We start from the raw sequence: 57,671 nt of genomic DNA, 5'->3' as shown, positions 1-57,671 counted from the left end.
CCGCTATAAAAAAAAAACATGCCGTTTTTTTTCCAAAAGTCTCGGCGTGTTTTATAGGGGGCGAATAAAAATGATACTGAACCTGTTTATCCTGTACTAGAAGTTTGCAATCCGTTGACATTATTTTGCAATAAACATAAAATGTAAGTAATTTATTGAAATTATAGGAGTCAACTAACTATGGTTAGAGTTGCTATTAACGGTTTTGGCCGTATTGGTCGTTTGGCTTTCCGTCAGATGTTTGAAGCTGATGGTTATGAAGTTGTTGCTATCAACGATTTGACAAGCCCGAAAATGCTTGCTCACCTCTTGAAGTATGATACAGCACAGGGTGGATTCTGCGGAAAAATCGGTGAAGGAAAACACACTGTTTCTGCTACAGAAGATTCTATCATCGTTGATGGAAAAGAAATCAAAATCTCTGCTGAAAAAGATGCAGCTAACTGTCCTTGGGCAGCTAACAAAGTAGACGTTGTTCTTGAATGTACAGGTTTCTACACATCAAAAGATAAGGCTGCTGCTCACATTACAGCAGGTGCTAAAAAAGTTGTAATTTCAGCTCCTGCAGGAAATGATCTTCCAACAATCGTTTACAATGTAAACCACAAAACTCTTACAAAGAACGACAACATCATTTCTGCTGCTTCTTGTACAACAAACTGTCTTGCTCCAATGGCTAAGGCTCTTAATGATTATACTCCAATTCAGAGCGGAATTATGTCTACAATCCACGCTTACACTGGTGACCAGATGATTCTTGACGGTCCGCAGCGCAAGGGTGACCTCCGCCGTTCACGCGCAGGTGCTCAGAACATCGTTCCAAACTCAACAGGTGCTGCAAAGGCTATCGGTCTTGTAATTCCTGAATTGAACGGAAAACTCATTGGTTCTGCTCAGCGTGTTCCTACACCTACAGGATCTACAACAATCCTTACTGCTGTTGTAAAAGGCAAAGACGTAACAAAAGAAGGAATCAATGCTGCAATGAAGGAAGCTGCTGCAACAGAAAGTTTCGGTTACAACGAAGACGAAATTGTTTCTTCTGACGTTATCGGTATGAAATTCGGTTCTTTGTTCGATGCAACACAGACTATGGTTTCAAAAATCGACGACGATACATATCAGGTACAGGTTGTTTCCTGGTATGACAACGAAAACTCTTACACATCACAGATGGTAAGGACAATCAAATACTTCTCAGAAAACTGCTAAGGCTTAGTTTGATGTGAAAAAAAGACCTTCTGCGGAAGGTCTTTTTTTATGCAGTGAGAGTTGTTTTCATTACATATAAAAACTCGGTAGATAAATCGACCTCGTGCTCCTTTTTTAGTTGACGTTTGCTGTGAAATTTACTTACATTGATATACATACAATATGCGTCTTAATAGAATAAAAATATTCTTTTCCTTTATAATTTTACTGTCAATTATAAGTCTTGGATGTGCATCTACAAAAAATATCCGTGAAAATACGTGGAAATATCTTGAAGAAAATCAGGAATCTGTCCATCTGTACCCGTATCCAAATGACACAACTTCTGTCTCTGCGCCGTTTTCGGAAAAATATCTTTTTCTGCGGCTGTACAATCCGCATGCAAAGTACAATGTGGGTACGGTCATTCTGCAGAAAGGTCTTGAATTTACCGAGCGCCACACTGTAAGCGGAAGCCACATTGCAATCGGTTTTGATTTGACGGACAGTTTTTACGGGCTTACTTTGTACGCAAAGCCGAATCTTAAGATTGAGCAGTGTACCGATACGTCAACGAATGAGTTTATGAAGTCCTGTGATCCGGAAAAATCACTTCAGACGACGTTTGCACTTCCTGTTTCAAAAGATGAATATGAGCTTGCCGTGGCCTGGATGAAGCATAAATATGAAACGCAGTCTGCAAATTATTCTATTTCCGACAATTTTAAGATGGCCGGCGTTGCGCTGAAGCGGATGTCTAATCCTGACGCTAAAAAATCAAAGCATCCGCATACGCAGGAAGAAGAATTTAAAGAATTTGAGGAAATGAATAAGTTTGTCTGCTCAACGTTCGTCTGTCACGTCCTTTTCAGTTCTGTAGACAGCATACGGAATTATATGAATGAAAATCTTATAGATCCGAATTACGCTATGCCGACTGATATTATCACGATGCCCGGAATGCAGAAACTTTTTACGTCCTCCTGGCAGGATTACAATACTGCCGCCGGTCAGTTTGTTATGCATAATCCTGAGTTTGCAGAATACTTGCAGTGAGCTGTAGAAACGCTCTGTTACTCTTCTTGTTTTAATTGACACGTAACGCATACTTTTTTACTATATGGTGATGAAATTTCTTGTTCAGTTTTTGATTATTGCGGCGGTATCGTTTGCAGGTGAAATTCTGAATGCGGTCGTTCCGCTTCCTGTTCCTGCAAGCATTTATGGAATTGTTATTCTGTTTGTGCTTTTGCAATGCCGGATTGTAAAAGTCAGTATGGTACGAGAGGCAAGTTCGTTTCTTATCGGCATTATGCCGGTGCTTTTTATTCCTGCGGCGGTGGGACTTGTTGAATCGTGGGGCGTTATCTCCGGTTCCTGGATTCAATATCTTGTGATTACGCTTGTTACGACTGTTCTTGTGATGGTCGTTTCCGGGGCGGTAACTCAGTTTGTAATCCGCCGGGCTAAAAAGAGGAACGGTGAAAATGACTAGCATACAGCAGTTCTTTCATAATCCGGTGTATTTTGGCGTTGTGCTCAGCCTTTCGACCTATGGAATAGGTATGCTTTTGAAACGGAAATTCAAGCTGGCGCTGTTTAATCCGCTTTTGATAAGCATTTTCCTTACGATTGCCTTTCTTGTTGTGTTTCGCATTGACTACAAAACGTATAATGAGGGTGCGCGGTATATCAGCTATCTTCTTACGCCTTCTACGGTGTGTCTTGCCGTTCCGCTGTACGAGCAGTTTGATTTGCTCAAAAAAAACTGCCGTGCTGTTATTATCGGCATTGTGTCCGGCGTGATTTCAAGCCTTACAGGGATTTTTCTGCTTGCGCTGCTTTTTAAGATGGATCATTCGGCTTATGTTACGCTTCTTCCTAAGTCCATAACGACTGCAATCGGAATAGGCGTTGTGCAGGAACTTGAAGGATACGTGCCTGTTACGGTAACTGTTATCGTGATTACCGGCGTATTCGGGAATATTGCTGCGGAAACTGTGCTGAGGCTTTTCAGGATTACGGAGCCTGTTGCAAAGGGAATTGCAATCGGTACGTCTTCTCACGCGCTGGGAACGGCAAAGGCTATGGAACTTGGCGATGTTGAGGGCGCTATGAGCAGCCTTTCGATTGTAGTTTCAGGACTGCTGACTGTTGTTGGTGCTGCTGTCTGGTCATGTTTTATATAATTTTACGGAACGCAGAAAATAAGCCGTATGCACAGGTATATTTGCATTTTTTTTTGTGTGTGGGGAGGGGCAGGGAAATTATCCGTTTTCTTTTTCTGCGCGCCGCTTGCAGATAAAATCGCAGAATGCGCAGATGTCGTCTGTTTTTCCGGGAAGCACGCCGTTCTTTTTTAGCGGACGAATTTGCGCGACTAATCCTTCTTCATAGCATATTCTTATCATTTCGTTCTTTTCTGCCAGTTCAAGTACTGTTTTTAGAGGCTGATGAATCGTTCCTGTAAAAAGTGCTTTGTTTTCGTTTGCAAAGCCGCAGCACGGCGCGATGTTTCCGTCCGGATGTACGTAAAGAACGTGTCCCGGTCCGGCGCAAAAGTCATCCTTGAACCACCGGCGGCTTTTCCAGGCGCGCTCATCATCTCCTGTAAAGGACTGCCATTCCCTGTATACAGGAATGCAGATTTCATCGCTTTCCAGAATAAAAACGCCTCGCCCGTTTTTTTTGTCCGTGTTCTTTTTTACGGTGCAGCCTAAATGCCGGGCAAGAGATTCAAGTTTTTCCAGAAACGCTTTGTCTTTTTCTGCATCGGGATGTATGACAGACTGTATTTCAAGTGACTGTGTGCCAAAAGCGGTTAATACGGTATTTACGAACGTCAGGATTTTTTCGCTGTTCTGTCCGTGGAACGCATCCCAGCTTAGTCCTGTTTTTCCGTCGAAACCGCTATCGTAGACGTCGGAAAGCGTTTTTTCAAGATGCGCAGGATTTTTCCACCATACGCCGTTCGTCATAATTCTTCCGAACAGAAAATCGTTTTCTACGGCGGCTTTTGAAACGCGGCAGATAAATTCCGGGTACAGGAACGGTTCTCCGCCGGAAAAACCGATTTTTTCAATTTGCGAACCGGCACAGCTTTTCAGAAAGGTGATTGCATCGTCCGCACTGAGCCGTTTTTCCGTACGCGGTACAAAGCAATGTGCGCAGTGAAGGTTACATTCGGTTGTCGCGGCGAATATGATTTCTTCCGGTGAAAATTTCCGTATCGTTTTCATATTTACAGTATAGCAGAAAACGGTGCTCTAGTAAGGTTCTGGTACATTGAATTTATACCAGAAAGTCAGTATATTTTATCTATAAATAATGAAGTTACCGCCTAGGCGGAATATATAGGAGTCATAAATGATTAAGACAGTAAAAGACGTAGATTTGAAGGGTAAACGCATTATTATGCGCGTTGATTTCAATGTTCCGATGAAGGATGGAGTTGTACAGGATGACACCCGCATTATGGCGGCGCTTCCTACAATCAAATATATCCTTGAACAGAACCCTAGAAGTCTTGTTCTTATGAGCCACCTCGGTGACCCGAAAAAGGACGTAAAAAAGGCACAGGAAAAGGCTGAAAAAGCCGGAAAGACCTGGACTGATGCTGATGCAGAAAAGTTCATCAACGGAAAGAACCGTATGAAGCCTGTTGTAGAATATTTTGCTTCAAAACTCGGAAAAGAAGTTACGTTCCTTCCTGATGCACTCGGACAGAAGGCTGCTATTGACGCACTTCCTGAAGGCGCAGTTGCAATGCTTGAAAACGTACGCTTCCATAAAGAAGAAACTTCAAAAGATTCTGCAGAACGCGACGTTATGGCAAAAGAACTTGCTTCTTACGGCGACATTTTTGTAAATGACGCATTCGGAACAGCTCACCGTGATCAGGCTTCTACTGCTTCAATTTCTAAATTTATGAACGTTCCGTCTGTTGGCGGATTCCTTATGGAAAAAGAAGTAAAATACATTCAGCCGATGGTTGAAAATCCTCCTAAACCGCAGGTTGCAATTATCGGCGGTGCAAAAGTTTCTTCAAAAATCGCAGTTCTTGAGTCGCTTTTGAAAAATGCTTCTGCTCTCGTAATCGGCGGCGGTATGGCTTATACATTCCTGAAAGCTCAGGGATGCAAGGTTGGAAAATCACTTGTAGAAGATGATTTTATCGACACTGCAAAAAAACTTCTTTCTGACGCAGAAGCAAAGGGTGTAAAAATCGTTCTTCCTGTTGACCACGTTGGCGCAGAAGAATTTAGCCCGGATGCAAAACCTGTTGCCGTTGACGGAAAAGATATTCCTGACAACCTTATGGCTATGGATGTTGGTCCTAAGACAATCGAACTTTACAAAGAAGTTCTTTCAACTGCAAAATCTATTGTATGGAACGGACCGGTCGGCGTATTTGAATTCGATGCATTTGCAAAAGGAACTGAAACTGTTGCACGCCTTGTAGCAGAAGCTACAGGACGCGGTGCGATGACTGTTGTAGGCGGAGGAGACTCTGTTGCTGCCGTAAACAAATTCCACCTTGCAGACAAAATGAGCCACGTTTCAACAGGCGGCGGAGCTTCTTTGGAATTCCTGGAAGGTAAAACATTGCCAGGAATTGCTATCTTGGCTACAAAATAAATCTCTTTGGCAGATTTTTTTGATTTCTGAGATTTTCTTTGGCTTCAATTTGGGGCGTTGCGGGGCAGTGTTGGAATGAATTTTGCCCCGCTAGAAAGGGTAGGACGCAACGAAGTGCGGCCGTAGGGGAAGGCTTTCCCCTCCTTTATAAAAATTTTTATTTCATATAGAAGGAAAATGATATGGCTAGAACTCATTATATCGCCGGAAACTGGAAAATGAATACAAGCAAGGCAGAAGCTGTTGCCCTTGCTAAAGATTTGGTTGAGCAGCTTAAAGGAAAGACGAACAAATATATGATTGGTGTTCCGTTTGTCTATCTTGATGCCGTTGCACAGGTTGTAAAAGGCTCAAACATCATTCTTGCTGCCCAGGACTGTGCTGCAACTGCAAACGGCGCACACACTGGCGAAGTTTCTACTGAAATGCTCAAGGACATCGGCGTTCAGTGCGTCATTCTTGGTCATTCAGAGCGACGCCACGAAATCGGCGAAAGCGACGAGCTTATCAACAAAAAGGTTCGCCGCGCTTTGAACGAAGGTCTTGAAGTTGACCTTTGTATCGGAGAACTTCTTGCAGAACGCGAAGCCGGCGAGGCTGAACAGGTATGCGCATTCCAGCTTTCTGCTGACCTTGCAGGCGTAACGGAAGAGCAGATGAAGCGCGTTACGATTGCATACGAGCCGGTTTGGGCTATCGGAACTGGAAAAACTGCAACTCCTGAAGATGCAGAGGCTATCCACAAGTTTATCCGCGGCTATATTGCAAAATTGTACAATCAGAAAGTTGCTGATGAAATCATCATTCAGTACGGCGGCTCAATGAAAGCTTCTAACGCACCTGAACTGCTTGCCCAGCCTGATATTGACGGCGGCTTGATTGGCGGTGCTTCACTTAAGGCAGAAACATTCGTACCTATTTGCGTACTGTAATGGTTCTGTGAATTTTCTTGAAAGACTCCGGTGCAGGTTCTTTTCTGCCGGGGTCTTTTTTTTTGTCTGCGGCACGGATTTTTTTGACTTTCCGGTACTGATGCAGTTTTCTGCTTGTGTTGTAAATGAGTTTTAAATTCATTATAATTGCAACTTATGAAAGCAATTGAACTTGAGAAAGCGTATAATCCAAAAGATTTTGAAGAACGCATTTATTCTGAATGGGAAACAAAAGGTTATTTTAAACCTGCAAGCGATGAAAAATCGCCTGTTCATTGTCACTGTGCTGAATGTTCCGGTACATATACGGTCGTCATTCCTCCTCCGAACGTAACGGGCGTGCTCCATATGGGACACGGTCTGAACAATACATTGCAGGACATCGTTGTCCGCTATCACCGTATGAAAGGCGATAATACCCTGTGGGTTACCGGTACAGACCACGCCGGCATTGCTACCCAGAATGTTGTTGAGCGCCAGCTTAAAAAAGAGGGCAAGAGCCGCAACGATTTGGGACGCGAGGCTTTTCTTGAGCGCACCTGGGCAGTAAAAGAAGATCATCATAATACAATCGTAAAACAGCAGCGCAAGCTTGGAAATTCGACTGACTGGGAGCGCGAGCGCTTTACGATGGACGAAGGTCTTTCAAAAGCAGTCCGCGAAGTTTTCGTTACGCTTTACGAGCGCGGACTTATCTATAAAGGTCAGTATCTTGTAAACTGGTGTCCGCGTTGCGGAACTGCGCTTGCAGATGACGAAGTTGATCATACTGATACAGCCGGAGCAATGTACCACATCTGGTATGAGTTTGCTGACGGACCTGCGCCTGACGGAAGCACGCGCATTGAAATTGCTACTACGCGTCCTGAGACGCTTCTTGGTGATACAGCTGTCGCCGTAAATCCTACTGACGAACGATACAAGGATATTGTAGGCAAGAAACTGAAACTTCCTCTTACAGACCGCATTATTCCTGTTATTGCAGACAGTTACGTAGACAAGGAATTCGGAACCGGTATGGTAAAAATTACTCCGGCTCACGACCCGAACGACTGGCAGGTTGGTCAGCGGAATAATCTTGAAGTCATAAATATTCTTAATCCTGACGGAACTCTGAATGAAAACTGTCCGGAAAAATATCGCGGTCTTACGTGTCCTAAGGCACGTGGACTGATTATAGAAGATTTGAAGGAACTCGGACTTTTTAAGGAAGAGGAAAAAATTACTCATTCCGTAGGTCACTGTTACCGCTGTAATACCGTTGTAGAGCCGTATTTGAGCTATCAGTGGTTTGTAAAAATGAAGCCGCTTGCAGAAAAGGCGCTCAAGGCGTGGAAAGACGGTGAAATTGTATTCTATCCTAAAAAATGGGAGAATACGTACACGCACTGGATGGAAAATATCCGCGACTGGTGTATAAGCCGTCAGCTGTGGTGGGGACACCGCATTCCTGTTTGGTACTGCAAGGATTGCGGCGAAATGATTGTTGCCCGCGAAGATCCGGAAAAATGTCCTAAGTGCGGTGCATCTGCCGAAAAACTTGAGCAGGATCCTGACGTTCTTGATACCTGGTTCTCTTCGTGGCTGTGGCCGTTCAGTACGCTCGGCTGGCCGGAAAAAACGTCTGATTTGCAGACATTCTTCCCTACGTCAGCGCTTGTTACCGCATACGACATTATCTTCTTTTGGGTAAGCCGTATGATTATGGCATCGCTTGAGTTTACGGGAAAAGTTCCGTTCCGCGATATTTACATTCACGGACTTGTGCGCGACAAGCAGGGCAGAAAAATGTCCAAGACTTTGGGCAATGGTATGGATCCGCTAGAAATTATTGATATGTACGGTGCGGATGCGCTCAAATTTACGCTTGGCTTTATGTGCGCTCAGGGACAAGATATTCTGATTGACAAGGAATCATTTAAGCTTGGAAGCCGCTTCTGCAATAAAGTATGGAATGCAAGCCGCTATCTGCTTGGAAATCTTGACGGACGCAGTCTTGTTCCTGTTACGGATTCAGATTTGACTGAACTTGATAAATGGATATACGGATGCCTGAACAGGGCGGTAAAAACTGTCCGCGAGTCGCTTGAAAGCTACCGCTATAACGATGCGGCAAGCGCCATTATGGAATATTTCTGGAATGAATTTTGCGACTGGTACGTTGAGGCTACAAAAATTAACTTTAAGAACGGAGATGACGCGGAAAAAGACCGCCAGGCAAGCGTTCTTCTGAACCTGCTTGAAGAAAACCTGCGCCTTCTTCATCCGTATCTTCCGTTTGTTACGGAGGAAATTTACTCTAAGCTTCCTGTGGCAGAAATTGTCGAAAACCGTAAAAAGGCAGGGAAGAATAAAATTCTTTCAAACTCTGAATACTGCGGAATGCTCATCAATGCGCCGTTCCCGGAAGTTTCTGCTTCACGCGAGGACAGTGATGTTGAAAAACGTTTTGACGTTCTGAAAGATTTAATCGGAAAAGTCCGTGCGCTTCGTACGGAATGCGGACTTGATCCTGCTTCAAAAATCAATATTGCTGTTCTTATTGAAAAAGGCAGTGCTGCCGAAGTCTGCCGTGAAAAAGTTGATATGATTCAGCTTCTTGCAGGCGTTGCGCAGACTGAATTTGTTGAGGCAAAACCGGCGGCAGCTATCGGTACTGTTGGTACTGGTTTTGAAGCGTTCATTCTTGTTGATGAAACAATAAACAGGGAGCAGCTGCTGGTTCGCTTCCAGAAAGCGCTTGAAACGGAGGAGGGCTGGGTGCGCCGCAGTGAATCAAAACTGAACGGTTCGTTTGCACAGCACGCTCCTGCTGAACTTGTTGCAGAAGAACGCGCAAAAATGGAAGAAAGCAGGCGAAAAATCGAAAAACTTCGTTCGTATATCGAAAGTTTATAACGCCAAAGAGCAAAAGCAATGGTATAATAAGAGCCAGTCTGAATTTTCAGCTGGCTTTTTTAAGACGGTGGGTATAAGAGGTGCGTATGAAATATGAAATGCAGGTAGAAAAACCATTAAAAATGGACAATCAGCATATGCTGCAGTTAAAAAATATCTATCTTGCACCGTATATGCAGATTGCAACGGACCTGATTGGTAAAGCTCGTCACGCAGGCGGAAATATGTTCCGTCATCAGATTGATACGATGGCAATCCTTATGGATTACGGTTATATTGATTCTGTTCTGCTGAAAGCTTCCTGCGTCCACGACTGCGTAGAGGACATTCCTGACTTTGACCACAACCGTATTATCAATGTTGACGAAGACGGACCTGACGTCTACAAGCTTGTGCTTGAGGTAACGCGTAAACCTGAGGAATCAAAGCCACAGTTTTTACAGCGGATTATAAACACCGGAAGTCAGAAAGCAAAAGTCTTAAAATGCGCGGACAGAATAAGCAATATGATAAGTCTTGGCTTTGTAACAGATCCGCGTTTTATAGAACGCTACTGTGATGAAACGGAATTTTATATTCTTCCGATTGCGATTGAAGTTGACTATAATATGTATCAGGAACTTATCAATCTTATTATTACTCGCAGAAAATATCTTGAAGATTCCGGCTACATTGAAGAACAGAAGCATTTGCAGAAGGTGGAGCAGCTGAAGCCTATTCAGTGATATTCTCCGTCTTATTTTAAAGAATTATACAAAAAGGTCTTGTATATGAATTATGGATTTTTACGGGCAGGGTGCTGTTCGCCGTCGCTTGCTGTTGGTGACTGTGCCTGCAATGCGGACAGAATTATAGATGCGGTACGCTCTTTATGCGCGGAAGGTGCATCTCTTGTTGTATTTCCTGAACTGTGCATTACGTCATATACTTGCGGTGATTTGTTCCTGCAGCGGACTTTACAGCTGTCTGCAGTGGAACAGCTTGAGCGCATCGCAAAAAAAACTGCATCTTGTACTGCCGTTATAACGGTGGGGCTTCCGCTTGCCGTTGATGGCGCGCTGTATAATACGGCGGCAGTTCTGTATAAGGGAAAAATTCTTGCGCTTGTTCCAAAAACTTTTATTCCTAATTATTCCGAATTCTACGAGCGCCGTTATTTTTCTCCGCCACCGCGTAATTTGCCGAAAACAGTGTTTCTTTCGGAAAAAAATCCGTCCGTTCCGTTTGGTACAGACATACTTATAGAAGATAAAAACAACAGCGGTTTTGTGCTTGGCATTGAAATATGCGAAGATGTCTGGGTTCCTGAGCCTCCGTCTGTTTCTGCCTGTCTTGGTGGTGCTACGGTGATTGCAAACTTAAGCGCGTCAAATGAAGTCATTGGAAAGGCTGAATACCGCCGCACGCTTATACAATCCCAGAGCGCGCGGACTGTCTGTGCCTATTTGTATGCAGATGCGTGCCGTGACGAATCTACCCAGGATTTAGTCTTTGCTTCACACAATATTATTTGCGAAAACGGCGCCATTCTTGCGCAATCAGAACTTTTCAGCCAGAATAATGCCGTTCTTGCCGACATTGATATTGAGCGCCTTAATCAGGAGCGACGCCGTACAACGACATTTGCGCAGTGCGCAGCCGGTTCGAATGAAGTAACGTTCCGACGCATTCAAATTGATTTTGCGCCTGTAACTTTACGCGGAAAGAACACCAGACTGCTTCGCTTTATTGATCCGCATCCGTTTGTACCGGAAGGAGAAACTGAGCGTGCTGTCCGTTGCCGTCAGGTGATTGAACTTCAGGCGCAGGGACTGGCAAAACGCCTTCGCCACATTCACGCGCAGTCTGCCGTCATCGGACTTTCCGGCGGTCTTGATTCTACGCTTGCTTTTCTTGTTACGTGCAAGGCATTTGATATGTGCGAAATTGACCGTAAGGGAATCTGCGCAGTAACAATGCCGTGCTTCGGAACGACAGACAGGACGTATTCAAATGCCGTTTCACTTGCAAACGAATGCGGCGCTGCGCTCCGTGAAATTCCGATTGCTGATTCTGTCCGCCTTCATTTTAAGGATATCGGGCAGGACGAGAACGTTCACGACGTTACTTACGAAAACTGTCAGGCGCGCGAACGTACTCAGGTTCTTATGGACATTGCAAATAAACTGAACGGCATTGTCATCGGTACTGGAGATTTGAGCGAACTTGCGCTCGGCTGGTGTACGTATAACGGAGATCAGATGTCGATGTACGGCGTGAACGTATCTGTTCCGAAAACGCTTGTCCGCTATCTTGTAGCCTGGTTCTGCGACGATTTGAAAAATCAGAATGAAAAACTTTCCGCTGTTCTGCGTGATATTCTTGACACTCCGGTAACCCCGGAGCTTCTTCCGCCGGAAAACGGAAAAATCAGCCAGAAGACAGAAAATCTTGTAGGTCCGTACGAGCTGCACGATTTTTATTTATATTATCTGCTCAGATTCGGGTTCAGTCCGGCAAAAATCCTTTATCTGGCAGATTGTTCAAGCCTTCCGTATGATCACGATTTTAAGCTCAAATGGCTTAGGACGTTCTACCGTCGCTTTTTCAGCCAGCAGTTCAAGCGTTCCTGTATGCCAGACGGCGTAAAAGTGGGAACTGTGAGCCTTTCTCCGCGCGGTGACTGGCGTATGCCTAGCGATGCAAGTGCTGCGGTGTGGCTTGAAGAAATCGACAGGCTTTCGTAATGCTAAGCTATCTTCACGAATTTCACGCCGGAAATCACGCCGATATTCTGAAACACCTTGCGCTCGTCTTTATTTTTGAACATCTGAACGAAAAAGGAAAGCCGTATACTTTTTTTGATACGCACGCCGGGGCAGGACTGTACCGTTTTGACGACGAGCGTGCGCTTAAAACAGGAGAATCGATGCGCGGAATACAAAGGCTTCTTGACTATGCTTCGCGCTTTTCGGACGATGTACCTTCTGAAATGCAGGGCTATCTTTCGCTTGTAAAAAAATATGCGGCAGACGGAATGTATCCCGGAAGTCCTGTGATTGAGTCTGATTTACTGGGGAACGGCAGCGTTCTTGTTGCAAGCGAACTTCATTCTGCGGAATTTGACGTTCTTCAGAAAATTATGCGGGGAAGGGCGGTGCAGCTTCATCACCGTAACGGCTGGGAAATGCTCCGTGCGCTTACTCCTCCTGCAATAAAACGCGGTGCCGTCCTGTGTGACCCAAGCTACGAAGAAAAGCAGGATTACACCGATGCTGCAAAAACGCTCTGCGACGTTCACAAAAAGTGGCCTGCGGCGACGCTTGCACTCTGGTATCCGCTTCTTTCATACAGAAACGATATTATTCAGGGGATGAAAGACACAATAAAGCAGTTTGTTCTTGGAATGAACGCGCATACCGAAATTCTTGACGTTCCGTTCTGTGTAGATACGGAAGATTCTCATATCGAAACTACGCTTGATAAATCTATAGGAAGCGCAAAGCCGCGCCTTTACGGAAGCGGAATGTTTGTGGTAAATCCGCCGTGGAAACTGGAAGAAAAGTTGCGGCGCGTTCTTCCTTTTGTGGCGAAGGCGCTCGGTTGTGAAGGATGTGCGCGTTTTTCAGACAGCCGCTAGTCCCAAATCCTTATTCCGAAGGCGACAGGAATTTCCATTAAAAAATTAACGTCTGAGTCGCGTATGTCAAACTGGAATGACGGCTGTGCCGCCGCCTGTACGAACAGTTCCAAAAATCCGTCGAACAGCGTAAAGTTTGTTCCAAGAACGGCGCGCGGCGCAATGTTTACAAGCGCATCGTCTTTTTCAATTCCTGCACTGGCAAACGCGCCTGCACCTAAAAAACAGCTCCAGTTCGCCGCAATCTGCGGATTGCAGAACCAGTAGTCTGCGCCTATTCCGATGTCAAAGGTATCATCATAAAAATCATAATTTGTTTCAAACGTAAAATACAGCGGAATGCTGTCCGTTTTGAGAGTGCAGGAAGCACCTGCGGCAAACGAGCTGTCGTTCCCGAAATGAATTTTTGGGTTCGCGTTCAGCTGTGCGCCTGTTCCCATTGCAAAAAAATGCGCACACGCAAAAATCAATGCAGTAATTGAAAGCAAAGTCTTTTTCATATTTTTCATATCCGTTATTTTATTCTAAAATGCAGATAAAATAAAGCGTAGGGTGGCAGCGTACAAGATTACTGCGCTAGATAGATTACGTGTTGTTGAAAATGAATGTCATATCTTCTATAATAATCAACACAACTACGTGTAATTCAGATTTGTAACTGAAAAGGAACTGACAGATGACATTGTTTGAGGATTTGAAATGGCGCGGGCTTATCAAGGATATTGCCGGTGAAGAAAGTGATTTACAGAAAGTGCTGGACGGCTCTCCGTTCAGTTTTTACTGGGGAACAGACCCTACGGCAGATTCGCTCCATTTAGGTCATTATTCATCTTTATGTATGGCAAAACGCCTTGCAAATGCCGGTCATCATCCTGTGCTTTTGTGTGGCGGTGCAACAGGAAGAATCGGAGATCCGCGCCCTACTGCGGAGCGTGAAATAATCTCTGAAGAAACCGTGAACCACAACATTCAGAGCATTCACAATCAGATTGACCGCCTTATCGACGGAAAGGCTGAACTTGTTGATAATTACGACTGGATGAAGGACTATACTTTCCTGAATTTCCTTCGTGACATCGGAAAGTATATCAACGTAAACTATATGCTTGATAAAGATATTATCCGCCGCCGTCTTGAAACAGGAATTACTTTTGCGGAATTTTCCTATATGCTGATGCAAGGTTATGACTTTCTGCATCTGTATCAGACAAAAAAATGCATTATGCAGGTAGCAGGAAGCGACCAGTGGGGAAATATCACTACCGGCGTAGACTTGATCCGCAAGGTTCTTGATAAGACTGCGTATGCGTTTACAATGCCGCTTATTCTTGATCCGACCGGCAAGAAATTCGGCAAGTCCGAGGGAAATGCGCTGTGGCTTGACAAAAACAAGACGTCTGCCTATGAAATCTATCAGTATCTTATAAATGCGGACGATTCAAAAGTCCTTGAGTATCTTAAGGTGTTTACGTTCCTTTCTAAGGAGCAAATTGAAGACGTATACGCTCAGCAGCAGGTGGCTCCAGAAACGCGCATTGCGCAGAAGACTCTTGCGTGGGAAGTCGTAAAAGACATTCACGGAAAGGACGAGGCTGACAATGCCGTTCTTGTAAGCCAGAAACTTTTTGCCGGAGATTTCAGCGGTCTTAGCGTACAGGACATAAAAGCCGGTATGAAAGGCGTTCCGTCGTTCCCGTTTGAAAAAAATGAGCCGTTAATCGACGTTCTTGTAAACAACAAGATTGCTTCTTCAAAGCGTGAGGCGCGTGATTTTCTTAAGGCAAATGCCATCAGCGTAAACGGTAAGCCTGTAAGCGATGAAACGGCTTTAATTACGAAAGATATGGCTCTTGGCGGAGAAATTCTGATTTTCCGTCGCGGTAAGAAAAAGTATTTTATCGGTGAAGTAAAATAAATAGTCGAAAAAGCAAATTGCATGGCTGTCCTTTCTTTTTTTTGGACAGCCTTTTTATTTTTTAGAAAAAAGATTTTTTATCCAGTTGAAAAACCGTTTGAATAGTCCGGCTATTTTCATCCAGACGGAAGGATTACGCAGTTTTTCAAGCCGTTTGTAGCCTTCAAGCAGTTCTTCGCTGGTGAATTCCTTGCGCTGGTTGTTTTCTTCGATTTCCATTTCAAGCTGTTCGACTGCGTTCATATTGTCCATAACGACGGCATTTATGTTTGTCCAGCCGAGCGCCTTTGCCGCCTGAAGCCGACGTTCTCCGGCAATAAGTTCGTAGTCGCGCGTAATGGTAATCGGATTTAAAAGTCCGTATGTCCTGAGACTGTTTTTAAGAGCGTCCAAATCGCCCAAATCTTTACGCACTCTTTTTTTTATTTTAATGTCATCAATATTTACAAGCATCTGTTTCCTTAAAACTGTCAGGCTAAGACTAAAAATTGCACGCCGCAGAAAAATTCTGTTCCCAGGAAACGTATTTTTGTCCGGGCTGGCGCACTCATTCTATTCCATAAGATAATTGTAGTCCGGCATCGTCTGTTCTTCCTGCACGGTGCTTTTCGGTTCTTCAATTTCCTTCTCTTCTGAATATACATATCCTGATTTCAAAAAGTCAAGATTTAGTTTCAGTGGAGTTGAATCAATTTTTTCCGTAAGATGCTGACCTGATTTATACAGTTCGGTTTTAAGCCGCGCAATTGAAAGCCCGGACGTTGATGAACCTGAATGAACGTTGCAGATTTCAGTCGGCTGCGTTCCCTGCAAGTACCATTGCGTTGTAAGATGACCGTCACACGCCGGAGTTGGTATTTTTCCTGTCGTTGCGCAGACTGTTGCCTGAATTACGCCTTCAAGTGGCTGCGGAAAGTCCTTTACAAGAAGGTTTCTGTGGATTTCGCGCATATAATCACCCCATGCATATCCGGCAAGCGTTGCACCCGTTATTTTAAGACCAAGCGACTGTCCTGGACGGTCAAATCCGAACCAGAACGTTGAGGTGTAGTACGGCGTAAAGCCTGATGTCCAGGCATCTGCCCAGTTCTGCGTAGTTCCTGTTTTTCCTGCTGCTGGCATCGTGTATTTTACGCCATTGTCGTTGCGGTATGTAAATTTCCAGCTCTGTGCGCCAAGCGTTCCTGACTGAACGGTCTGCTCAAGCAGTTTTGTCATTACAAATGCCGTCTGCGGAGAAATAATCTGCGCGGCTTCACCCTTAGCCTGCTGTGCCTGGCGGATGTCGCGTTCCGGGTTCAGAATTACGTTTCCGTTTCTGTCCTCGACTGTCCTGATTGCCATTGGAGTAACGGCTTTTCCGCCGGAGGCAATTACGGAGTATGCGCGCGCAAGTTCCACAGGACGTACGGAACATACTCCAAGACCAATAGGGTAGCCCGGCACAAATCCGCGCGTTGGAAGTTCCTCTTTTGTAATTCCTAGCAGGGAAACGGCGCGGTTTATTGCTGCCTCAAAGCCGATTCCGTCAAGAACTTTAAGAGACGGAACGTTCATTGAGTGAATGAGCGCGTAGTAAAGAGGAACGTTTCCAATCCATTCGCCGCGGAAATTCTGCGGAATGTACGGTTTTCCGTCTGCCGTGTGGAATACGACCGGCGTATCGGAAATAATGGAAGTCGGCGTGAATTTTCTGGAGTTGATTGCTTCAGTGTAGTACAGCGGCTTGAACGTAGAACCAGGCTGAAGTTTTGCCTGCGTTGCGCGGATAAACTGGTTTTCCTGGTCAAATTTGCTTCCGCCGACAAGAGCCGTTATATAGCCGGTTTCGTTCTCCAGCGAAATCATCGTTCCTTCTATTGTAGTTTTTTCGTTCTCTTTTTTAGTCTTTGCGTTCGCCCTGTTTATGACGGACACTTTAAGGTTATCAAGTCCGCACATAAGGGAGAATATATCAAGCACAGGATTTACTTCATTAAGGTAGGTTGCGTTTGCCACTGCTTCCGTGCGCTGTTCGCTTACTTTTATGCCAGGCAGGTTGAAAAGGAGCGCAATCAGTTCCGTCATAGGAATGTATGTGTTGAATGCCATATCGGAGCGGCTAGAGTGTTCCTTCTGATAGCGTAAATTTCCTTCTTTTATGTATTTGTCCATTACTTCCTGAGCCGCAAGCTGGTGCGACAGGTTGAGCGTCGTGTTTACCGTAAAGCCGCTTGTGTAAATGCTCTGTGAACCGTAGATTAAGTTTCCGAGTTCGCGGCGGACGTATTCGCTGAACCACGGCGCTTTGTCGTCGCGCATAAGGTATGCGGAAGAGCTTGTTCTTGTGTAGTCAAAATCTGCCCAGAAATTGTCAAACGATTCGTCGGATTCAGCCTGCGTAATGTAGCCTGCCTTTACCATTGCGCTAAGTACGTCTTTCTGGCGTTCCATTGCGCGGTTCGGGTGGTCAAACGGATTGTAGAATGCTGGATTTGAAAGCTGGATTACAAGAATTGCCGCTTCTGCCGGCGTAATTTCTTCCGCGCTGTGTCCGAAATAGTATTTTGAAGCCGCGTTTACGCCGTATGTTCCGCCACCGAAATATATTTTGTTCAGGTAAAGTTCAAGGATTTCGTTCTTTGAATAGCGGCGTTCCATCTGGATTGCCCACCAGAGTTCCTTGATTTTACGCATAATCGACATTTCCGTACGGTCACAGTAAAGGGTTCCTGCAATCTGCTGGGTAAGGGTAGAACCGCCGCCGAGCGAGCGTCCTGTAAGTTTTCCTACGACGGCACGCATAACGGCCTTAAAACTGAATCCCTTGTGCGAGTAGAAAATTCTGTCTTCCCTGGTAAGCAGCGCGTCTATCATATGAGGCGGGAGCTTGTTCAGGCTGATTATTTCGCGTTTTTCGTCAGAGGCGAATTCGGTGATGAGTTCGCCGTTTATGTCAAGCAGTTTTGTCGGCAGTGCTGTATCGAACGTAGTAATGAATTCTGAATTTTTTATGTTTTGGGTTTCTGAAAGTCCCCATCCAAGAAAAGACCCCATGAATGCAGCAGCAAAAAAAAGAATACTGAACAAAATGACCGTTGACTTTCTGATTTTTTCCATATAATGCTAGAATAAGAAAATAGCCGTGTTTTGTCAACGTTGGACGCGCCGTGCATCAACAAACGTACCGTGCAAAAAAAAAGGCACGGTAGGAACCGTGCCAATGCCCATCAGGCAACCGAAGGCATGGGTGGGAGGGGAAAATGCCCCCGGTATTTAAAGTATCGTCCTAAAGTCAGAAAATCTTTACTTATTTTTTAGAAATTCAGTAAAAATAATGAATGGCACGGAGGAGTGGCAGTTTTTGAAAGACGGCTTTTTTTTTCTTCTTTCTCTAATCAGTTTTTTCTCCAAAACCTTTCGGTTTGTCTTTTCCACATTCTAATGGTATAATCCTACGTATGAGTACACATATTAACGCGCCGGAAGGAGCTGTTGCAGACAGGGTGCTGCTTCCGGGAGATCCGCTTAGGGCAAAGTTCATTGCGGAGCATTTTCTGGAAAATCCTGCCTGCTATAACGAAGTCCGCGGAATGTTCGGTTTTACCGGTACGTATAAAGGCGTCCGGGTTTCCGTTCAGGGAACAGGAATGGGACAGCCGTCTCTTTCCATTTACGTGAACGAACTTTTCCGTTTTTACGGCGTGCAGAAAGCAATCCGCATCGGAACAATCGGCGCAATTCAGAAAGAACTGAAATGCCGCGATACGATTATTGCAAATGCCGCCTGCTCTGATTCTTCGCTGATAAACCAGCGGTTCGGCTCAATGCACTATGCTCCGAGCGCTGATTTTGAACTTTTGTATACTGCATATAACAAATCAAAGGAACTGGGAATTCCTGCTGTAGTAGGACCTGTTGTTTCGGGTGATTTGTTTTACGATGACAACGAAACCTGGCGGCTGTGGGCGGAATACGGCGTTCTTGGAGCGGAAATGGAAAGCGCAGAACTTTTTACGCTTGCGGCAAAATTCCGGCGAAAGGCGCTTTCCATCTTTACTGTCAGCAATCAGATTTTGACCGGCGAGGAAACTACGGCGGAAGAACGGCAGACTTCATTCAAGAATATGATGATTCTTGCCCTTGAAACGATTATTCAGTAGAATGAAAGACCGATTTTAAAACATTCGGCTTTCACCCTGAAGCTGGATGTGAAACCGGGGCGGAAACGCCATCCTTGTGTTTTATACCGGTCGGGTATCAATTCTTTTATGGAACAATTATTTTTTTGGAGGGTGTTGAATGAAACCAACACTATTAGTTCTTGCTGCCGGAATGGGAAGTCGTTACGGCGGAGTGAAGCAAATTGACAGCGTAGGAAAAAACGGTGAGTGCCTTCTTGATTTTGCCGCGTATGATGCGCAGAAAAGCGGCTTTGGAAAGGTCGTATATATTATCCGCAAAGATATTGAAAAGGATTTCCGTGAACGGCTGTTCGACCGTGTAGCGCGCAATTTTGATGCGGAATATGTGTTTCAGTCACACGAGAGCCTTCTTTCTGACGAGCAGATACGCCTTTCTTCCGCAAGAACAAAACCTTGGGGAACTGCACACGCCGTTCTTTGCGCGGAAAAAGCCGTAAAGACTCCGTTTGCCGTCATCAATTCCGATGATTACTACGGACGCGAGGCGTTTGAAATTCTTGGAAAATATCTCTCAGAGATGGACGCTTATTCTCCTGAACATTCAATGGTGGGCTATGTTCTTGAAAAGACGATGAGTCGCAGCGGTTCAGTAAGCCGCGGCGTCTGCACCGTAAAGGATAATAAGCTTGAATCTATCGTAGAAAACCTTAAGATTTACTACGAAGGCGACAAGATTATAAGCGAATGGCCTGACAAAAAAGTTGAACTTACCGGAAAAGAATGGGTCAGTATGAATCTGTTTGGATTCAGCCTTAAAGCGTTCGAGCGTTTCCATTCGTATTGGGACGATTTTATTTCCCAGAATGTTTCTGCGGAGAAGGCGGAGGCGCTGCTTCCTGTTGCCGCAAGCGATATTATCAGGAATAACGAAGGAATCATAAAATTCTTTACTTCGTCTGAAAAATGGTTCGGTATGACGTATCCGGAAGACAGGGCGATTGTAAAAGAAGAAATTGCAAAGAAGATTTCCGAAGGTTATTATCCGGAAAATCTCTGGAGTAAATAAGACCGCCGTTCAGGCGCATTTGAAAGAAGGGAATCCTGCATTCCCTTCTTTTTTTATTGTTGTAATTATTCAGTGTTTTCAATAGAATAAAATAGAATAAAACAAAAAAATCAGTGTTCCTAAGAGGTATTTTTCTATGCTTACTTTAAAATTTGGCGGCACTTCAATGGCGAATGCCAGCCGCATTCTTTCTTCGGCAGACATTATTATCAGTCGTGCAAAGGAAGACAGACTCAGCGTTGTTGTTTCCGCAGTTGCGGGAGTTTCCAACAGCCTTCAGGCTGCTATTGATGCGTACACAACAGGGAACACTTCGACGGATTATGTCTGTGACATAAAGAAAATTCATAAGGAAATCTGTCTTGACCTGGAATCAAAAGTAAAAGGTTTTGATTCAGACAAGGTTATGGCGGTTCTTGAACCTAATTTTGTTGAACTTGAAAAACTGCTTGCCGGCTGTCTTTCATTCGGTGAATGCCCTGATACTGTTTACTGCCGCATTATGGGAATGGGCGAACTGCTTTCTTCCCCGATTATGGAGAATGTACTCCGCGCTAAAGGTCAGAGCATTCTTCTGCTTGATTCGCGGAAGTTTATTTTTACCGCCGGAAGTCAGAAAGAGGGTGAAGCGGACTACGGACGATGCGCGGACGCGTGCCTTCCGTACCGTGACGGAGAAGCAAACGGACAGACTCGTATTCTTTTGTTCCCGGGCTTTGTGTGTTCCTGGACTGGTTCCGGCGGTCACAAGAACGCGGTTATGGGACTTTTGGGGCGGAACGGCTCTGATTTTTCGGCAGCCATTCTCGGCGCGTCGCTAGGCGTAAAGCGCGTTGAATTCTGGACTGACGTTGACGGCGTATTTACGGCAGATCCGCGCGTTGTAAAAGATGCTATTGTTGTTGACGATATGACTTATGAAGAGGCGATGGAACTTTCGTTCTTCGGTTCTAAGGTTCTTCACCCTAAGACGCTCGCGCCGCTTCAGGCAAAAGGTATTGAGGCTTGGAGTTTGAACAGTCACAATCCGCTTGCGCGCGGAACGAGAATCGGAAAAGGGCCATTTGAAAGCCGCCGCAAATCTTCTATCTGCGGTATTTCCTGCCTTAAAAAAGTCGCTATGATTTCTGTAGGCGGAACAGGAATGCGCGGACGGACAGGAACTGCAAGCCGTATTTTCAATGCAGTTTCAAGTGCAAACGCTTCTATTCTTCTCATTACGCAGTCTTCAAGCGAATATACTATTTCATTCTGCGTGCGCGATTCAGAGGCGGAAGCTGTAAGCGAAGCCGTATCAAAAGAATTTGAACTTGAAATACGCGAAAAAATCATTGACGAAATTGAAGTACGTCACGGATGTGCAATTGTTTCTGTCGTCGGTGACGGTATGATTTCCAACCGCGGCGTTGCATCTAAATTCCTTAATGCGCTTTCAAGTCAGGATATAAATATTCTTGCTATTGCACAGGGAAGTTCCGAACGTTGTATTTCCTGCGTTATCGGCGGCGACTGCGGAGATACTGCCGTTCGCGTTGTTCACCGCTTTTTCTTCAATACGGCGCAGTCCATCGAGGTATTTGCGTTCGGTGCAGGTACTATCGGCGGAACGATGATAGATCAGATTTACCAGCAGCACGACAAGCTGCTGCAGCAGAATATAGACGTTAAGGTTCTTGCAATAACGACAATCGACGGAATGAATTTGAGCGAGGACGGTCTTGATCTTTCTAATTGGCGCAACGATATGAAAAAGCCGATGTACAAGTTCGGACCTGAGAATGTTGATGACATCATAAAATTCGTAAAGGAAAAGAAACCTCTTAATCCTGTTTTTGTTGACTGTACTGCATCTTATGATTTGCCGGACAGGTATCTTGACATTCTGAACGCAGGAATGTCCATTGCAACGCCGAATAAGCGTGCAAATTCAAAGAATATTGAGTTCTATCACGAACTTCGCAGGACTGCTAACAAGATGCACCGCCGCTTTTTGTATGAAACGAATGTCGGCGCAGGCCTTCCGATTATTGATACGCTTCAGAATCTGTATAAGTCTGGCGATAAACTTGTTAGTTTTAATGGCATTATGTCAGGTTCGCTTTCCTACATTTTCGGTAAGCTTGACGAGGGTGTTCCGTTTAGCAAGGCAGTTCTTGAGGCAAAGTCGCTCCGCTATACCGAGCCTGATCCGCGCGATGACCTTAACGGTATGGACGTTGCAAGAAAAGCCCTTATTATCGCCCGTGAAAGCGGATTTGACATTGAGCTTGACGACATTACGATGTATAAAGTGTTCCCGGAATCATTCGATTCTTCCGGCTCTGTTGAAGAATTCCTTGAAAAACTGCCGCAGGTAGATGACTATTTTGCGCAGAAAATCGAGTCACTGAAAAAACAGGGCAAGGTTCTTCGAATGGGAGCTTCCATTAAAGACGGTAAGGTTTCCGTAGGAATGATGGAAGTCGGTCAGGATGATCCGCTGTACGGCGTGCGTGGCGGCGAGAATGCGTTTGTGTTCTACACTGAGCGCTATCAGCCTATCCCGCTTACGGTTCGTGGTTACGGTGCCGGTGCAGGCGTTACTGCTGCCGGTGTATTCGGCGATATTCTGAGAACTGTGTCGTTTAATCCGGAGCGCTAGGGCAGAAAAGCATTTTGTTTGCTGTTTCGGCAGTTCCGTTAAAAAGAGGATATGTTATGGAAAAATTTGTATTGTCTGTATTGGTAGAAAATCACGCCGGCGTTTTGAGTCGTGTTTCCGGACTGTTCAGCCGCCGCGGATATAATATTGATTCTCTGACTGTATGCGAAACGAACGTTCCGGGGCAGTCAAGAATGACGATTGTAGTAAACGGTGACGAGTATATTCTTGATCAGATTGAAAAGCAGCTTTCAAAACTGGTTGAAGTTATCTCCATAAAGCACTGCGAAAAGTCAAAAACGACCCAGCGCGAAATGGCGCTAATAAAAGTGTCTGCACCGGGCGAAAAGCGCGCCATAATAACAGCCACCTGCGAAATCTACCGCGCGCACATCGTCGACGTTGACGTAGATTCCGTTATAGTAGAAGCTACCGGTAGCGAAGACAAAATCGAAAGCTTAATAAAGCTTCTTGAACCGTTCGGCATTTTGGAATACGTCAAGACAGGCCTAACCGCTATGGATAGAGGTGCAAATATAATGTAGGTGGAAAAACTTGTTCTGTAAGGGGGGCGGAACAAGGAAAGTTAGAATTCCATAGCGTTGTTTGAACAATGGGTGCGCAGTTTTCGCAGAGCGAAAACTGCGGCGGAAACTGCGGGAAGTACGCGAATGAGAGGACTATAACGGTTTCCGCAGTTTTACCCACACATCATCCCATATTTCTGTGGTGAAGCCGCTGATTTCAAGCCTTGCAATTTTAAAAATCCGGCAGTTCAGCTGGAACGGTTCTGTTCCAAAGCAGATTTTCGCAAAGTCAGAGCCTTCTTTTTTTGTTCCGGCGGTAATCTGCTCCGTGATTACAGTTCCGCCGTCCGTTTGTATGCGGACAGGAAAAATCAGTTTTTCATCTTTTAGCGTGCAGTCTTCCACAAGAACGCCTGTAATCATTTTTTTTATTTCTTCCGACGTTCGGTTTTTAAATATACCGGAGTCAAGTACGCAGTATATCGGGTAAAACGGAAAAAAACAGACGGAGTTTCTGTTCAGTTCTGAAAGAATCTGTTTCTGCCGTCTTATGAGCATAAGTTCCTGATCCGGGTGAAAAAGAAGTGCGTTTATGTTCATTAAAAATCCTTTTGCGCATTATAATAGTATTTTTCCGTAAAAAAGAGTAGTATAGAATTATGAAGTTCAATGTAAAACCGTTCCGGCTGCCGGTGTTTTTTGACCGGCTGGAAAAAAGACAGAAAATTCTTCTTGCAGTTGTTGCGGCGCTTCTTGTCCTTGATGGCGCTGTTATCGTTGTAAGGCTGTGCCTTCCTGATTATTCGTATGCTGGTTTTGCAGTTGAAAATTCCAGTTATCCTGTTCAGCATATGGTGGCATTGAATTCTTCAGCCGGAAAAACAGTTCTTCCTGCAAGTGAATATGCGTTTTTCCGCTTTACGGACGCTCAGCGGAAGCAGATTGCTGAATTTTATGAACAAAACGGTACGTGCAGCATTTCAGTGTCTGCCGTTGTTCCTGCCGTATCTTCCAGACTCTATTCTTCTTTAATGGAAAAAGAACTTCCATTTTACTACGGTTTTTTATACGCTTCTGACTTTGATAAAAAAGGAAAGTTTACTGCGGAATTAAAAGAACGCAACCTTTCCGGAACTGATTTGCGGCAGTTTGTAAGGCAGAAAAAGGAAGGATCTGCTTCATTTGATATTGGTTTTGCGCTTGAAAAAAATCTTTCGGTTGAGGCACTTCCTGCCGGTTTTGTAATATACGCTTCCGTTCCGCTTAAGGTTACTGTGGTAAAAGCGGTTTCTGCCCGGGTTGGCTTTGATTATACGCAGGCAGTGCCGTATTATGGAGTTCCTGCAAACGGCGGCGTGTTCGGATCGGCTTCGGCGGTTGATTTTTCCGGATGCTCGATGGTTTTTCCTGTGCAAAACAGCCGGTATTCTGTTATGCCGGAGATTGAACTTGCGTTCTTTCCTGAAGAAAAAACTGCTCTTGCTGAAAATGAACTTTCTGACAAACTTAATCTTAATGCAGGCGGAGAAGTTCTTACTGTCTACAGGGCGCATGGTGTTGAATCGGTAACAATTCAGTCATCTTCACTTCGTTTTCCGTTCAGCCGCTTTGAAATTTCTGAAAATGCCGGCAGTGTTTCAAAACTGATTATGACTTCAAATCCTTCCCGTCTTGTTCCTGAAAAATCAGGAGAAGTTTTATATCCGCTTCGTACTGACCCGGGACTTTTACTCAGAAGCAAAACGGCTTCCTGGCGGACGCAGGATTACGAATTGTACGAATGGGACAGGTTTTCTGGAATTTTATTTTTTGACACGAAAAATTATGATGTTCAGGATGATTTTTTCCGCCGGCTTGCTTTTTATGTTGAAAAAATCGGTTACAAGGGAAAAATTCTTACGGACAGCGAACTTGGCGATATGCACGGCTACAACGCTCATGATTATTCGGCGGAAAGCCTTGCGTCTTTCTTTGCTGTGGCGGAGCGTTCCGGTGTACAGTTGAATGAAAAGGAACTGCTGCTTTGCAGAATTCTTCTTGCAAACGGACTGATTGAACGTTCGGAAGACGGTTACAGACCGCTCGGCGGTGCAATTATTTCAATTTCGCAGGACTCTTCCGCCTGGCTCAGAAAATCGCTGTGCGCTCACGAAATCTGGCACGGACTGTTTTTTACGGACGAAGATTTCCGTACTATGACGGCGGCAGTCTACTATACGATTGATGAAAAATCCCTTGATTTTATACGCGGCTACTGGGCATCACAGCCTGGTCTTGGCTATGACCAGAGCGATATATATCTTATGCACAATGAATTTATGGCATACATTATGCAGCAGCCGCTGAACTCCGTTGCTTCGTATTTTGTGCACGTGGCAAACCGCGGCTCTGTGATGAAAGCAATGCCTGATTTATGTGCGTATGTGCGTGATACAAAAGGAATTACGTTTGAAGATGCCGCCGGCATATTCGACAGCTATGCCGCTGACCGGTGGGGATTACGGTGCGGCCGCGTTTTCTTAGTCGTGCGATGAAAATGCAAACTGGCTCGGCTCTAAGTCCTTGTAGTTTACGTCCTTGTTGAACCGCCGTTCTGCACCTACTGTTGTCGGCGGTCCGTGTCCCGGCATAATGACTGTATTTTCCTGCTGTGAAAGTATTTTTTCGTTCAGGTTGAGCCTGAGGATATGGCTTGAATAGGATGAGTTTGTGCTTCCGATTCTGCCGGCAGAAATTGAATCACCGGTAAAAAAGACGTTCCCGATTTTATAGACCATCGAATCTGCCGTATGTCCCGGAAGCGTAATATATTGCACTGTCATTCCTGCAAGGCGGATTTTTCCGTTTCCAGTGATTACGTTCGTTTCTTTTCCTGCAATTTCCCAGTCTGCACCGTATATTTTCGGCGTATAGATTTTTGTAAGCGTTTTCAGCCCGTGAACGTGGCTTCCGTGGTTATGCGTAACAAGTACGGCAACAAGCTTGTAGGAATTTGATTCAAGCTGGTCAATTATTGACTCCGTGATGATTCCCGGGTCTATGATGAGGGCTTCTTTTGTTTTTTCATTTGCGACGATGTAGCAGTTTGAAAATCCCGTAAGGTTCAGGTGAAAATAAATTTTCATAATACTGCATCTCCCGTATCAAGAGGGGCAGTCGTACCGCCTAAATCTGCGAAAAGTTCGCTTTCCTGATTGTCAAAAATTGCCTCGCGCGTATTTGACATTTTGAAAGAAACGTTTTCCTGTTCAATGTCGCAGAAATGCGTTTTTTTCAGATTGCAGTTTCTGAACGACGTGTTCACAAGCCGTGCTTTTATAAAACGGGAATTGTACAGGTCGGAATCGTCAAAGGACGACTGGAATGACTGAATTCCGTTATAATTGTTCTGAATCATATCGCCTTCTGTAAACAGCGAATGCGAAAATTTGCATCCTGCAAACGATGTGAACTGCATAGTGCTTTTGAGAAACGTGCAGTCCGTGAACACGGCAAAATCGAACATACTCATAATTGTCCGGCAGTTTTTTGAATGAATGTTTGTGAAAGTACAGTGCATAAAATTGCAGCCGTAGAATTTTTTACCGGAAAAATCAATGCCGGTGAACGTCATTCCTGCGGTATTAAGTCCAACGATTGTTTCGTGCGTGTTTATGTAATTGTAGATGTCCGCCTGAATTTTTGCTGGATTTGGAATGTGATCCAGACAGTATGTCTTTCCGTCCACGATTTCTCCGCTTTCATCTATTACAGAAACGGCAAGGTTACTGCAGGCACGTACAAGACATTTATTTAAAGTGAACATAGGTAAATGTTAAAGTATTGCGGTTGTTCTGTCAAATGATTATTATGCTTGGTATGGTCAATTTTGCGTTTCTTGATTCCGGCACTGGCGGACTTCCGTATCTTACATATCTGAAGAAAAAAAATCCTTCTGCCAGTTGCATTTACATCGGTGATACAAAACATTTTCCGTACGGAGAAAAGACAGAGGCGCAGATAATTGAAAATGCCTGCGGCTGTGTGGAAAAAATCATCGCGCGCTGGAATCCGCATACGGTTGTTATTGCGTGCAATACGATTTCTGTTACTGCACTGGAAGAATTGCGCTGCCGTTTTCCTGATACGCCGTTTGTAGGGACAGTTCCGGCTATAAAACCTGCCGGGCTTATTTCGAAAACCCGGCGGATAGGGCTTCTTGCAACAAACGCAACTGTCCGCCATCCCTATACTGCCGGTTTATGCAGCCGTTTTGCGCCAGACTGCCGGCTTGTTTCGCGCGGTGACCCGGAACTGATTTCGTTTATCGAGCACCGTTTTTTTTCTGCGACGGAATCCGAACGGATTGCTGCTGTCCGTCCCGCCGTTGATTTTTTCAGGGAGAACGGCTGCGATGTAATCGTCCTTGCGTGTACTCATTTTCTGAATATGGCAGATTACATTCAGGCGTATGCAGGAAGTGCCATTCAGGTTATTGACTCAAGGGAAGGCGTTGCTTCTCATGCGCTTTCTGTGGAAAAGACCGGCGCTGGCAAAACGCCTTGCGAGCCGGAAGAATCTGCACTGTATGTAACCGGTTTTTCTGTCAGTAACGACAGCTGCGAGTATGAAACGTTCTGCCGCCGGAATAATATAAAGTTCGGCGGAATTCTTCAGTAAAATACGGAAAAGTATTCCGCCTTGCAGGACTGTGCGCATCGTTTTTCAGTCTTTTTTTCCTACAAGGAGCGTCATTTTCCTTGCGATTTCTTCTATTATAAAATTGAATAACCTTACTGTTTTTGCTATACTGCCGCTATGGCTAAAATTCAAATGAAAAATAAAATCGCTGAGCTTGACGGCGATGAAATGACACGTGTTTTGTGGCAGGTGATTAAGGACGAACTTCTTACACCTTATGTTGATTTGCAGACAGAATATTATGATCTCGGGCTGAAAAACCGTGATGATTCTGACGACAAGATTACCTACGAAGCAGCTGCGGCAATCAAACGTCTTGGCGTAGGTGTAAAATGCGCTACGATTACATCAAACGCTGCCCGCGTAAAAGAATACAATTTGAAGCAGCTTACACCCAGCCCGAACGGCATTATCCGCGCGGAACTTGACGGAACTGTTTTCCGCACGCCGATTTTTGTAAAGAATGTTCAGGGTACTGTTTCCTGCTGGAAAAAGCCTATTATTCTTGGCCGTCACGCATACGGCGATGTATATAAAAACTGCGAAATTAAGACTCCGTGCGCAGGAAAAGCCGAACTTGTATTTACAGGTGAGGACGGAACGGAAATCCGCAAGACTATTATGGATATGAAAGGACCTGGAATTATTCAGGGAATTCACAATCTTGACAAATCAATAGAAAGTTTTGCGCGTTGCTGCTTTACGTACGCGCTTGACCAGAAAGTTTCTGTGTGGTTCGGAGCAAAAGACACCATCAGCAAGACGTATGACGGTGACTTTAAGGCGATTTTCCAGAATGTTTTTGACACGGAATTTAAAGATTCGTTTGAAAAAGCCGGAATTGAATATTTCTATACGCTGATTGACGATTGCGTGGCACGCATAATGAAGCACGAAGGCGGCATTATGTGGGCGTGCAAGAATTATGACGGTGACGTGATGAGCGATATGGTTGCGTCTGCCTGCGGAAGCCTTGCGATGATGACAAGCGTTCTTGTAAGCCCGGACGGAAAATTCGAGTACGAAGCAAGTCACGGAACTGTACAGAAGCATTATTACCGCTATCAGAAGGGTGAAAAGACTTCAACCAATCCTGTTGCGCTGATTTTTGCCTGGACGGGAGCTCTTGCAAAGCGCGGCGAACTTGACGGAACGCCTGAACTTGTTGACTTTGCAAAACGCCTTGAAAAGGCAACGCTTGATACGATTGAAGCTGGCATTATGACCGGCGATATCGCACGTATTGCAAGTCCTGCTGCAAAAAAAGTTCTGAATTCCTGGGATTTTATTGCGGCAATAAAAGAACGCCTGTAAGACAGAAACTGTAAAATTAAAAAAAGCCTGCGTTTTTCCGTACGGTGCGCTGAACACCGATGGATAATTGCAGGCTTTTTTATTTTGTGCATAACGGCTGTCCGTTCTTTTTTATAATTGCAGATTTCTTTTACGAAAAAGAGTGGCTTCCGCAACGGTAAAACCGTTTCAGGAAAGTCCGTTTGAGCCATTCGGGCGCTTGCAGTATTTGTACGTAAAAAGCGCACCGAGATACCGCCCTATAAATCTGCTTGCCGCCGCCTTGAACTTCCATTTAAAAGCATAGATTGCGACGTGCTTGTTCCGGGATGCTTTTTTCAGGCAGTGGCGGACGACTTTTTCTGACGGAAGCCCGTGCCTTACTTCCGTGCGTGCGCCGTTTGAGGCAACTTTTGCAAATTCTGTGCTTACAGGACCAGGACAAAGTGCGCAGACTTTTATTCCCTTGTCGCTGAGTTCTGCGGCAAGCGCCATCGTAAAACTCAGGACATACGATTTTGTTGCGGCATATACGGCAAAATTTCCCAGCGGCAGGAATGAGGCAAGGCTTGCCGTATTTATGATGACGGAATTTTTTTTCATAAGAGGAATACAGCTGCCACAGATTCCTGTGAGGGAAATGCAGTTTAAGTCTATCATATCAAGTTCTTTAGAGATGTCCGTTTCTTCAAACGTTCCGTAAGTTCCGAAACCGGCATTGTTTATCAGTACGGAAACAGTAATTCCGCCATTTTTTTCTTCAAGGAGTTTTTCGCTGTTCAAAAATGCGTTGAACCTTGCAAGACCTGCCCTTCCGCTTATGTCTGCTTCAATTGCACGTGCGTGCGGAATATTTTTTTCCGGAAAATCTGCTTTTTTCTTTTCAATTTCATTTGCAACTTTAATAAGATTTTCTTTTCTCCGCGCAATAAGCCACAGTTCGTCTGCTTCAAAAAAATCTGAAAACTGAAGCGCAAAGTCTTTTCCCATTCCGGAACTTGCGCCTGTAATAACTGCTATTTTTTTCATATCGTGAAGTATATCATATATCATTGACTTTACCAAATCTCTCGTTTATTCTTTTTTATATGGAAAAAATAGTGCTTTTTGGTGAGCTTATGCTGCGGCTCAAACCTTCTGGAAAAGAAAGATTGTTCCAGTCTCCCTGCCTTGAGTCTGTTTTTGGCGGCAGCGAAGCAAACGTTGCTGTGAGCCTTGCTGTCTTTGGAAAAAACGTATGCTATGTGACGGCGCTTCCCGACAATGCCGTGGGAGAAGCCGCCGCCGCAAGCTTGAGATATTACGGCGTCCGTGTTGATGCGCTCCGTAAGCCGGGAAGGCTCGGTATTTATTACCTTGAAGACGGTGCGTGCCAGCGGCCTTCGCAGGTAATTTATGACAGGAGCGGAAGCTGTCTTGCCGTTACAAAAAGCGATGAATATGACTGGGAAAATATTTTTGACGGATGCAGCTGGTTTCATTTGTCAGGAGTGACGCCGGCTGTTAGTGCAGAGGCGGCGGACTGTGCGCTTTGTGCGGTAAAAAAAGCGCATAAATGCGGTGCGCGTGTGAGCGTAGATTTGAACTATCGAAAAAAACTCTGGAAATACGGAAAATCTGCGAATGAAGTTATGCGCGTTCTTGCAGAAAATGCTGACGTTCTCATTGCAAACGAGGAGGACATTCAGCATTGTCTTGGAATTCCTCTGCGTAATTTTACGACGCCGGCAGAAAGTTACAGGGATTTGTGCATTCAGGTGAAAAAACACTTTCCAAACGTAGATTATGTAGCTGTTACGCTAAGGCACAGCTATTCTGCGGACAGAAACGGCTGGTCTTCCGTTCTTCTGGGCAAGTTCGGATTTTATGAAGGCGCTCATTATGATATAGAAAACATTGTGGAGCGCGTAGGTGCTGGAGATTCTTTTGCCGCCGGACTTATTTACGGCCTGACGGAATTCGATATGAATTCAGAAGGGGAGAGGAAGGCTCTTGATTTTGCAACTGCGGCTTCCTGCCTTAAACATTCCGTTCCAGGAGATTTTAATCTTGTCAGAAAGGAAGAAGTTTACTCTCTTATGAGCGGAAATGCAGCCGGACGAATACAGCGTTAAGGCGGACTTTTTGCGGTTATTGAAAAAATAAGGATGACGAATGAACAGAAAACAGATTGAATGTGATAAAAAAATTGCGCAGGCTGGAGGCATTGCCGTTCTCTCTGCCGTAACGCCGGAGGAAGCTGTTTTAAAAGCCGGAAAACTGCTTTCGGCAGGAATTCGCGCGCTTGAAATTCCTTACCGCGGAAAAGATTTTTTTGATGCGGCGGATGCGTGCATTCGGGCAGTGCGTCGGGAAGTTCCTGAAATGCTTGTTGGTGCGGCAACTGTCATAAATCCTGTAATTGCCCGTCGTGCAGTAAAAGCCGGCGCACAGTTTATCCTTTCGCCGGGCTTTAATCCTCGTACGGTGCGATACTGCCTTCGTCATTCCATACCGGTCTACCCGGGAGTTGCTACTTCGTCAGAAATTGAGCGTGCTCTTGAATTCGGACTTTCTACGCTTAAGTATTTTCCGGCAGAAGCGCTTGGCGGCGTAAAAATGCTTTCCGCACTGGCAGGACCTTTTCCGCAGGTTCGTTTTATCGTAAGCGGTGGACTTAATGCGCAGAACGCAGAAGAATATAAAAAGTGCCGGAACGTTGCTGTTGTAAGCGGTTCGTGGCTTTCAAAATAGTGGCGGAAAGCTGATATGCAGAAAAACAGGCTTTTTTCCCTTATAGACAAGGCTGTATTTGACTATCACCTGATTGAGCGAAACGACAGGATTTTAGTCGGAGCGAGCGGCGGCAAGGATTCTACCGCCCTCATTGAGTATCTTGCAAACCGAAGCCGCCGCCCTGACTGCGGATTTTCGTTTACGGCGCTTAATATCCAGACTGAATTTGGCGGCGCAATTCCGGAATCAATTGCAAATCTTTTCAGGGAATGGAACGTTGATTTCCGGGTGATTTCTATTGACGTTCAGGGACGGCTTAAGCCCGGAAAAAAGATGAACTGCTACTGGTGTTCTACTCAGCGCCGTACGGAACTGAATTCCTATGCAATTCAAAACGGTTACAACAAAATTGCGCTCGGTCATCATCTTGACGATGTTCTTGAAACGGCGATTATGAACTCCCTTCACAAGGGTGAACTCAGTACGATGATTCCTTCGCTCCGGTATGAAAAATATCCTGTAACGATTATCCGTCCGCTTTATTACGCAATGGAAAAACTCATTATTGAGCACGCTAAGGAGCGCGGCTATTATGGCTATACGTGTACCTGTACATTTCAGGATAACAGTACCAGAAAAGATGCGCGCGCAAAACTTTCCGCCCTTACGGAGAATAATCCTGTCTTAAAACAGCACCTTTTTGACGCGCTTATGAACGTCAATGTTTCATATCTTCCGAAAAAACAGTCGTAAAACCCTGAGGAAAACTGACGCAAAAAATACCGCCGGAAAAATCTGGCGGCATTCAGTCCTTTTATTTCAGGTTTTTATTTATAAAATCTACTTTTAGTTCCTTAAGTTTTTCTGTGATTGAAACTTTGTAGATGTGCGGATTTAAAATCCGCTTGTAGCTTTCGTCAAAACTTGCAAGCTGTTTCTGCATTGTTTCGCGGCTTAGCCTCAGCTGTTCGGAATCATTTATGCGTGGTGAAAGGCGCTTTCCTTTTTCAAGACGTTTTTTTAGTAGAGGCTCTATTTGCGAAGCTTTATAGCTGAACTGCCGGTAGTCAACCATCGGGTGATAGAAGCGGTATTCTTTTCCGCATTCAAGTGTTTCGCCTTCAAGCGCAAGAATGTCCGCCGCTGCATTGCCGTTGTCATCATACAGACGGAATACGTTTTTTATTCCCGGATTTGTTGTTTTTGCCGGATTGTCGCTGAATTTCATTGCAGGAATCATTTTGTCCGTGTCTTTGTCGTGGCGTGCGGCAAGCTTGTATACTCCGGTAAAACTTGACTCATTTCCTCCGGTAACCATATGCGTGCCGACGCCCCAGCTGTCAATCGGAGCGTTTCCGGCAACAAGAGTAGAAATTATTTCTTCTGTAAGTTCGTTTGATACTGAAATTTTTGCCTGTGGAAAACCGGCTTTGTCAAGTTCTTTCCGTACTTCGCGCGTAAGGTAGGAGATGTCGCCGGAATCAAGGCGCACGCCGAAATTGTAGCCTTTTTCAACAAGTTCGGCTCCTGCGGTGATTGCGTTTTTTATTCCAGATTTCAGCGTGTCGTATGTGTCTATGAGGAACACAGAATTCTGCGGATAGATTTTTGCGTATTCGCGGAATGCCTCCAGTTCGCTTGAATGACTCATAATCCAGGAGTGCGCCATCGTTCCCATAACAGGAATTCCGTACAGTTTTCCGGCAAGCGTGTTTGACGTTCCGGCTGCTCCTCCGATGAAAGCCGCTCTTGTTGCGCTCATTGCGCCGTCCGGCCCCTGCGCACGCCTTAGTCCGAATTCCATAATCGGCGCACCTTTTGACGCAAGCCATACGCGCGCTGTTTTTGTTGCAATAAGGCTCTGGAAATTTACGATGTTCAGGATAAGTCCTTCAAGAATTTGCGCTTCAATCAGATTTGCGTGAATGCGGACGAGCGGTTCCTGCGGAAAAATTACCGTTCCTTCGTCCATCGTGTAAAGGTCGCCGGTAAACCTGAACGTTTTTAGATAGTCAAGGAATCCCTGTTCAAAAATTCCCTGTTCCTTTAAAAATGCAATGTCATCGTCTTCAAAATGAAATTCCGTGATTGAATCGATGAGAGTTTCGTTGCCTGCCAGTACGGAAAAGCCGCCGTTAAACGGATTTCGCCTGAAAAACATATCGAAAACGACTTCCTGATTCATCTGTGCCTTCCAATAGCCCTGCGCCATTGTAAGTTCGTAAAAGTCGGTGAACAAAGCATTGCTGCAAAAATAGGATTTGTTCATAAAAAACCTCAGAAAATAAAAGTAGGGGGGATTTCTGTGAGTCTGCCCCCAAAGTATGGTACACAGCCTGCTTTTCCCAACTCGTAAAATAATACTCCGAATTTTAGTTTTTGTCATTATGCAGAATGTCCGCTTTGCTCCGAAACTGCCTTGTTCAGAGAATTGAAATGAGCCGCCTGTTTGTGCTATTATTCTTCTATGATAAAGAGAAATACCGGATTTACACATTTAACAGCGGGATATTTGTTCCCGGAAGTTGCTCGCCGTCGCCGCGAGTATGCAAAAAATCACCCTGAGGCTTCGATTATCAGCCTTGGTGTAGGAAATACAACAGAGCCGTTGCCGAAGTTTATTGCAAAAGCAATGGCTGACTATGCAATCGGTCTTTCAACGGCGGAAGGCTATTCCGGTTACGGAGATGACTGCGGAAACGCGGAACTGCGCCGGAAAATCGCCGAGACTTTCTACAACGGAATGGCGGATGCGGACGAAATATTCGTTGCCGACGGTGCAAAATGCGACATTGCCCGGCTTCAGACGCTGTTCGGTTCAAAAGTGCAGATTGCCGTTCAAGACCCTGCGTATCCTGTTTACGTTGACGGTTCTGTAATTGTCGGCGCGGCAGGTAAAAATAACGGAAAAGGCTACAAGGGCGTAACTTATATGCCGTGTACGCCGGAAAATAACTTTTTCCCGGATCTTTCCGTCGTAAAAAAGAATTCATTGATTTATTTCTGTTCGCCTAACAATCCGACGGGATGCGCTTCAACCAGGGAAGAGCTGGTGCGCCTTGTTGATTTTGCGAACAAAAACGGATGCATCATTATTTTTGATGCAGCGTACCGTGAGTTTATCCGCGATGACAATCTTCCTAAGACGATTTTTGAAATTGCCGGAGCACGTACGTGTGCCATCGAAATAAATTCGTTCTCCAAGCCAGCCGGCTTTACCGGCGTGCGTCTTGGCTGGTCTGTCGTTCCAAAAGACCTTAAGTTTGCGGACGGAACAAGCGTAAATGCCGACTGGACGCGCGTTCAGACAACGCTTTTTAACTGTGCATCAAATATTGCTCAGGCAGGCGGACTTGCATGTCTTGAACCGGAAGGTCTTTCTGCAATGAAAGAGGTAATTGATTATTATCTTGAAAATGTCCGCCTTATTCACAAGACTCTTGAAGGGGAGAACTTTAAGAAGGCTGGAGTTCAAATTTATTCTACCGGTAATTCGCCGTATTTGTGGGTAAAATTTCCGGGAATGAAAAGCTGGGATGTATTCGACCTTATTCTTGATAAATGCAATGTCGTTACTACTCCTGGTTCAGGCTTTGGTCCTGCCGGCGAAAGTTTTATCCGTTTCAGTTCGTTCGGTCACCACGCAGACGTAGAGGAAGCCTGCCGCCGCCTTGCGAATTTAAGTCTGTAATCCGGCAGATTGCTTTTTCTGCCTGACGGAAAGACAGCGTTAAATAAAAAGAGCCTGCAGACGTTTTGTTTTTCAAAATGTCCGCAGGCTCTTTTTATTTGCCTAGAACTGCGATTTATATCCAATACTTATTTTAAATGCCTTGTACCAGTCGCTGTCCATAATGTCTGTAAAGTTCATCTGAAACATTGAATGAAGTTCTCCATTAAACAGTTTCAGTTCAAGGTACGGAGCAGCCGCAATCGAATAATCGTCGAACAAATCCGCCGGCGTGCCAAGGTGGGAAAAATTCTTGTCCGGGAACGTAAGGGATGCATTTATTCCGAACAGGAACATTTTGTTTTTGAAATACAGATTGTCGGTGTAAATATTTATGTTCATTCCGAGCGTATCGTTTATAAAAATAAAATCTTTTACAGTGTCTTCAGGAAGACTGAATGCCGTTACGTCGACCTGACATTTTTTTCCGCGGAAACGAGGTTCGAACAGAAGATACGTTTTTTCTTCGTCGAATTCGAATTTTTCATCGCGCTTTGTAAACGGAATGTCAGAAATGCCGCCCTGTATGAAAAGCGAAGTAGTGTATGCGTTTCCTATGAGCATATTGAATCCGCCGCGCCAGTACACTTTGTCAACTACGATAAACGCATCGTCATAATTAGAAGATTCCAGCGGAACGCCGATGCCGGCAGTTATATCGAGGGTGAAAAAGCGGTATACGCAGGCAAAGCGGTATGCAGCGTTGAATACGTAGCAGTCGTCAAGTTCGTGGTTTACGTAGATGTATACGCCCGTTGCAATCGGGTAGGAGTCAAAATGAACGATGTCTGCGCCGCCTACACCGAAAAGCGGATAGATGATTGAACCTGCAAGACCAAGCCAGCTTTCTGTAATTCGTGATGAAATCGGCTGTATTCCAAACTGTCTTCTTAGAAATATATCAGAGCCGATAGGTTCGTACGTTCCTACAAAAAAACTGATGTAGTTTGTTGCACTCAGCAACTGCTGCCTGTGGACAATGGAAAGTTCGTCAATTTGAAAATAAGCAGGCGTTTCTTTAAACAGGGAATTTTCTATAATATCGTCTGTCTTAAGCGAAAATTCACCGTGGACAATTGTATTTGAAGAAATGTTAAGCTGACCTGCAAAAAATGACTGGATTTTCAGCTGCGGGTCAAAGTCTGATGAGTCTTTTTTTGAGTCAAAGTCGAATTTCGCTCCTGCAAATCCGCTGAAAAATATTTCTGCGCATAAAACGCTTCCAAGTATATGTAATAAAAATGCTAAAAATGCTGCTTTTTTCATCATAGTCTGTACTCCCGGAATAAAACAAAACTCCACGTTCTTTATCGGCATAAAACATTCCGGACTTGAGTTTAATCTTCATTATGCCCGGCAGAATGATTTGTTTTTCGGTATTTTTTTTCCCGATTTTCATTTTTCATTTTTTTTTTGCTTGATTTAAGAAAATAACAATATATAATATATAACTATGAGCGACTATCTTGATCCGAATAATGAAGAACTCCTGAAAGACTTTTTTGCAGAAGCCGAGCAGCAGGTTGAAACGCTTGAGAGCAATATTCTTATAATAGAAAATGATCCGGGCAATCACGAAGCTGTTGATGAGATTTTCCGCGCTGCGCATACATTGAAAGGCGGTTCTGCAACAGTAGAAATGACTGAACTTTCTACGTTTACTCATAAAGTAGAGGATGTTCTTGACGAAATCCGTTCCGACCGTCTTTCCGTTGATGAAGCTGTTGTGGATGTTCTTCTTTCTTCTATTGACGTTATCAAGGTGATGCTTGAAGCCCGTGCAAACGGCAGTGTTTATACTGAAAACATAGACTCGCTGGTAGAGAAACTTCATAAATATATTCCAGAAAAAGGTGCAAAGAAGGCAAAAACGCCGTCTGTTGCTCCAAAACCGGTTCCTGCACCTGCGCCGGAGCCTGCTGTTCTGGAGGCTTCTTCCGGCAGTTCCGGTGCGCCTGTTTTTGAATATCCGGAATTAAAAGAAGACGAATTTAACGAACTTTCCGAAGCGTGCGAAGGTTCTCAGAAATTGTGGCGCGTTGCCGTAAAATTTGACCAGAACAATCCGATGAATTCTGTCGGCGGAATACAGGTTTTTGCCGCATTGAAGGCGCTCGGAAGCGTACTGAAGACAGTTCCTGATTTTGATGCGCTGTATGAAGATGAATTCCACGAGAATGTTTTTTACTATCTTGCATCTGATTCTACGGCAGAAAAAATAGAAGATACTGCTTTTTTAGGCGATGTTACGATTTGTACCGATGCACAGCTTATTTCAGGACCGGTAGGAGCTTCTTCTGCTTCATCCGGTGCAGTTGCCGAAACAGCCGTAACTGCTGCTTCTGAAAAAACTTATGATGTGCCGGAGAAAGCTCCTTCTGCTGCCGAGGCAAACGCTGATGAAAAAGCTGCGCCTTCTGCGGAGCAGCCTTCTTCTTCCGGTTCTTCTGATAAAAAGCCAGAACCTGAGCACAGGAAAGAGGGCGACAAAGCCGGTGCGCAGCATTCTGTCCAGCAGAATTCTGTTCTCCGCGTAGATTCAAAGCGTATCGACTACCTTTTAAATCTTGTAAGTGAAACTGTCATCGCAAAAGCTTCATTCAATCAGCTTGCGGCAACTCTTTCTAATGAAATGACGCATTTCCAGTCCGCTGAAAACATACTGAAGACGAGTTACCGTCGCCTTATGGAGCGGATTCCGATGTATCTTGAGCAGATTCAGGAAGGAAAATCGATAAAAGATGTACGCGCGGAAATTATGAAAGAATACGACGGACTTGGTTCTATATTTGACGCTGATGATGCAGAACTTAAGGCGATTGCTACAAAACTCCGTTCTTCAACGCAGAATTTAGGCAGGATTACAGGCGAGCTTCAGGAAGGCGTTATGAAAATCCGAATGGTTCCGATAAATCAGATTTTCAGCCGTTTCCCGCGTGTCGTGCGTGATTTGCAGCGTGATTTGAATAAGAAAATTGAACTTGAGATTGAAGGTGAAGATACGGAGCTTGATAAATCCGTCGTTGAAGATTTGCTTGACCCGATTATGCATTGTGTCCGCAATTCTGTTGACCACGGTATTGAAGCTCCGGAAGTTCGTGTTGCTGCCGGAAAGCCGGAAACTGGTCATGTCCTTTTAAAGGCTTCCAACGAAGGAAATCTTATTGTCATTGATATTGCAGATGACGGTGCCGGTATTGATGCGGAAAAAGTACGCAATAAGGCAATTCAGAAAGGTCTTATTCACCCGGATAAGGTTTTAACCGAATCCGAGTGCCACCAGCTTATATTTGAGCCGGGATTTTCTACTGCGGAAAAAATTTCAAATATTTCCGGTCGTGGCGTAGGTCTTGATGTTGTAAAGACTATGATAGACAAACTGAACGGCTCTGTTACCGTTTCTTCAGAAAAGGGCAAGGGAACGACGTTCAGTATCCGTCTGCCGCTTACGCTTGCAATAATTCAGGGACTTCTTGTACGTGTAGGAAAAGAAGTTTATTCTATTCCGATTGCATCCGTAATTGAAAGCCAGCGGATTTTACAGACTGATATAAAGACGATTGATAATTACGAGGTCTTGAACCTGCGTAACGAAGTAATAAGCGTTCTGCGACTTTCGCGCCTGTTCGGGCTTGAGGAGGCGGAAGCAACCGAATACTGCAACATCGTCATCGTCGGTTCTAAAGATAAGAAAGTCGGAATTATGGTAGATTCTCTTATCGGTGAGGAAGATGTAGTTATAAAACCGTTGCGTGATCAGTTTACGGTTACACCGGGCATTGCGGGTGCATCAATTCTTGGTGACGGCTCTGTGTCGTTGATTATTGATGTCAGCCAGCTGCTTGAACTTAGCATTAAGCAGGATCTTGCCGCTCAGAAGAATGCCTGAGCAGACAATGGAAGTGAGGAAATATGACGATTGAATCTATATTAGTATCTGACAGTTCAGAAGATAATACGCTCGTTGCTGTTGCTGAGGAGAGCAGCCGCGAGGATTCCAGAAATGAGCAGACGACAATTGATTTCAAGATGGTTACGTTCTCTTTGTCCGGCAAGGATTATGCAATTGATATTATGAATGTCAAGGAAATTGCTAAGGCAGGGAATTTTACCTATGTTCCGAATGTCCTGCCGTTCGTAGTCGGCGTGTACAATCTTCGCGGCGAGATTATTCCTATTCTTGATATGCGTCTGTTTTTCAATATCCGTACTGCCTGCGATGAAAAGCCGGATCTTGAAAATCTGCTGATTCTTACGATTGAGGAGCAGACTTTCGGTATTATTGTAGACAAGATAGACAAGGTTGTAGGCGTTCAGAAAAGTTCAATTCAGCCGCCGCATCCTCTGTTCAGCGATGTAAATATAAAATATATTTCCGGCGTTGTGGAAAGCAACAAGCGCCTGTACATTCTGCTTGATATTGAGCGGATTTTTTCAAAGGCATCGCCGGACAATACTCTGCATACGATAGATAAGGCTGTGGCAAATGCTGCTATGCCGGCAAAAAGGAATGCAAATGCTGTTCCGGCAGACGCTGCTACAGCCGTTAAGAAAACTGCCGGAAAAGAAGGGTATAAGCAGGTGGCTTCGGAGGATTCTGCTCCTGCTCCTGTTTCTGAAAAACAGCCGGCACCGGCAGAAGACGACACAAACTATTCTTTTATAGTGGATGGCTTGCGGACATACGGAAAATTTACAGTTTCTTCTGTAAATGAAAGCTGGGTAAAATACCGTTTTTCAGAATGGAAGAAAGAAAGGAACGCAGATAAATTGCAGATTGTTAATCAGGCCGATGCCGATGCGTTCCTTAAGCCGTTCTGGTCTGCAAATTCCGGTAGCTGGTGGTCAAAGGAATATGCTGATGCAATTTATGCGGCTTTACCGGAAAATTCTGCAAAGCAGGTAATTGTATGGAATCCGGGTTGCGGCGGCGGTGCAGAAACTTACTGCCTTGCCTGCGTACTTGCAAAAAGGTATCCGAATTCAAAAGTCAGGGTATATGCGCAGGATATTGACTTGCTGGGCGTTTCTAATGCGCCGCTTCTTTCTGTTCCTGAGTCTGCTGTTTCCGGATGGCTTGAACCGTATCTTATAAAAAATGCTGCTGGTAAATCCGTTTTCTCTAAAGAGATTAAGGACAGCATTATGTTTGAATACCATGATTGCCTTCATACAAATACTCTTCCTATGGCTGACGTTATTTTTGCACGGGATTTGCTTTCCCTTCTGGAAACCGAAATGCAGAAAAATGTCATTACTGATTTCAGTGAAAAACTGAAGGGAAACGGTACTTTGTTTGTGGGAGATAATGAAGAATTGGGAAATGTGGCGGAGTTCTGCGAGTCTACGGCGGGCTCTGTTACAGTGTATAAAAAACAGTAAGGAGGTGTGCCGGAAACTGCCGTAAACGGTAAATTGTTTCTGTCTTAATGAAGTTTGCGTTGCAGGCTTCTGTTTTTTCGATTGATACTTGGTTTGCGTTGCAAACTTTATAATATTTACTGTCCTGTTTTATTACGGGACTTTGTTAAAGAGTCGTTCAGGAATTTTGTTTCGGCGCGGCTTTTTACGGGAGTATCTGATGAGAGTAGAATATATTAATCCGTTTGTAGAAACGTCTTACAGAGTTCTAAAAGAAGTTCTTGGCGGCGCGGAAGTAAAACGGGGGAATTTATATTTGAAGTCAACTGCAATGCCTGTTATGGGTGTTGCGGCTTTGGTTGGTCTTGCAGGAGATGTTGAAGGTCGTGTACTTTTTGATATGACCTTGGAAACTGCCCTGAATATTGCATCAAAAATGAACGGCGAAAAACTTGAAGTTTTTGATGACCTTGCAAAGGCGACAATCAGCGAACTTGCAAATTTGATTACGGCTCAGGCTGTAACAAAGCTGCATGAATTGAATTTTAAATTTGACCTTACGCCACCGGCATTGTTCGCCGGACAGAAGATGGAAATAGCAGCATTAGGCGGAACATCAGAGAACGTAGAAGCTTTGATTGTTCCTCTTATTACTGAATATGGTAAAATAGAAGTTAACGTAGCAATACGGGAACGTGCATAAAGAGCTAGGAGAAAATACAAATGAAAACTTCACAGGACTTTCCTACAATTAATGAGCGTCCGCCGGAGGGCTTAAAACCAGATGGCTCTAAATACAGGGTTATGATTGTAGATGATTCGATGTTTGTTGCAAAGCAGCTTGGTCAGATTCTTACAAGCGAAGGCTATGAGGTTGTCGCCACTGCCGCAGATGGAAAAGAGGGCGTTGACAAATACAAGGAGCTGGCGCCGAACGTTGATCTTGTAACAATGGACATTACGATGCCTCGTATGGACGGAATTACGGCTCTTGAGCAGATTATGGCATTTGACAAAACGGCACGTGTTGTTATGGTCAGTGCGCTTGGAAAAGAGGAACTTGTAAAAAAGTCTCTGCTTCTTGGTGCAAAAAACTATATAATAAAGCCGCTTGACCGCAAGAAAGTGCTTGAAAGAATAGCAGCATGCTTGAAATAAATTTTGAAAAAGGCATCCGAAAGGGTGTCTTTTTTCATATTGCAGTTCTTTTTATAAGCCTGTAGCCGTTGTCTGATTTTATAATGTCGTATGTGTCGCTGCCGGCCGTTCTTAAGGCTGTGCGTATTCTTGATATAAGGCAGACGACTGTGTTTCTGCTTGGTGTTTTTGCGTTCTTTTTTATGGAGGCAGCGAGTTCTTCAATTGATACGGCTTCCGGTGCTTTTTTTACAAGGGTGCTGTAAATCATATAGGAAGCAGCTGAAAGCAGGGCTGCCGTTTCCCTGCAAAAAAACTGATTTTGGTTTTGCATCGTTTCGTTCTGTGCCGTTATGTTTCCGGAAGGTGGAAGTGCTTTTTTTTCTGCATCCTGCTTTTCTTTTTGGTAAGATTGCATTGCATTTGCAAGAATCATAAGTGAATGCCTGTAATTTTCAAAGCGGAAATTGCCGTTCATATATACCATTTCAAGCGTTTCGTGCCAGTAATCAATATAGTCTTCATTTTGCAGGTACGGGTCATTAAAGAATACTGCCGGGATAGAGCATCGGTATGAATTTTTAAGATAGTTGTATACGTTCAGAATAAGATGATTGAACTGTCCGTAGTCAAGGACAAGCAGATCCGGCTTAAAACTGTGCGTCTGGAGCGTTTCAAAAAAATCGTCCTGATTTTCATAAATTATGCAATTTCCGCCGTAATGTGTAATGTATTTTGAGTAATAGGAACATTCCGGTTTGTTCTGCGGAGATGCCAGGAATAAAATGTTCATAGCTGTATATATCATAGAATTTGAAAAGAATACATAGTAATTTAAAATAGAAGTAAGGAATTCTTTGTATCGGTTTTCTTAATTTTGTAAAAACGGTATAGTTTCTGCTATGAATGAAACGAACAGAATGCAGATAACGAATTATCATACACATACATTTTTGTGCAACCACGCGGATGGTCTCCCTTCTGATTATGTTTTGCAGGCAAAAAAAGACGGATGTACGCAACTGGGATTTTCCGACCACTGTCCGTACCCAGTGAGCGACGACGATTACTGGAAAAATATCCGTATGAAGGAGGAGGATGTTTCTTTTTACCGCACGGAAGTGCAGAAAGCGGCATCTCTTGTTGATTTTCCTGTAAAATGCGGATTTGAGTGCGAATGGGATGAAAAATACGCATCCTGGTATAAAGATATGCTTCTCGGCGAATTCGGAGCAGATTATCTTGTGCTTGGCTCGCACTGGCTTACCCGTGGAAAAGAGCATTTGTATGCCGCCGAATTTTCAAGCAGAAAAGATTTTCATACGTATGTTGACCAGACTATTTCAGGAATTCAAAGCGGACTGTTTGCGTTTTATGCACATCCAGATTTGTTTATGAGAAGTTTCGTTGACTGGGACGACGATCTTGCCTGCTGTTCCGCCGCGCTTATAGATGCGGCTGTAGGAATGAAACTTCCTCTTGAAATCAACGGACTTGGAATGCAGCGTGAAGTCCTGCATACAAAAAAAGGTATCCGCTATCAGTATCCGTATGATGAATTCTGGCAGCTTGCCGCGGAAAAAAATGCAGAAGTTATCTGCAATTCCGATGCCCATTCGCCCTCCGATGTAATACGGAATGCGCTTGCCGCAAGGAAATACGCCGAAAAATTTGGCTTTACACCGGTATTCCAGCTAAAGACAAATGCATTGTAAAAAAATCAAGCTGTATTTTTTACGAAAATATTATAATTCGGTTTTTTCGTAATTCCGGCTATACTTGACTAATAAAGGGATTTTTAAGATTATAAACGTATGGAAAATGTACAAATAAATCGGGCATACCTTGAAACGCTTTCTTTTTCCGATTTGCAGAAACTTGCCGACGACTACAGCATAGACGTTCCTGAGAATTTTAACCGGGGATTTCTTATCGGTGAAATTCTTGAAGTTGCGGAAGAATCATATAAAAAAAATCTTGAACTAGATATGAATATTACGGAAGAGGAGGAAGAGTCCTGCGACGACAGCGAAATGCCGCGCTCCTATAATTCCACTGAGGTAGAGATTATTCTTCGTAATCCTGCCTGGGCATACATTTACTGGAACATAAGCGATTCAGACAGGGATTCTCTTGAAAAGGCATTTGTAAGTGAACTTAGGATACGTGTAAGTTCATTTTCTGAAAAATCGCAGGTTAAGCCGGATGAATTCTTTGACATTCAGATTTCAAAGCAGGATAACGGACAGTATTTTCTGCTTCCTGCCGGAAAAAAATTCTTTTGTGTAGACCTGCTGTTCTGCCTTGACGGAATTATTGACATTCTTGCGTCTTCCGAGGTGCTTGAAATGCCGACAGGTTCTTCTCGTCTTGTTGACGTTCATCCCGGAAAGGAAGAGGGACTTTCTCCGATAATGGAGCTTTCTGGAATGAAGGAACTTCTGCTCCAGCATTATAAAAATCACAGGGAATCTTTTTCATAATTTAAGAATGGTGGTGGGGAAATGGCTGATAAGAGAATCGTTTTAATTTTGAATGCCGGACAGGAATACATACGTCATACCGGCGATGATGAAAGAAAATATGCGGCACAGCTGAACAGACTGTTTGAGGCCGTAACCGATACGTATATACCTCTTTTAAATGCGTTTGAGTCGCTTGAGCGTGATGGCATTCCTTTTAAAGTCGGACTGGTGCTTTCTCCGGTTCTCTGCAATCTTCTTGAAGATCCTGTCGTTCAGAAACAGTATTCAGAATGGATTGAAAGACGTCTTGAAATCGGAAAGCGCGAAATTGAGCGCAATGCATCCGTTCCGGCACGTCTTGAAATTGCAAAACTTTGTTTTGAAAAAAATCAGGAAGCAGCAATTTCCTACGCAAAATATAATCAGAAAATTATACGGAAATTCTACGAATTCCAGAAGAAAGGCTTTGTAGAAATCCTTGCAACGTGTGGGACTGATATTTTTCTTCCGCAGTATAGCGATATTCCTGAAGTGATGAGCGCGCAGGTAGAAACAGGACTGTATGCGTACAAGGCAAGTTTTGGTGAAGTTCCGGACGGCTTCTGGCTGCCGGAAATGGGATATTATCCCGGCATCGAAAAAATTCTCAAGGCGTACGGAATGAACTATACCGTTCTTGATTCCCGCAGTTTTTTGTTTTCTGAAAATGAGCCGGAAAAAGGCATTTTTTATCCGGCGCGCTTTGAAAATTCTCTTGCTGTTTTTGCCCGCGATTCACGTTGCGATGCAGAAATTTTCGGCGAGGACGGTTTTGCCTCTGGAAAAGCGTATCTTGATATAAATAAAGACATCGGTTTTGAGCTTCCGGCTGAGGAACTTGAACCATTCGTTACAAAAGGCGAGCCGCGCTATTCGTTTGGATATGCGTATTGCAAAAAAGAAGCGTCCGTTGCAAAGGAAAATACGTACAGTTATTCAGATGCCGCGGCGCATTGTATGGCAGATGCAGAAACGTTCGTTTCAAGGCGCGAGACGGTTTTGAAAGAGGCGGAGAAACTTCTTCCTGATACGGATGTTGTTTCCCTTGTTGTTACCGTAAGCCTGAATAAATTGCGCAATGTCTGGAACGAAGGAATTTACTGGATAGAATGTCTTTTCCGTGCCGCCGCGCAGAAAAAAGTTCAGTTTGAGTGTGCGCGTAATCTGCTTGGAAACCAGTATCAGCTTCAGCGCATACGCCCTTATTACGGTTCGTCAAGCGGCGTTGGCTATGGCGAAGACTTGCTTTCAAGCAAGAACAACTGGATGATCCGGTATGTGCGCAAGGCGAGCCGCCGTATGGTAGATTTGTCCGAGCGTTTCCCTGCTGATACAGGACTTAAGGCGCGGCTTTTAAATCTTGGGGCAAAAGAACTGATGCTCGCGCAGTCTTGCGGATGGGCAAAAATGATTCATAACAATGATTTTCCGGAATATGCGCGGATGCGCTTTAACCGGAGCATAAATGATTTTACGGCGGTTTTTGACGCTCTTGGTTCAAATACTGTAAGTACTGAATGGCTTACGAAACTTGAAAACGAGCATCAGATTTTCCCCTGGATGAATTACCGGATTTTTAACCGTAAGCGCTAGGTTCGGGCGCAGGCTCTGCCGTCTTTTAGATTTAGAACGAATATTCTTCAAGCATCTGTGCATATTGCCGCGCATTTTTGATACCTGTCTTTGCCGGGTCAAAATGCCGGTCGATTTTCAGCGCTTCTTCCCAATATTCTATTGCTTTTTCAAAATCGCGTTTTGCAAAGCAGGCAACACCTTCGTTGTACAGTCTGTCCACCTGCCGCTGTTTTTCTTCCCTGCCGCGGTCGCCTAAAAGCAGTTTTGCCGAAAGGCTGATGTGATTTACCGGGTTTAAGGATGAAGTAAGGTCAAGGGTGTAGTTTACGTTCATCCGCATTTTAAAGAATTCAAATTCGCTTCCAAGACTTATGCGCGGATTTCCGCCTTTAAGCTGAAAGCCTGTAAGGACGGAGAAAAAGTCCGTGATTTGAAGTTCTGCGCCTGTTCCTGCAGAAAACATCTGGTAGGAACTTATGTCTGTAAGGTCGAACGGCTGGCGGAATTCAAGAAGCATCGTGAGCGGCCGTATGCATTTATACGATATGCCGATTCCTATTGACGACGGAAGAGCGTCGTCAAGCCTGATTCCGTCGTCGCTTTTAAATCCTGTTATTGCCGCTCCAAGGTTCGATACGCTTAGTCCTATTCTTACGTTCGGGTCACGGGAAATGTAGAATTTTCCGATGTTGAACTGCATCATAATTCCGGCATCTGCCATAAGTCCCAGCGCAGACTGTTCAAGTCCCGAGCCTGAAATTATTTCACCGGTGTCGTTGTCGCAGTAGTCAGGAATTGAACGCCAGGCGGCTTTTACGTTAAGTCCGGCGGCAAGACCTTTGAACGTATACCCTGCATTAAAATTATAGGAAACGTTAAGAACGGCTGTCGTTTCGGAATAGTAACTTCCGGTCAGTTTTGTGCCGAATGAATCGTACTCGGAGAAAGGAACGTAAAAACAGCTTACTTTTCCACCAATTCCCAGATTTCCAAAGCGTGTAGTTCCTGCAATAGTTTCTATCGCGGAATCTGCAATCCAGGCGTTGTGGAAAAGAGCAATCTCTGATTCTTTGTTTATTGATGATGCTGCAGGATTGTAGTCTATGTAGCTTACGTCGTCCGAAAGTCCTGTGTAGGAAGAACCAAGGCTTTCTGCCCGTCCGCCAATCGGAATGAGAAGCGAACGGAAAGACGTTGTTCCCTCGTTACTGCCGTATGTGCTGAAAAAGGAGTCCGCCAGAAAATTTGAAATTTCTGTATAGTCCAGAGCATTCACCTGAAGTCTGGCGGTAAGCGAGAAAATTAAACATACTGACAGAACGAACGTCCTTTTCACAAAATATCCTGTTACAATATATTACAATTTCGGTAATTTTACTCTATTCTATAAATAAATATGCCGAAATTAGGTATATACTACTATATAATATGAAAACTTCTTGGATTATTTTAGACAATTTATGAAAAAAAAACATAAGTATCTTTCTGTATTTCTGTTTTTCTCACTCTTTTCTGCCCTGTGGAATTTAGGGGCGGCGGAACGCGTGCGCACTGAGTCAAAAACAGAAACTGATTCTTCCCAAAAGCAGGAAAATCTTACGCTTAAGCAGATTGATGTACTTATAAAAAATACGGAGTACGATACGGCTCTTCTTGAGCTGAATAAATATTTTGATGCAAACCCGGAGCAGTTTGACAGCGTTCAGCAGCGAATAAGCAAAATAATGAAAGCGCGTGATTTGTATACAGTTCTTGCGCGGCAGCTTTTAAAGGTAATCCGCGAAGAACCTGAAAATACGGAAAAACTCGGACGGATAACGGAGCGCCTTGTTGCAATGGAGCATAATCCGGCGGACAGGCGGCTTGATATAATAAAAGACACGAATAATCTTGCTGAACTTGCAAAATACAGTTTAATTCAGAACGAAACGGCCGCGCTTGTAAAAAAAGGCGCGTTTGAAGAGGCGTTGAAGCGTGCGGATGACGGATTTTTTATATACCGTCTTTCGTTTGATGACGAATATTCAGAAAAACCTATTTATGCAGAAGTGGAAAAGAATTTTGTAAATATCCGAACGTTTGCATCTCAGTTTCCTGCGGCGGCGGAACGTCTGCGCCGTGCTTCAGATGCGTATAAAGCCGTTCTTGCATCTGGAAATTCAGGCGCGATTGCGGGTGCGTTTTCTGAAGTGGAAGCATCATTTTCTGCATACGCCGGAATTCGTAATGGAATTCTTTTGTCTGGAGCGTCTTTTGATTCCCTGTACGGTAAAACCGGCGCAAGGAAGGAAGAAGAGTGCAATCTTTTTCTGCGCTATGCGCGCGATACTGTGTTCGGCTGGCAGGAAGATCCGGACTGCGGTTTTGAGGGTGTACTTGACGGTTTCTGGAACGTAAGCCTTGAAGACCTTAAAAACGAGTCAGTTTCGGCAATGGCGCGTGCAGTAAAGGCTTTTTCAGCGGAAAACGAGGCGTTTTTTCAAGGGCAGGATACGATACGGGCTGAAAAACTTTCGTCCGTCAGGACTGTTGCCGCCTATGCTGTGCGCCTTAACGATTTATACAGCCTTCTTCTTTCTTCTGATATGACGAACTATCAGAAAGGATTTCAGAATTATAAAACTTCAGTCGAATTTGCTTCACTTGTTGCAGAACATACGGAGCGCCTTTCAGAAACATACCGTACAATACAGGAAATCTGTGAGTCGGCTTTTGCAGATGCGGCTTCGTCTGCTGGAAAAAATTATGTGGCAGGAGAGGACGACTTTACATCGGAAAACTTTGCAGAATTTCAGAACAACACTGCGGAAGAAATATCACTCCTTGCTTCAGTTTCTGCAAGTATAGAAGATTCGATACGGACGATGAATGCAGAAAAACCAGACGGCGCAGTCTGGGCACAGCAGTACAGGAATGCTCAGAAAACTTTGTCTTCCGATATGACCGCTATCCGACGTACAAAAACAGCCGGCGTTGACATCACCGATTCTCTTATCGACTGGAACTCCTTTTCCGCGTTTTCAGGGCAGCTCAACGAACAAGCGCAGAAATTTGCCGCGCAGAAAAGTTCTTCGCTCTGGGTGCAGATTGCCGGTTTATACGCCGGTTTTGGAGAGGATGCAGCCGGCTATTCGGAAAAAGAACTGCTTTTGCAAGAAGAGCTTGTCGACGGAAAAACAAACGGCACCGACGACATACTGCGCCGCTATCCGTCCGCCGCCCTTACGCAGGGTGAAGCCCTTACAAAAACAGTAACGTCTGCGAAAAAAATGCTTTCATACTCTCTTACCGCATTGAACGGAAAATACAGCAGCCTTTACACGGACGAACGTTCCTCTATTCAGGCGTCTTCAGCGCGACTTGATTCGGTACTTGCTGCAATCCGCAAAAACAGTGATGCCGCTTCGTCATTTTTAAAATTCTACCAGAAAGCACTGAACGAGGCAGACCTTCGTTTCAGTCAGGCTCAGAAAGCGCTCAAGTCAGAAAATTTTGAAAATGCGCGTAAACGCCTTCAGGAAGCCGGCGACAAATATGTAGAAGCGCTTTCCTATAATGACGATGCTTTTCTCCGTTCTTCAAGCGATGCCGCGCTTCGTTCGCTGGGCGAAGAAATTAAGGAAAAAGAGAATATTCTCGTTGTTCGCGAAGTCCGTAACCTTAAAAATGCGGCGCGGCGTGAATATTTCAACGGAAATTTCCAGATTGCGGAAAAATATCTTTCAAACGCAAAAGCCCGCTGGGCAGATACGAATGTTGAAGAAGATGCCGAAATTACAAACCTTATGGCGATTGTAGACACTGCTTTGTCTATGAAAACAGGGCGAGTTCTCCTTCCGTCTGATTCTCTGTACCCGGAAATGTCGCAGGTTCTGAGCATTGCAACGCAGTATTACAAGCAGGGCATTTCTGCCAGAAAAAAAGGCGACATTCAGAAATCAAATGATTTGTTTGACAGGGCGATTGAAAAACTTGAGGAACTTCGTCTTGTCTATCCGCTTAATCAGGAAGCAAACCTTACTACGCTCCGCATTCAGCAGATTCGTGAGCCAAAGGAATTTGCAGTCCGCTTTGAACAGAAAATCAATGCCATTAAGGAAGATTACAAGGTAAAGGAAAAACAGCGTCAGGCTTACAGCGATTTGCTTGATTTGTACGAAATAAATCCTGACTATCCGGGAATAAAAAAACTGATTTACGATGTTGAAGTTGAAGTAGGAGTTCGGCAGAAAGCCGTTCAGAAAAATGATATTGCACAGTCAAAATCTCTTTATGCAGAAGCGCAGAAACTGTTTTCTTCTGCCGGACGTGATGAAGAAAAACTGCGTCAGGCACTTGCAAAAGTTGACGAAGCAATCAAGTTGAATTCTGGGAATGAGGATGCTATTCTTTTGAAAGATGAAATTTCCATCCGACTTGGAGGAAACCTGTCAGTCGTTATGTCTGCAGAAGATACGGAAAAATACAACAGGGCAATTCAGGAACTTCAGCAGAATAATGTTGTTATGGCAAATGCACTTGTAAACCAGCTGCTTCAGAAGCCGGAAAATAAAAAATCTGCCCGGATACTGGAACTTCAGAAGCGAATAAAGGCTCGTATGTAATATGACGGAACGAATGAACATTTATGCAGATAAAAATTGCTTTTCTCTTTTCGGACGATTTTTCCGCAGTGCCGCTGTTTTTTTGTGTACGGCTGTTTTTGTTTTTTGCGCAGAACCGTCTTTTTGCGCCGGCTATTACTGGGAAGAACCGGAACAGCTTACAAAGACGGACAGCCGTTTTCCGTCAGTCGTAACGAACGGTTCTGACTCTTACATTTTCTGGCAGGACGTTGACACCCGGAACGAACGTATCTACCTTTCCTGCCGCTATCAGGACGGCGCAGTCGAATGGCGCGAAAACCTGCGATTTGCAGGCCCGTTTTCCTATTCAGGAGAAGTTCCTGATATGTATTCGGCGGCGGTGTCTGGTTCCGGAACGATAGCCGTTGCCGTACTTAATGATGCAAATTCTGTTTCCGTATACGTTTCAAACGACAGCGCCGCTTCGTTTTCCCGCGTAAAAGATTCCAGAAGGGAAGACCGCTTTATCGCGCCGAATATATACGCCTGTGCGTCAGGCGGCTTTGCACTTTTTGCATCCAGTTCCAGAGGAAGCGCGTATTCTTCGTCTGCGGAAGAGTCTCCGGCAGATGAAGACTCTTTTTCCGTACTTCAGTTTTACCTGAACTGCGCCTATTCTCCAAACGGCATTGACTGGGGTGATTTTGAAGAATTTTCGCCGTCTATGAAACTGAAAAATCCATTTGCTCCTGTACTGTGCGCAGACGGAAATGAAGATGTCGTCGTTTTTCAGGCACAGCATCAGGAAGGCGCAAGAATATCGTATCAGCTGTACGAGGCGCGCGGTTCTGCAAGAACAGGGCGCTGGTCTGAACCCGTCCTTATTACAGGGGAAGGCTCTGTATCGTCCTCTGAAGATTTTACGCTTTTTCAGAACCAACGCCCGAACGTCTGTTCTGCCGGCGGTGCAGTTTATGTTGCGTGGGAACGAAGGGAACGATATTCTGCTTCTGATTCAATTTGGATTGCGCAGATAGACAGAAACGGACTTGTTCCGTATACGGCAGAAAAAATTGCTTCCGGTAATTCGCGCCGTGCAGTTCTTTTTCCCTTGGACGGAACTGTTGCCGTAACCTGGTTTGATTCTCGTTCCGGCGTAGAAGCCGTTTATTTTGCAAGGCGGAACGGCAGTCTGTGGGAAGAAGAAAAAGTTTCTTCCGGAAAAGCACCGCATTTATTCGCATATCCGATTTTCATTTATGAAAAAAACAATACAGGTCAGGTAAAGCAGCTTGGTTTTGTCTGGCAGAAATTCAACGGAATGACAAAAGATATTCCTTCCGTCTGTATTCTTTCTCCAGACATTTCTGTTCAGCCTCCGTCTGTTGCATCAAGTAATATAAAACAGTTCGCACGGTCAAAAAATAAAAAAACTAAATTTAAGATAACGCTTCCGCACGATTCCTCCGAAATTGCAGGTTACGTATATAGCTGGACGCAGGATAAGGACGAACTTCCTGTCCTGTTAGAAGACAATCTTCTTCTTCCGCGCGAAACTTCCCTTACGCTTACCGCTTCGGCAGAAGGAAAATGGTATTTTAAGGCGTGCGCATATGATTATGCCGGAAACTGGTCTGAACCGGCAGTTTTTTCCTATTATTACGACCAGACTCCGCCGCGCAAAGTCGTATTTGATGCGCAGGACGATGGCGAAACAGGCTTTATGCCGTCAAATACATTTTCAATCCGCTGGACTTCTGACGTTTTGGACGATGACATAACCGGCTACACCTATGCCGTAAAACGCCTTTCTTCCGTTGACGGTTCGTTTGCTTCTACGCCGAACCACCCTTCGGCAAAAACTCCGGAAGAACAGCGTTCATACACCGAAACGCTTTCTGCTTCTTACTCCCGTCAGATTTCCGCTGGTACAAAACTTTCTGATTCTGTAAATGTCCTGCGCCCGGAAATTTCATTCAGAAACTACCCGAACGGTCTTTACGTTCTTACTGTGGCGGCAGTTGACGAAGCAGGATTTACAGGAGAACCGGCAGTAATTCCTGTCATCCTTAATAAATACGTTCCGCATACAGCTATTGCAAAAGTAGAAACGTCATCTTCCCGTACAGGAGAAATTTTCCTTACCATAACAGGTTCTGATTTTCTCATAGACGGAACTATTACAAAAATCATTATCGATAAAAAAGGAAAGGCGCCGTACGATTATGAAGTTTCATCCGGCTTTACGGTAAAATCAAATACGAGCGTTTCAGGAATACCGCTTGATGCAGATTTGGAAGAAGGCTCATATTTTGTAGGAATACTCCATTCTGACCGCGGTCTTACAATGAGCTACCGTCCTATCCTTACGATAGAGGCAACCGGAACAGTAAAAATTGAAAATCCATATCAGTACGTTCCTGATTATTATGCATTCCGGGACTCGTATACATATAGGATGGATATAGGCACGGTTCTTTTTGTGCTTACAGTAGCCGCATCACTTTTGTTCCTTATTTACTTTGCTGTAGCAATCATACGGAACATAAAGGATGCCTGCACAGTACGAACGCTTTTGTATCAGACAGTAAATCAGACAGAAACTCAGACTAAAACCCAAAGGGGGATTTTTATGAAGAAAAATACACCGCGCGACATATTGCAGAAAGACAAAAACAGCAGGATGAAAGGCAGGGGAAGCCTTTTGTATGAAATCGTCGGCTTTACCTATTCCCTGATTATTCTTATTGTAGTAAGCGTTACCGTTCCGTTCTACCGCTTCCGTATTGCGCAGACAGAAAAGGAACTTTCAGAAAGCCTTATGGACCGCGTAAATGTCCTTCTTTCAAGCCTTTCTTCCGGGGCAAAAGCGTATATGCCTACGAATAACGTCCTTGAACTCAGTATGCTTCCAGACCAGATTTCCGGCGTACAGGAAGCCGTTTCTGCTACAATAGTCGGTTTTTCTTCCGAGTCCGGCGTTTCTGCCAGCCGCGAATACAAAGACTCCGTAATGCACGTGTGGGCATCAAACGATTCTGAAATTGCAAAAAAAATAGACACGCCTCAGCTTATTCTTGGAATTTCACGTATTTCGGAAGAATTTGCCGGCTCGTATGACGACATCTGCCTTCAGTTAAACAGCAGCATTTCTTCCGAACTTGGAAAAACATCTTCCCGAATTGCAAGCCTTAATGCAGAAGGCGACAAACTCAGCCTTATGACAGACAGGAATTCAATGCGCCGCCTTTCAATCATAAATGAAGAATCCCGTAGCCTTACAGTTTTTATGAACGAACAGATGGAACGTTTTGCGCGCGACGGCTCCGGTTCTCAGCCGCATTTTGACGCAGGACATCTTGACAGTAACCAGACTTCCTATATGTTCTACCGTCCGATTATTTTCCGTATGGGAAATTCAGAATACTTCGTGCGTGGACTTGTCTTTGTGCGCGTAAGTACAGTATCCCTCTTAAAAGCCGTTGAAAACGCAAAACGCAGTATCATCATTATCGTATCAATCGTTGCCGGCGTAATCATCGTAATAGGAGGAATTGGCTCTGTCATAATCGGACGTCATATTGCAGCACCTATCAGGCAGCTTGAAAAATTCGTCCAGAAAATCGCAGATGAAAAACACAAGGAAAACCTTGCCGGCGAAAAGAAAAACATATCCCTTTCGCGAAACGATGAAATAGGAAGGCTTGGCGCGGCAATGAACCGCCTGAAAGAAGAACTTGCCTATGCGGCAATCGAAGAAAAACTTACGAACGACGGAAAAGCCGTCCAGAAAGCCTTTCTTCCCTTAGACAAGACAGATTTAGGAACAGGACAAAAGACGACTGCATCCTATTCCGACAAAAACATCGAAGCATTCGGCTATTACGAAGGCGCTTCCGCCGTTTCCGGAGATTATTTTGACTACAAAAAACTGGACGACCGCTGGTACGTATTCATCAAAAGCGATGCGTCCGGGCACGGAACACCGGCAGGTCTTATTATGACAGTCGTCGCCACCCTCTTCAATAAATTTTTTGAAAACTGGTCTACCGCAAAAAACGGCACGAACATTACAAAACTCGTCTACCAGATAAACGATTTTCTTGAATCGCTCGGATTAAAAGGAAAATTCGCTACCATAATCCTTATTCTTTTCGACGCAGACTCCGGACAGATGTATTTGTGCAACGCCGGCGACAACATCGTTCACCTGTATGACACAAAAGCGAGTGAACTAAAAGTAATTTCCCTTAAAGAAACGCCCGCCGCAGGACCGTTCCCGTCCTTTATGATAGATATGAAAGGCGGATTTGCCCTTGAAAAAGCCGCCTTTATGCACGGCGACATTCTCTTCCTTTATACAGACGGCATCGAAGAAGCAACGCGCCTTGTTCGCGATGAAAACGGACAGGTAATGCAGGAAGAAGTGAACGGAAAAATCGAAGACAAAAAAGAACTGTTAGAGGCAGACCGCGTAAAGCAGGTTATCGAAGCAGTTTTTGCGCGCAAAACGTTCACGTTAAAAAAAGAAGGCTCATTCGGCGCGGAAGACACTCTAGTATTCGATTTTACCGGCTGCGAAGGAAATTCAGTCGAAGCAATCACCGCGCTTATCGCAGTAGAAAAAGTATTCCGAATGTACAAGCCGCTTTCCGCAACAGAAGCCGACACAATCAAAGTAGACCGCCGCATAGACAGCTTCCTTAAAGAACATTTTAACCTTTACGGAAAATACTGCCTGATTGACAGTTCAGCCTCTGCCGACGACATCGGAACAGAGTACGTCCAGTACAACTTCATAATGGAAGACGACCAGGCGGATGACCTTACGCTTCTTGCAATCAGGCGGCAGTAAAAAACGGCGCGCCGGAGCAAAAAAAAACTTCACAATCCATAAAAACAGGATTATATTAGTGATGACAGAAGATTATTTTCTATCAGGAGCAGATTATGAACACAGAAGAATTAAAGGAAAAGTTCAAGCAGGGAGTCGATAAAGTCGTAACTTCATCAAAAAAGGCAATCGGAAAAGCCGGCGTTGCAATGCAGGACTTCAGCGACAAAAGCGTTATCCGCATTGAAAAACACCAGCTTGAAACAAAGCGTGAAGCCGAATATATCCGTCTTGGCGAACTCGTTGCCGCGCGTTTCCTTGCAGAACCGTCAGCGTCTGTTTCTGCTTCGGAAGATACAGTTGCTACAATCATCAAGGAAATTTCCCGTTATAATGAAGAAATAAAAAAACGCGAAGAAACCCTTGCCGAAGAACATCCTAAAACGAAAGATGCAGAAGAGTAGGGCGCAAACGAAAATCACCCACCGGTGTTCCACGGCCCGCCAGAGGCTCGGTCCGCCGGCTCGCCCGCAGTTTTTTTTTCATTCAGAAAAGCCTTTCCGCCGCACGGAGGGGCTTTTTTTTATCGGGGCAGTTTTTCTATCTGCCGCCGTCCTGCTCCCCGTTCGGGTCGCACCGTTCCATACCGGCGCAGGCGTAATTTCCGCGCAGCGCGCTTCCTGCTGTTCCGCCCTCCGCTCCGTCCGTCCTTTTCCGTGCATTTTCCGCCGCGCTGTTTTTTGTTAAAAAAAGGATGCAGGAAAAGATAAAAAAAATCAAAAAAAAGTAAAAAAAAAGATGAATTTTTTTACAGTTAGGAGTTGACACTTTTTCGTTCCGGGTGTATATTCATTATCACCGTCGCGCAGGACTCCTGCACGGCAGTACATACGGTGTTTGACATAAAAGGGAAGGAAAGAAAGACGAAATACAAGAGGTTCGTGCCGGGAATCTGTCCTTGTAAAGGGTAGCTTCCCAAGAAATGAAACCCGGACGCCTGAAAGCCGAAAGGAAGGACGGCGTCTGCAATTCTTTAATAAGAGCATAAAGAAGGTTTCGGACTGAAATGATGTTGAAATCTCAGGCCTTCGGGCCTAAGAAATAATCATGGAGAGTTTGATCCTGGCTCAGAACGAACGCTGGCGGCGCGTCTTAAGCATGCAAGTCGGACGGCAAGGAAGGAGCTTGCTCCTTCCCTAGAGTGGCGGACTGGTGAGGAACGCGTGGGTGACGTACCCTCCGGACGGGGATAGCCGGTAGAAATACCGGGTAATACCGGATAAGAGCGCCTCCTTGGAGGGGGGCGGAGAAAGCGGCTTCGGCCGCGCCGGAGGAACGGCCCGCGTGCTATTAGCTGGTTGGCGGGGTAACGGCCCACCAAGGCGACGATAGCTATCCGGCCTGAGAGGGTGAACGGACACATTGGGACTGAGATACGGCCCAGACTCCTACGGGAGGCAGCAGCTAAGAATATTCCGCAATGGGGGAAACCCTGACGGAGCGACGCCGCGTGGATGATGAAGGCCGGAAGGTTGTAAAGTCCTTTTGGGCGCAAAGAATAAGTACGCGAGGAAATGCGCGTGCGGTGACGGTAGCGCCTGAATAAGCAACGGCTAATTACGTGCCAGCAGCCGCGGTAACACGTAAGTTGCGAGCGTTGTTCGGAATTATTGGGCGTAAAGGGCATGTAGGCGGTCGTGCAAGCTTGGTGTGAAATCCCGGGGCT

The 57,671-nt window shown here is 44.7% G+C and carries 45 protein-coding genes and 1 rRNA gene; 33 read left to right on the top strand and 13 right to left on the bottom strand.

The annotated features are described in order from the left end of the window. Positions 1–180: 180 nt before the first annotated feature. The 4 genes from gap to B5D55_RS08440 all read left to right on the top strand — a co-directional run bounded on the left by gap (position 181) and on the right by B5D55_RS08440 (position 3,380). Positions 181–1,212 carry a type I glyceraldehyde-3-phosphate dehydrogenase gene (gene gap, locus B5D55_RS08455; RefSeq protein WP_078933569.1) on the top strand — a complete coding sequence of 344 codons (1,032 nt, stop codon included), beginning with the start codon at positions 181–183 and terminating at the stop codon, positions 1,210–1,212. Positions 1,213–1,374: 162 nt separating this feature from the next. After that, positions 1,375–2,247 carry a hypothetical protein gene (locus tag B5D55_RS08450; protein ID WP_078933568.1) on the top strand — a complete coding sequence of 291 codons (873 nt, stop codon included), beginning with the start codon at positions 1,375–1,377 and terminating at the stop codon, positions 2,245–2,247. 70 nt (positions 2,248–2,317) lie between these two features. Continuing rightward, positions 2,318–2,686 carry a CidA/LrgA family protein gene (locus B5D55_RS08445; RefSeq protein ID WP_078933567.1) on the top strand — a complete coding sequence of 123 codons (369 nt, stop codon included), beginning with the start codon at positions 2,318–2,320 and terminating at the stop codon, positions 2,684–2,686. Then, positions 2,679–3,380 carry an LrgB family protein gene (locus tag B5D55_RS08440; RefSeq protein ID WP_234975412.1) on the top strand — a complete coding sequence of 234 codons (702 nt, stop codon included), beginning with the start codon at positions 2,679–2,681 and terminating at the stop codon, positions 3,378–3,380. Before B5D55_RS08445 ends, B5D55_RS08440 begins: the two co-directional genes overlap by 8 nt. A gap of 78 nt (positions 3,381–3,458) precedes the next feature. Here B5D55_RS08440 and B5D55_RS08435 read toward each other — a convergent pair whose 3' ends face one another. Then, entirely contained in the window at positions 3,459–4,430 is a 972-nt protein-coding gene (locus tag B5D55_RS08435) for a radical SAM protein (protein WP_078933566.1), read from the bottom strand. 127 nt (positions 4,431–4,557) lie between these two features. Between B5D55_RS08435 and B5D55_RS08430 the strand changes: the two genes are divergently transcribed. The 6 genes from B5D55_RS08430 (at position 4,558) to B5D55_RS08405 (ending at position 13,278) form a co-directional block, all read left to right on the top strand. Continuing rightward, on the top strand, positions 4,558–5,829 hold the full coding sequence (locus tag B5D55_RS08430) for a phosphoglycerate kinase (RefSeq protein WP_078933565.1): 1,272 nt from the start codon (positions 4,558–4,560) through the stop codon (positions 5,827–5,829). Between the two features lie 182 nt (positions 5,830–6,011). After that, on the top strand, positions 6,012–6,761 hold the full coding sequence (gene tpiA, locus B5D55_RS08425; protein WP_078933564.1) for a triose-phosphate isomerase: 750 nt from the start codon (positions 6,012–6,014) through the stop codon (positions 6,759–6,761). 156 nt (positions 6,762–6,917) lie between these two features. Next, on the top strand, positions 6,918–9,659 hold the full coding sequence (locus tag B5D55_RS08420; protein WP_078933563.1) for a valine--tRNA ligase: 2,742 nt from the start codon (positions 6,918–6,920) through the stop codon (positions 9,657–9,659). Positions 9,660–9,745: 86 nt separating this feature from the next. Next, positions 9,746–10,384 (top strand): hypothetical protein, encoded by a 639-nt coding sequence (locus B5D55_RS08415; RefSeq protein ID WP_234975411.1) that lies wholly within the window; start codon positions 9,746–9,748, stop codon positions 10,382–10,384. Between the two features lie 45 nt (positions 10,385–10,429). Next, positions 10,430–12,385, top strand: coding sequence for an NAD(+) synthase (locus tag B5D55_RS08410; protein WP_078933562.1), 1,956 nt, complete (start codon positions 10,430–10,432; stop codon positions 12,383–12,385). Further along, positions 12,385–13,278: a 23S rRNA (adenine(2030)-N(6))-methyltransferase RlmJ gene (locus B5D55_RS08405; RefSeq protein WP_078933561.1), complete on the top strand. Its 894-nt coding sequence runs from the start codon at positions 12,385–12,387 to the stop codon at positions 13,276–13,278. The genes B5D55_RS08410 and B5D55_RS08405 overlap by 1 nt, the downstream gene beginning before the upstream one ends. Here the strand turns inward: B5D55_RS08405 and B5D55_RS08400 are convergent. Beyond that, complete coding sequence (locus B5D55_RS08400) at positions 13,275–13,778, bottom strand: hypothetical protein (RefSeq protein WP_159446193.1); 504 nt, start codon at positions 13,776–13,778, stop codon at positions 13,275–13,277. The two genes, B5D55_RS08405 and B5D55_RS08400, sit on opposite strands and share 4 nt — an antisense overlap. Before the next feature lie 176 nt (positions 13,779–13,954). On the opposite strand from B5D55_RS08400, the gene tyrS reads away from it, so the two are divergent. Beyond that, positions 13,955–15,193 carry a tyrosine--tRNA ligase gene (gene tyrS / locus B5D55_RS08395; protein ID WP_078933559.1) on the top strand — a complete coding sequence of 413 codons (1,239 nt, stop codon included), beginning with the start codon at positions 13,955–13,957 and terminating at the stop codon, positions 15,191–15,193. 54 nt (positions 15,194–15,247) lie between these two features. Here tyrS and B5D55_RS08390 read toward each other — a convergent pair whose 3' ends face one another. Both B5D55_RS08390 and B5D55_RS08385 read right to left on the bottom strand, forming a co-directional pair. Next, complete coding sequence (locus tag B5D55_RS08390) at positions 15,248–15,646, bottom strand: ParB/RepB/Spo0J family partition protein (protein ID WP_078933558.1); 399 nt, start codon at positions 15,644–15,646, stop codon at positions 15,248–15,250. 99 nt (positions 15,647–15,745) lie between these two features. After that, positions 15,746–18,292, bottom strand: coding sequence for a penicillin-binding protein 1A (locus B5D55_RS08385; protein ID WP_078933557.1), 2,547 nt, complete (start codon positions 18,290–18,292; stop codon positions 15,746–15,748). Between the two features lie 341 nt (positions 18,293–18,633). Between B5D55_RS08385 and deoD the strand changes: the two genes are divergently transcribed. The 4 genes from deoD (at position 18,634) to ilvN (ending at position 23,569) form a co-directional block, all read left to right on the top strand. Continuing rightward, the gene (deoD, locus tag B5D55_RS08380) at positions 18,634–19,335 is read left to right on the top strand and encodes a purine-nucleoside phosphorylase (RefSeq protein ID WP_078933556.1); all 702 of its coding nucleotides are present in this window, start codon (positions 18,634–18,636) and stop codon (positions 19,333–19,335) included. 139 nt (positions 19,336–19,474) lie between these two features. Further along, complete coding sequence (locus B5D55_RS08375) at positions 19,475–20,383, top strand: nucleotidyltransferase family protein (protein WP_078933555.1); 909 nt, start codon at positions 19,475–19,477, stop codon at positions 20,381–20,383. 136 nt (positions 20,384–20,519) lie between these two features. Next, positions 20,520–23,024: a bifunctional aspartate kinase/homoserine dehydrogenase I gene (gene thrA, locus B5D55_RS08370; RefSeq protein WP_078933554.1), complete on the top strand. Its 2,505-nt coding sequence runs from the start codon at positions 20,520–20,522 to the stop codon at positions 23,022–23,024. A gap of 56 nt (positions 23,025–23,080) precedes the next feature. Further along, positions 23,081–23,569 carry an acetolactate synthase small subunit gene (ilvN, locus tag B5D55_RS08365; protein ID WP_078933611.1) on the top strand — a complete coding sequence of 163 codons (489 nt, stop codon included), beginning with the start codon at positions 23,081–23,083 and terminating at the stop codon, positions 23,567–23,569. A 135-nt stretch (positions 23,570–23,704) separates the two neighbouring features. Here the strand turns inward: ilvN and B5D55_RS08360 are convergent, their stop codons facing one another. Then, on the bottom strand, positions 23,705–24,151 hold the full coding sequence (locus B5D55_RS08360) for a hypothetical protein (protein ID WP_078933553.1): 447 nt from the start codon (positions 24,149–24,151) through the stop codon (positions 23,705–23,707). Between the two features lie 59 nt (positions 24,152–24,210). Here B5D55_RS08360 and B5D55_RS08355 point away from each other — a divergent pair, with 59 nt between their 5' ends. Then, on the top strand, positions 24,211–26,085 hold the full coding sequence (locus B5D55_RS08355) for a hypothetical protein (RefSeq protein WP_078933552.1): 1,875 nt from the start codon (positions 24,211–24,213) through the stop codon (positions 26,083–26,085). Here the strand turns inward: B5D55_RS08355 and B5D55_RS08350 are convergent. Both B5D55_RS08350 and B5D55_RS08345 read right to left on the bottom strand, forming a co-directional pair. Continuing rightward, on the bottom strand, positions 26,071–26,676 hold the full coding sequence (locus B5D55_RS08350; protein WP_078933551.1) for an MBL fold metallo-hydrolase: 606 nt from the start codon (positions 26,674–26,676) through the stop codon (positions 26,071–26,073). The two genes, B5D55_RS08355 and B5D55_RS08350, sit on opposite strands and share 15 nt — an antisense overlap. Further along, positions 26,673–27,356 carry a pentapeptide repeat-containing protein gene (locus tag B5D55_RS08345; protein WP_078933550.1) on the bottom strand — a complete coding sequence of 228 codons (684 nt, stop codon included), beginning with the start codon at positions 27,354–27,356 and terminating at the stop codon, positions 26,673–26,675. The genes B5D55_RS08350 and B5D55_RS08345 overlap by 4 nt, the downstream gene beginning before the upstream one ends. A gap of 35 nt (positions 27,357–27,391) precedes the next feature. On the opposite strand from B5D55_RS08345, the gene murI reads away from it, so the two are divergent. Next, positions 27,392–28,210: a glutamate racemase gene (murI, locus tag B5D55_RS08340; RefSeq protein WP_234975410.1), complete on the top strand. Its 819-nt coding sequence runs from the start codon at positions 27,392–27,394 to the stop codon at positions 28,208–28,210. Between the two features lie 138 nt (positions 28,211–28,348). Further along, positions 28,349–29,545 (top strand): NADP-dependent isocitrate dehydrogenase, encoded by a 1,197-nt coding sequence (locus tag B5D55_RS08335; protein WP_078933549.1) that lies wholly within the window; start codon positions 28,349–28,351, stop codon positions 29,543–29,545. A gap of 168 nt (positions 29,546–29,713) precedes the next feature. On the opposite strand, the gene B5D55_RS08330 is transcribed toward B5D55_RS08335, so the two are convergent. Continuing rightward, a complete protein-coding gene (locus tag B5D55_RS08330) occupies positions 29,714–30,553 on the bottom strand; it encodes an SDR family NAD(P)-dependent oxidoreductase (RefSeq protein ID WP_078933609.1) in 840 nt (279 codons plus the stop codon). A gap of 59 nt (positions 30,554–30,612) precedes the next feature. Here B5D55_RS08330 and B5D55_RS08325 point away from each other — a divergent pair, with 59 nt between their 5' ends. The 3 genes from B5D55_RS08325 to B5D55_RS08315 are packed head-to-tail and all read left to right on the top strand — an operon-like array spanning position 30,613 to position 32,992. After that, on the top strand, positions 30,613–31,638 hold the full coding sequence (locus tag B5D55_RS08325) for a sugar kinase (protein ID WP_078933548.1): 1,026 nt from the start codon (positions 30,613–30,615) through the stop codon (positions 31,636–31,638). 40 nt (positions 31,639–31,678) lie between these two features. Next, positions 31,679–32,257: a bifunctional 4-hydroxy-2-oxoglutarate aldolase/2-dehydro-3-deoxy-phosphogluconate aldolase gene (locus B5D55_RS08320; protein ID WP_078933547.1), complete on the top strand. Its 579-nt coding sequence runs from the start codon at positions 31,679–31,681 to the stop codon at positions 32,255–32,257. 15 nt (positions 32,258–32,272) lie between these two features. After that, a complete protein-coding gene (locus B5D55_RS08315) occupies positions 32,273–32,992 on the top strand; it encodes a tRNA 2-thiocytidine biosynthesis TtcA family protein (protein ID WP_078933546.1) in 720 nt (239 codons plus the stop codon). A gap of 61 nt (positions 32,993–33,053) precedes the next feature. Here the strand turns inward: B5D55_RS08315 and B5D55_RS08310 are convergent, their stop codons facing one another. Then, positions 33,054–34,508, bottom strand: coding sequence for a nicotinate phosphoribosyltransferase (locus B5D55_RS08310; RefSeq protein WP_078933545.1), 1,455 nt, complete (start codon positions 34,506–34,508; stop codon positions 33,054–33,056). Between the two features lie 198 nt (positions 34,509–34,706). Here B5D55_RS08310 and B5D55_RS08305 point away from each other — a divergent pair, with 198 nt between their 5' ends. After that, complete coding sequence (locus B5D55_RS08305; RefSeq protein ID WP_078933544.1) at positions 34,707–35,930, top strand: LL-diaminopimelate aminotransferase; 1,224 nt, start codon at positions 34,707–34,709, stop codon at positions 35,928–35,930. A 102-nt stretch (positions 35,931–36,032) separates the two neighbouring features. Here the strand turns inward: B5D55_RS08305 and B5D55_RS08300 are convergent, their stop codons facing one another. Beyond that, a complete protein-coding gene (locus B5D55_RS08300) occupies positions 36,033–37,238 on the bottom strand; it encodes a hypothetical protein (RefSeq protein ID WP_078933543.1) in 1,206 nt (401 codons plus the stop codon). 184 nt (positions 37,239–37,422) lie between these two features. Here B5D55_RS08300 and B5D55_RS08295 point away from each other — a divergent pair, with 184 nt between their 5' ends. The 4 genes from B5D55_RS08295 (at position 37,423) to B5D55_RS08280 (ending at position 42,488) form a co-directional block, all read left to right on the top strand. Beyond that, positions 37,423–39,858, top strand: a complete 2,436-nt coding sequence (locus tag B5D55_RS08295; protein ID WP_078933542.1) for a chemotaxis protein CheA — start codon at positions 37,423–37,425, stop codon at positions 39,856–39,858. Between the two features lie 23 nt (positions 39,859–39,881). After that, on the top strand, positions 39,882–41,351 hold the full coding sequence (locus tag B5D55_RS08290) for a CheR family methyltransferase (RefSeq protein WP_078933541.1): 1,470 nt from the start codon (positions 39,882–39,884) through the stop codon (positions 41,349–41,351). Between the two features lie 199 nt (positions 41,352–41,550). Continuing rightward, positions 41,551–42,033, top strand: coding sequence for a chemotaxis protein CheX (locus B5D55_RS08285; protein WP_078933540.1), 483 nt, complete (start codon positions 41,551–41,553; stop codon positions 42,031–42,033). Positions 42,034–42,053: 20 nt separating this feature from the next. Next, positions 42,054–42,488, top strand: a complete 435-nt coding sequence (locus B5D55_RS08280; protein WP_078933539.1) for a response regulator — start codon at positions 42,054–42,056, stop codon at positions 42,486–42,488. A gap of 34 nt (positions 42,489–42,522) precedes the next feature. Here the strand turns inward: B5D55_RS08280 and B5D55_RS08275 are convergent, their stop codons facing one another. Next, positions 42,523–43,260 carry a helix-turn-helix domain-containing protein gene (locus B5D55_RS08275; protein WP_159446192.1) on the bottom strand — a complete coding sequence of 246 codons (738 nt, stop codon included), beginning with the start codon at positions 43,258–43,260 and terminating at the stop codon, positions 42,523–42,525. Between the two features lie 109 nt (positions 43,261–43,369). Here B5D55_RS08275 and B5D55_RS08270 point away from each other — a divergent pair, with 109 nt between their 5' ends. The 3 genes from B5D55_RS08270 (at position 43,370) to B5D55_RS08260 (ending at position 46,564) form a co-directional block, all read left to right on the top strand. Further along, on the top strand, positions 43,370–44,182 hold the full coding sequence (locus B5D55_RS08270) for a histidinol-phosphatase (RefSeq protein WP_234975409.1): 813 nt from the start codon (positions 43,370–43,372) through the stop codon (positions 44,180–44,182). A gap of 99 nt (positions 44,183–44,281) precedes the next feature. Beyond that, on the top strand, positions 44,282–44,950 hold the full coding sequence (locus B5D55_RS08265; protein ID WP_078933537.1) for a DUF4912 domain-containing protein: 669 nt from the start codon (positions 44,282–44,284) through the stop codon (positions 44,948–44,950). 21 nt (positions 44,951–44,971) lie between these two features. Continuing rightward, on the top strand, positions 44,972–46,564 hold the full coding sequence (locus tag B5D55_RS08260; RefSeq protein WP_078933536.1) for a 1,4-alpha-glucan branching protein domain-containing protein: 1,593 nt from the start codon (positions 44,972–44,974) through the stop codon (positions 46,562–46,564). Positions 46,565–46,595: 31 nt separating this feature from the next. Here the strand turns inward: B5D55_RS08260 and B5D55_RS08255 are convergent, their stop codons facing one another. Continuing rightward, entirely contained in the window at positions 46,596–47,882 is a 1,287-nt protein-coding gene (locus tag B5D55_RS08255; protein ID WP_234975408.1) for a UPF0164 family protein, read from the bottom strand. A gap of 124 nt (positions 47,883–48,006) precedes the next feature. On the opposite strand from B5D55_RS08255, the gene B5D55_RS08250 reads away from it, so the two are divergent. The 3 genes from B5D55_RS08250 (at position 48,007) to B5D55_RS08240 (ending at position 56,409) form a co-directional block, all read left to right on the top strand. Further along, positions 48,007–51,150 (top strand): hypothetical protein, encoded by a 3,144-nt coding sequence (locus tag B5D55_RS08250; RefSeq protein ID WP_078933535.1) that lies wholly within the window; start codon positions 48,007–48,009, stop codon positions 51,148–51,150. Between the two features lie 13 nt (positions 51,151–51,163). Beyond that, the gene (locus B5D55_RS08245; protein ID WP_159446191.1) at positions 51,164–55,966 is read left to right on the top strand and encodes a SpoIIE family protein phosphatase; all 4,803 of its coding nucleotides are present in this window, start codon (positions 51,164–51,166) and stop codon (positions 55,964–55,966) included. A gap of 95 nt (positions 55,967–56,061) precedes the next feature. Continuing rightward, entirely contained in the window at positions 56,062–56,409 is a 348-nt protein-coding gene (locus B5D55_RS08240) for a hypothetical protein (protein ID WP_078933533.1), read from the top strand. 136 nt (positions 56,410–56,545) lie between these two features. On the opposite strand, the gene B5D55_RS08235 is transcribed toward B5D55_RS08240, so the two are convergent. Beyond that, positions 56,546–56,725: a hypothetical protein gene (locus B5D55_RS08235; protein WP_143593291.1), complete on the bottom strand. Its 180-nt coding sequence runs from the start codon at positions 56,723–56,725 to the stop codon at positions 56,546–56,548. A gap of 324 nt (positions 56,726–57,049) precedes the next feature. Here B5D55_RS08235 and B5D55_RS08230 point away from each other — a divergent pair. Continuing rightward, positions 57,050–57,671 (top strand): 16S ribosomal RNA (locus B5D55_RS08230); the annotation flags it as partial.

Source organism: Treponema porcinum (assembly GCF_900167145.1).
GTDB lineage: Bacteria > Spirochaetota > Spirochaetia > Treponematales > Treponemataceae > Treponema_D > Treponema_D porcinum.
Note: the sequence above shows the minus strand (reverse complement) of the source record. Positions and strands in the feature narration are given on the sequence as shown.

What these genes read in the sequence shown, in the direction of transcription:
- gap (WP_078933569.1), top strand. Translation starts at nt 181, where the DNA reads ATGGTTAGAGTTGCTATTAACGGTTTTGGCCGTATTGGTCGTTTGGCT.
- B5D55_RS08450 (WP_078933568.1), top strand. Translation starts at nt 1,375, where the DNA reads ATGCGTCTTAATAGAATAAAAATATTCTTTTCCTTTATAATTTTACTG.
- B5D55_RS08445 (WP_078933567.1), top strand. Translation starts at nt 2,318, where the DNA reads ATGAAATTTCTTGTTCAGTTTTTGATTATTGCGGCGGTATCGTTTGCA.
- B5D55_RS08440 (WP_234975412.1), top strand. Translation starts at nt 2,679, where the DNA reads ATGACTAGCATACAGCAGTTCTTTCATAATCCGGTGTATTTTGGCGTT.
- B5D55_RS08435 (WP_078933566.1), bottom strand. Translation starts at nt 4,430, where the DNA reads ATGAAAACGATACGGAAATTTTCACCGGAAGAAATCATATTCGCCGCG.
- B5D55_RS08430 (WP_078933565.1), top strand. Translation starts at nt 4,558, where the DNA reads ATGATTAAGACAGTAAAAGACGTAGATTTGAAGGGTAAACGCATTATT.
- tpiA (WP_078933564.1), top strand. Translation starts at nt 6,012, where the DNA reads ATGGCTAGAACTCATTATATCGCCGGAAACTGGAAAATGAATACAAGC.
- B5D55_RS08420 (WP_078933563.1), top strand. Translation starts at nt 6,918, where the DNA reads ATGAAAGCAATTGAACTTGAGAAAGCGTATAATCCAAAAGATTTTGAA.
- B5D55_RS08415 (WP_234975411.1), top strand. Translation starts at nt 9,746, where the DNA reads ATGAAATATGAAATGCAGGTAGAAAAACCATTAAAAATGGACAATCAG.
- B5D55_RS08410 (WP_078933562.1), top strand. Translation starts at nt 10,430, where the DNA reads ATGAATTATGGATTTTTACGGGCAGGGTGCTGTTCGCCGTCGCTTGCT.
- B5D55_RS08405 (WP_078933561.1), top strand. Translation starts at nt 12,385, where the DNA reads ATGCTAAGCTATCTTCACGAATTTCACGCCGGAAATCACGCCGATATT.
- B5D55_RS08400 (WP_159446193.1), bottom strand. Translation starts at nt 13,778, where the DNA reads ATGAAAAAGACTTTGCTTTCAATTACTGCATTGATTTTTGCGTGTGCG.
- tyrS (WP_078933559.1), top strand. Translation starts at nt 13,955, where the DNA reads ATGACATTGTTTGAGGATTTGAAATGGCGCGGGCTTATCAAGGATATT.
- B5D55_RS08390 (WP_078933558.1), bottom strand. Translation starts at nt 15,646, where the DNA reads ATGCTTGTAAATATTGATGACATTAAAATAAAAAAAAGAGTGCGTAAA.
- B5D55_RS08385 (WP_078933557.1), bottom strand. Translation starts at nt 18,292, where the DNA reads ATGGAAAAAATCAGAAAGTCAACGGTCATTTTGTTCAGTATTCTTTTT.
- deoD (WP_078933556.1), top strand. Translation starts at nt 18,634, where the DNA reads ATGAGTACACATATTAACGCGCCGGAAGGAGCTGTTGCAGACAGGGTG.
- B5D55_RS08375 (WP_078933555.1), top strand. Translation starts at nt 19,475, where the DNA reads ATGAAACCAACACTATTAGTTCTTGCTGCCGGAATGGGAAGTCGTTAC.
- thrA (WP_078933554.1), top strand. Translation starts at nt 20,520, where the DNA reads ATGCTTACTTTAAAATTTGGCGGCACTTCAATGGCGAATGCCAGCCGC.
- ilvN (WP_078933611.1), top strand. Translation starts at nt 23,081, where the DNA reads ATGGAAAAATTTGTATTGTCTGTATTGGTAGAAAATCACGCCGGCGTT.
- B5D55_RS08360 (WP_078933553.1), bottom strand. Translation starts at nt 24,151, where the DNA reads ATGAACATAAACGCACTTCTTTTTCACCCGGATCAGGAACTTATGCTC.
- B5D55_RS08355 (WP_078933552.1), top strand. Translation starts at nt 24,211, where the DNA reads ATGAAGTTCAATGTAAAACCGTTCCGGCTGCCGGTGTTTTTTGACCGG.
- B5D55_RS08350 (WP_078933551.1), bottom strand. Translation starts at nt 26,676, where the DNA reads ATGAAAATTTATTTTCACCTGAACCTTACGGGATTTTCAAACTGCTAC.
- B5D55_RS08345 (WP_078933550.1), bottom strand. Translation starts at nt 27,356, where the DNA reads ATGTTCACTTTAAATAAATGTCTTGTACGTGCCTGCAGTAACCTTGCC.
- murI (WP_234975410.1), top strand. Translation starts at nt 27,392, where the DNA reads ATGATTATTATGCTTGGTATGGTCAATTTTGCGTTTCTTGATTCCGGC.
- B5D55_RS08335 (WP_078933549.1), top strand. Translation starts at nt 28,349, where the DNA reads ATGGCTAAAATTCAAATGAAAAATAAAATCGCTGAGCTTGACGGCGAT.
- B5D55_RS08330 (WP_078933609.1), bottom strand. Translation starts at nt 30,553, where the DNA reads ATGAAAAAAATAGCAGTTATTACAGGCGCAAGTTCCGGAATGGGAAAA.
- B5D55_RS08325 (WP_078933548.1), top strand. Translation starts at nt 30,613, where the DNA reads ATGGAAAAAATAGTGCTTTTTGGTGAGCTTATGCTGCGGCTCAAACCT.
- B5D55_RS08320 (WP_078933547.1), top strand. Translation starts at nt 31,679, where the DNA reads ATGAACAGAAAACAGATTGAATGTGATAAAAAAATTGCGCAGGCTGGA.
- B5D55_RS08315 (WP_078933546.1), top strand. Translation starts at nt 32,273, where the DNA reads ATGCAGAAAAACAGGCTTTTTTCCCTTATAGACAAGGCTGTATTTGAC.
- B5D55_RS08310 (WP_078933545.1), bottom strand. Translation starts at nt 34,508, where the DNA reads ATGAACAAATCCTATTTTTGCAGCAATGCTTTGTTCACCGACTTTTAC.
- B5D55_RS08305 (WP_078933544.1), top strand. Translation starts at nt 34,707, where the DNA reads ATGATAAAGAGAAATACCGGATTTACACATTTAACAGCGGGATATTTG.
- B5D55_RS08300 (WP_078933543.1), bottom strand. Translation starts at nt 37,238, where the DNA reads ATGATGAAAAAAGCAGCATTTTTAGCATTTTTATTACATATACTTGGA.
- B5D55_RS08295 (WP_078933542.1), top strand. Translation starts at nt 37,423, where the DNA reads ATGAGCGACTATCTTGATCCGAATAATGAAGAACTCCTGAAAGACTTT.
- B5D55_RS08290 (WP_078933541.1), top strand. Translation starts at nt 39,882, where the DNA reads ATGACGATTGAATCTATATTAGTATCTGACAGTTCAGAAGATAATACG.
- B5D55_RS08285 (WP_078933540.1), top strand. Translation starts at nt 41,551, where the DNA reads ATGAGAGTAGAATATATTAATCCGTTTGTAGAAACGTCTTACAGAGTT.
- B5D55_RS08280 (WP_078933539.1), top strand. Translation starts at nt 42,054, where the DNA reads ATGAAAACTTCACAGGACTTTCCTACAATTAATGAGCGTCCGCCGGAG.
- B5D55_RS08275 (WP_159446192.1), bottom strand. Translation starts at nt 43,260, where the DNA reads ATGAACATTTTATTCCTGGCATCTCCGCAGAACAAACCGGAATGTTCC.
- B5D55_RS08270 (WP_234975409.1), top strand. Translation starts at nt 43,370, where the DNA reads ATGAATGAAACGAACAGAATGCAGATAACGAATTATCATACACATACA.
- B5D55_RS08265 (WP_078933537.1), top strand. Translation starts at nt 44,282, where the DNA reads ATGGAAAATGTACAAATAAATCGGGCATACCTTGAAACGCTTTCTTTT.
- B5D55_RS08260 (WP_078933536.1), top strand. Translation starts at nt 44,972, where the DNA reads ATGGCTGATAAGAGAATCGTTTTAATTTTGAATGCCGGACAGGAATAC.
- B5D55_RS08250 (WP_078933535.1), top strand. Translation starts at nt 48,007, where the DNA reads ATGAAAAAAAAACATAAGTATCTTTCTGTATTTCTGTTTTTCTCACTC.
- B5D55_RS08245 (WP_159446191.1), top strand. Translation starts at nt 51,164, where the DNA reads ATGAACATTTATGCAGATAAAAATTGCTTTTCTCTTTTCGGACGATTT.
- B5D55_RS08240 (WP_078933533.1), top strand. Translation starts at nt 56,062, where the DNA reads ATGAACACAGAAGAATTAAAGGAAAAGTTCAAGCAGGGAGTCGATAAA.